This window comes from Mangrovimonas futianensis (genome assembly GCF_021245805.1).
GTDB classification, from domain to species: Bacteria; Bacteroidota; Bacteroidia; order Flavobacteriales; family Flavobacteriaceae; genus Mangrovimonas; species Mangrovimonas futianensis.
The window spans coordinates 1-57,671 of record NZ_JAJJNF010000001.1; the positions used below are offsets into that span (position 1 = coordinate 1).

64 protein-coding genes (1 of these 64 running past the window's edge) are annotated in these 57,671 nt (G+C 35.6%); 13 read left to right on the top strand and 51 right to left on the bottom strand.

What is annotated here, in order from left to right:
• Positions 1-191: 191 nt before the first annotated feature.
• On the bottom strand, positions 192-2,156 hold the full coding sequence (locus LOK78_RS00005) for a putative porin (RefSeq protein WP_232633062.1): 1,965 nt from the start codon (positions 2,154-2,156) through the stop codon (positions 192-194).
• A gap of 69 nt (positions 2,157-2,225) precedes the next feature.
• On the opposite strand from LOK78_RS00005, the gene rnhB reads away from it, so the two are divergent.
• From rnhB to LOK78_RS00025, 4 genes are read left to right on the top strand one after another with little or no spacing between them, the layout of a single operon-like run.
• Entirely contained in the window at positions 2,226-2,825 is a 600-nt protein-coding gene (gene rnhB / locus LOK78_RS00010) for a ribonuclease HII (RefSeq protein WP_053971538.1), read from the top strand.
• A 27-nt stretch (positions 2,826-2,852) separates the two neighbouring features.
• Positions 2,853-5,282, top strand: a complete 2,430-nt coding sequence (locus LOK78_RS00015) for a ribonuclease HII (protein ID WP_232633063.1) — start codon at positions 2,853-2,855, stop codon at positions 5,280-5,282.
• A 12-nt stretch (positions 5,283-5,294) separates the two neighbouring features.
• Positions 5,295-6,344, top strand: a complete 1,050-nt coding sequence (locus LOK78_RS00020) for a nucleoid-associated protein (protein WP_232633064.1) — start codon at positions 5,295-5,297, stop codon at positions 6,342-6,344.
• Between the two features lie 45 nt (positions 6,345-6,389).
• Positions 6,390-6,560 carry a hypothetical protein gene (locus tag LOK78_RS00025; protein WP_157492110.1) on the top strand — a complete coding sequence of 57 codons (171 nt, stop codon included), beginning with the start codon at positions 6,390-6,392 and terminating at the stop codon, positions 6,558-6,560.
• A gap of 9 nt (positions 6,561-6,569) precedes the next feature.
• Here LOK78_RS00025 and lipB read toward each other — a convergent pair whose 3' ends face one another.
• Genes lipB through LOK78_RS00040 form a run of 3 tightly spaced genes read right to left on the bottom strand, consistent with a single transcriptional unit; the run spans position 6,570 to position 8,243 of the window.
• Complete coding sequence (lipB, locus tag LOK78_RS00030) at positions 6,570-7,292, bottom strand: lipoyl(octanoyl) transferase LipB (RefSeq protein ID WP_232633065.1); 723 nt, start codon at positions 7,290-7,292, stop codon at positions 6,570-6,572.
• Positions 7,293-8,051: a hypothetical protein gene (locus LOK78_RS00035; RefSeq protein WP_232633066.1), complete on the bottom strand. Its 759-nt coding sequence runs from the start codon at positions 8,049-8,051 to the stop codon at positions 7,293-7,295.
• A gap of 33 nt (positions 8,052-8,084) precedes the next feature.
• Positions 8,085-8,243, bottom strand: a complete 159-nt coding sequence (locus tag LOK78_RS00040; protein ID WP_082316562.1) for a YqaE/Pmp3 family membrane protein — start codon at positions 8,241-8,243, stop codon at positions 8,085-8,087.
• Between the two features lie 140 nt (positions 8,244-8,383).
• On the opposite strand from LOK78_RS00040, the gene lysS reads away from it, so the two are divergent.
• Positions 8,384-10,078: a lysine--tRNA ligase gene (gene lysS / locus LOK78_RS00045; RefSeq protein ID WP_232633067.1), complete on the top strand. Its 1,695-nt coding sequence runs from the start codon at positions 8,384-8,386 to the stop codon at positions 10,076-10,078.
• 89 nt (positions 10,079-10,167) lie between these two features.
• Positions 10,168-10,698 carry a YceI family protein gene (locus tag LOK78_RS00050; protein WP_232633068.1) on the top strand — a complete coding sequence of 177 codons (531 nt, stop codon included), beginning with the start codon at positions 10,168-10,170 and terminating at the stop codon, positions 10,696-10,698.
• Here the strand turns inward: LOK78_RS00050 and LOK78_RS00055 are convergent.
• From LOK78_RS00055 to rpsL, 42 genes are all read right to left on the bottom strand, one after another.
• Positions 10,695-11,609: a dimethylarginine dimethylaminohydrolase family protein gene (locus tag LOK78_RS00055; RefSeq protein ID WP_232633069.1), complete on the bottom strand. Its 915-nt coding sequence runs from the start codon at positions 11,607-11,609 to the stop codon at positions 10,695-10,697. The genes LOK78_RS00050 and LOK78_RS00055 overlap by 4 nt on opposite strands.
• Before the next feature lie 66 nt (positions 11,610-11,675).
• On the bottom strand, positions 11,676-12,962 hold the full coding sequence (locus LOK78_RS00060; protein ID WP_232633070.1) for a citrate synthase: 1,287 nt from the start codon (positions 12,960-12,962) through the stop codon (positions 11,676-11,678).
• A gap of 197 nt (positions 12,963-13,159) precedes the next feature.
• On the bottom strand, positions 13,160-15,997 hold the full coding sequence (locus tag LOK78_RS00065) for a T9SS type A sorting domain-containing protein (protein ID WP_232633071.1): 2,838 nt from the start codon (positions 15,995-15,997) through the stop codon (positions 13,160-13,162).
• 44 nt (positions 15,998-16,041) lie between these two features.
• Complete coding sequence (locus LOK78_RS16800) at positions 16,042-16,200, bottom strand: T9SS type A sorting domain-containing protein (protein ID WP_369127601.1); 159 nt, start codon at positions 16,198-16,200, stop codon at positions 16,042-16,044.
• A gap of 9 nt (positions 16,201-16,209) precedes the next feature.
• The gene (locus LOK78_RS00070; RefSeq protein ID WP_232633072.1) at positions 16,210-18,600 is read right to left on the bottom strand and encodes a DUF7619 domain-containing protein; all 2,391 of its coding nucleotides are present in this window, start codon (positions 18,598-18,600) and stop codon (positions 16,210-16,212) included.
• A gap of 47 nt (positions 18,601-18,647) precedes the next feature.
• The gene (locus tag LOK78_RS00075; RefSeq protein ID WP_232633073.1) at positions 18,648-21,089 is read right to left on the bottom strand and encodes a T9SS type A sorting domain-containing protein; all 2,442 of its coding nucleotides are present in this window, start codon (positions 21,087-21,089) and stop codon (positions 18,648-18,650) included.
• A 114-nt stretch (positions 21,090-21,203) separates the two neighbouring features.
• The gene (gene eno, locus LOK78_RS00080; protein ID WP_166957326.1) at positions 21,204-22,493 is read right to left on the bottom strand and encodes a phosphopyruvate hydratase; all 1,290 of its coding nucleotides are present in this window, start codon (positions 22,491-22,493) and stop codon (positions 21,204-21,206) included.
• Between the two features lie 153 nt (positions 22,494-22,646).
• Positions 22,647-23,753, bottom strand: coding sequence for a glutamine-hydrolyzing carbamoyl-phosphate synthase small subunit (gene carA, locus LOK78_RS00085; RefSeq protein WP_232633074.1), 1,107 nt, complete (start codon positions 23,751-23,753; stop codon positions 22,647-22,649).
• Between the two features lie 85 nt (positions 23,754-23,838).
• Complete coding sequence (locus tag LOK78_RS00090) at positions 23,839-24,630, bottom strand: hypothetical protein (RefSeq protein WP_232633075.1); 792 nt, start codon at positions 24,628-24,630, stop codon at positions 23,839-23,841.
• A gap of 166 nt (positions 24,631-24,796) precedes the next feature.
• Positions 24,797-25,471, bottom strand: coding sequence for a hypothetical protein (locus LOK78_RS00095; RefSeq protein ID WP_166957330.1), 675 nt, complete (start codon positions 25,469-25,471; stop codon positions 24,797-24,799).
• A gap of 88 nt (positions 25,472-25,559) precedes the next feature.
• On the bottom strand, positions 25,560-26,042 hold the full coding sequence (gene rplQ, locus LOK78_RS00100) for a 50S ribosomal protein L17 (RefSeq protein ID WP_053971524.1): 483 nt from the start codon (positions 26,040-26,042) through the stop codon (positions 25,560-25,562).
• 60 nt (positions 26,043-26,102) lie between these two features.
• Positions 26,103-27,095, bottom strand: a complete 993-nt coding sequence (locus LOK78_RS00105; RefSeq protein ID WP_053971523.1) for a DNA-directed RNA polymerase subunit alpha — start codon at positions 27,093-27,095, stop codon at positions 26,103-26,105.
• 96 nt (positions 27,096-27,191) lie between these two features.
• Positions 27,192-27,797 carry a 30S ribosomal protein S4 gene (rpsD, locus tag LOK78_RS00110; protein WP_053971522.1) on the bottom strand — a complete coding sequence of 202 codons (606 nt, stop codon included), beginning with the start codon at positions 27,795-27,797 and terminating at the stop codon, positions 27,192-27,194.
• Between the two features lie 174 nt (positions 27,798-27,971).
• Complete coding sequence (gene rpsK, locus LOK78_RS00115; protein ID WP_053971521.1) at positions 27,972-28,355, bottom strand: 30S ribosomal protein S11; 384 nt, start codon at positions 28,353-28,355, stop codon at positions 27,972-27,974.
• Positions 28,356-28,460: 105 nt separating this feature from the next.
• Entirely contained in the window at positions 28,461-28,835 is a 375-nt protein-coding gene (gene rpsM / locus LOK78_RS00120; RefSeq protein ID WP_053971520.1) for a 30S ribosomal protein S13, read from the bottom strand.
• A 2-nt stretch (positions 28,836-28,837) separates the two neighbouring features.
• Positions 28,838-28,954 (bottom strand): type B 50S ribosomal protein L36, encoded by a 117-nt coding sequence (gene ykgO / locus LOK78_RS00125; protein WP_015361145.1) that lies wholly within the window; start codon positions 28,952-28,954, stop codon positions 28,838-28,840.
• 4 nt (positions 28,955-28,958) lie between these two features.
• Positions 28,959-29,174: a translation initiation factor IF-1 gene (infA, locus tag LOK78_RS00130; RefSeq protein WP_007094967.1), complete on the bottom strand. Its 216-nt coding sequence runs from the start codon at positions 29,172-29,174 to the stop codon at positions 28,959-28,961.
• 10 nt (positions 29,175-29,184) lie between these two features.
• Entirely contained in the window at positions 29,185-30,531 is a 1,347-nt protein-coding gene (gene secY / locus LOK78_RS00135) for a preprotein translocase subunit SecY (protein WP_232633076.1), read from the bottom strand.
• Positions 30,532-30,545: 14 nt separating this feature from the next.
• The gene (rplO, locus tag LOK78_RS00140; RefSeq protein WP_166957332.1) at positions 30,546-30,998 is read right to left on the bottom strand and encodes a 50S ribosomal protein L15; all 453 of its coding nucleotides are present in this window, start codon (positions 30,996-30,998) and stop codon (positions 30,546-30,548) included.
• Between the two features lie 12 nt (positions 30,999-31,010).
• Positions 31,011-31,193 (bottom strand): 50S ribosomal protein L30, encoded by a 183-nt coding sequence (gene rpmD, locus LOK78_RS00145; protein ID WP_053971517.1) that lies wholly within the window; start codon positions 31,191-31,193, stop codon positions 31,011-31,013.
• Positions 31,194-31,207: 14 nt separating this feature from the next.
• Positions 31,208-31,732 (bottom strand): 30S ribosomal protein S5, encoded by a 525-nt coding sequence (gene rpsE, locus LOK78_RS00150; RefSeq protein ID WP_053971516.1) that lies wholly within the window; start codon positions 31,730-31,732, stop codon positions 31,208-31,210.
• A 6-nt stretch (positions 31,733-31,738) separates the two neighbouring features.
• Positions 31,739-32,095, bottom strand: a complete 357-nt coding sequence (rplR, locus tag LOK78_RS00155; RefSeq protein ID WP_053971515.1) for a 50S ribosomal protein L18 — start codon at positions 32,093-32,095, stop codon at positions 31,739-31,741.
• A gap of 11 nt (positions 32,096-32,106) precedes the next feature.
• Positions 32,107-32,649: a 50S ribosomal protein L6 gene (gene rplF, locus LOK78_RS00160; protein ID WP_166957334.1), complete on the bottom strand. Its 543-nt coding sequence runs from the start codon at positions 32,647-32,649 to the stop codon at positions 32,107-32,109.
• An 18-nt stretch (positions 32,650-32,667) separates the two neighbouring features.
• Complete coding sequence (rpsH, locus tag LOK78_RS00165; RefSeq protein ID WP_053971513.1) at positions 32,668-33,066, bottom strand: 30S ribosomal protein S8; 399 nt, start codon at positions 33,064-33,066, stop codon at positions 32,668-32,670.
• Between the two features lie 72 nt (positions 33,067-33,138).
• Positions 33,139-33,408 (bottom strand): 30S ribosomal protein S14, encoded by a 270-nt coding sequence (gene rpsN / locus LOK78_RS00170; protein ID WP_053971512.1) that lies wholly within the window; start codon positions 33,406-33,408, stop codon positions 33,139-33,141.
• Positions 33,409-33,411: 3 nt separating this feature from the next.
• Entirely contained in the window at positions 33,412-33,963 is a 552-nt protein-coding gene (rplE, locus tag LOK78_RS00175) for a 50S ribosomal protein L5 (RefSeq protein ID WP_053971511.1), read from the bottom strand.
• Between the two features lie 2 nt (positions 33,964-33,965).
• Positions 33,966-34,277: a 50S ribosomal protein L24 gene (rplX, locus tag LOK78_RS00180; RefSeq protein ID WP_053972117.1), complete on the bottom strand. Its 312-nt coding sequence runs from the start codon at positions 34,275-34,277 to the stop codon at positions 33,966-33,968.
• An 11-nt stretch (positions 34,278-34,288) separates the two neighbouring features.
• Complete coding sequence (gene rplN, locus LOK78_RS00185; RefSeq protein ID WP_053971510.1) at positions 34,289-34,657, bottom strand: 50S ribosomal protein L14; 369 nt, start codon at positions 34,655-34,657, stop codon at positions 34,289-34,291.
• 2 nt (positions 34,658-34,659) lie between these two features.
• Positions 34,660-34,917, bottom strand: coding sequence for a 30S ribosomal protein S17 (rpsQ, locus tag LOK78_RS00190; RefSeq protein WP_053971509.1), 258 nt, complete (start codon positions 34,915-34,917; stop codon positions 34,660-34,662).
• 11 nt (positions 34,918-34,928) lie between these two features.
• Complete coding sequence (gene rpmC / locus LOK78_RS00195) at positions 34,929-35,120, bottom strand: 50S ribosomal protein L29 (protein WP_053971508.1); 192 nt, start codon at positions 35,118-35,120, stop codon at positions 34,929-34,931.
• 13 nt (positions 35,121-35,133) lie between these two features.
• Positions 35,134-35,553 (bottom strand): 50S ribosomal protein L16, encoded by a 420-nt coding sequence (gene rplP, locus LOK78_RS00200; RefSeq protein WP_053971507.1) that lies wholly within the window; start codon positions 35,551-35,553, stop codon positions 35,134-35,136.
• Positions 35,554-35,573: 20 nt separating this feature from the next.
• A complete protein-coding gene (gene rpsC, locus LOK78_RS00205) occupies positions 35,574-36,296 on the bottom strand; it encodes a 30S ribosomal protein S3 (protein ID WP_053971506.1) in 723 nt (240 codons plus the stop codon).
• A 9-nt stretch (positions 36,297-36,305) separates the two neighbouring features.
• Positions 36,306-36,713 carry a 50S ribosomal protein L22 gene (gene rplV / locus LOK78_RS00210; RefSeq protein WP_053971505.1) on the bottom strand — a complete coding sequence of 136 codons (408 nt, stop codon included), beginning with the start codon at positions 36,711-36,713 and terminating at the stop codon, positions 36,306-36,308.
• Positions 36,714-36,719: 6 nt separating this feature from the next.
• Positions 36,720-36,998, bottom strand: a complete 279-nt coding sequence (rpsS, locus tag LOK78_RS00215; protein ID WP_053971504.1) for a 30S ribosomal protein S19 — start codon at positions 36,996-36,998, stop codon at positions 36,720-36,722.
• Positions 36,999-37,004: 6 nt separating this feature from the next.
• Complete coding sequence (rplB, locus tag LOK78_RS00220) at positions 37,005-37,829, bottom strand: 50S ribosomal protein L2 (RefSeq protein WP_232393863.1); 825 nt, start codon at positions 37,827-37,829, stop codon at positions 37,005-37,007.
• A 12-nt stretch (positions 37,830-37,841) separates the two neighbouring features.
• Positions 37,842-38,132, bottom strand: a complete 291-nt coding sequence (rplW, locus tag LOK78_RS00225) for a 50S ribosomal protein L23 (protein ID WP_166957338.1) — start codon at positions 38,130-38,132, stop codon at positions 37,842-37,844.
• Between the two features lie 8 nt (positions 38,133-38,140).
• A complete protein-coding gene (rplD, locus tag LOK78_RS00230) occupies positions 38,141-38,770 on the bottom strand; it encodes a 50S ribosomal protein L4 (protein WP_232633077.1) in 630 nt (209 codons plus the stop codon).
• Positions 38,770-39,387, bottom strand: a complete 618-nt coding sequence (rplC, locus tag LOK78_RS00235; RefSeq protein ID WP_166957342.1) for a 50S ribosomal protein L3 — start codon at positions 39,385-39,387, stop codon at positions 38,770-38,772. The genes rplD and rplC overlap by 1 nt, the downstream gene beginning before the upstream one ends.
• A 152-nt stretch (positions 39,388-39,539) precedes the next feature.
• Positions 39,540-39,845 carry a 30S ribosomal protein S10 gene (gene rpsJ / locus LOK78_RS00240; RefSeq protein ID WP_007650482.1) on the bottom strand — a complete coding sequence of 102 codons (306 nt, stop codon included), beginning with the start codon at positions 39,843-39,845 and terminating at the stop codon, positions 39,540-39,542.
• An 11-nt stretch (positions 39,846-39,856) separates the two neighbouring features.
• A complete protein-coding gene (gene fusA / locus LOK78_RS00245) occupies positions 39,857-41,983 on the bottom strand; it encodes an elongation factor G (protein WP_232633078.1) in 2,127 nt (708 codons plus the stop codon).
• Between the two features lie 5 nt (positions 41,984-41,988).
• The gene (gene rpsG, locus LOK78_RS00250) at positions 41,989-42,465 is read right to left on the bottom strand and encodes a 30S ribosomal protein S7 (RefSeq protein ID WP_053971498.1); all 477 of its coding nucleotides are present in this window, start codon (positions 42,463-42,465) and stop codon (positions 41,989-41,991) included.
• Between the two features lie 19 nt (positions 42,466-42,484).
• A complete protein-coding gene (gene rpsL, locus LOK78_RS00255; RefSeq protein WP_036121756.1) occupies positions 42,485-42,859 on the bottom strand; it encodes a 30S ribosomal protein S12 in 375 nt (124 codons plus the stop codon).
• Positions 42,860-43,036: 177 nt separating this feature from the next.
• On the opposite strand from rpsL, the gene LOK78_RS00260 reads away from it, so the two are divergent.
• From LOK78_RS00260 to rlmB, 6 genes are all read left to right on the top strand, one after another.
• Entirely contained in the window at positions 43,037-44,719 is a 1,683-nt protein-coding gene (locus tag LOK78_RS00260) for a POTRA domain-containing protein (RefSeq protein WP_232633079.1), read from the top strand.
• Positions 44,720-44,840: 121 nt separating this feature from the next.
• Entirely contained in the window at positions 44,841-47,924 is a 3,084-nt protein-coding gene (locus LOK78_RS00265; protein ID WP_232633080.1) for a SusC/RagA family TonB-linked outer membrane protein, read from the top strand.
• 15 nt (positions 47,925-47,939) lie between these two features.
• Positions 47,940-49,424: a SusD/RagB family nutrient-binding outer membrane lipoprotein gene (locus LOK78_RS00270; protein WP_232393867.1), complete on the top strand. Its 1,485-nt coding sequence runs from the start codon at positions 47,940-47,942 to the stop codon at positions 49,422-49,424.
• An 18-nt stretch (positions 49,425-49,442) separates the two neighbouring features.
• The gene (locus LOK78_RS00275; RefSeq protein WP_232633081.1) at positions 49,443-50,300 is read left to right on the top strand and encodes a hypothetical protein; all 858 of its coding nucleotides are present in this window, start codon (positions 49,443-49,445) and stop codon (positions 50,298-50,300) included.
• Between the two features lie 23 nt (positions 50,301-50,323).
• A complete protein-coding gene (locus tag LOK78_RS00280) occupies positions 50,324-51,313 on the top strand; it encodes a hypothetical protein (RefSeq protein ID WP_232633082.1) in 990 nt (329 codons plus the stop codon).
• 69 nt (positions 51,314-51,382) lie between these two features.
• Positions 51,383-52,117 (top strand): 23S rRNA (guanosine(2251)-2'-O)-methyltransferase RlmB, encoded by a 735-nt coding sequence (rlmB, locus tag LOK78_RS00285; RefSeq protein WP_232393870.1) that lies wholly within the window; start codon positions 51,383-51,385, stop codon positions 52,115-52,117.
• Here the strand turns inward: rlmB and LOK78_RS00290 are convergent.
• Positions 52,114-52,857 carry a rhomboid family intramembrane serine protease gene (locus LOK78_RS00290; protein WP_232633493.1) on the bottom strand — a complete coding sequence of 248 codons (744 nt, stop codon included), beginning with the start codon at positions 52,855-52,857 and terminating at the stop codon, positions 52,114-52,116. The two genes, rlmB and LOK78_RS00290, sit on opposite strands and share 4 nt — an antisense overlap.
• 106 nt (positions 52,858-52,963) lie before the next feature.
• Here LOK78_RS00290 and LOK78_RS00295 point away from each other — a divergent pair, with 106 nt between their 5' ends.
• Positions 52,964-54,241 carry a replication-associated recombination protein A gene (locus LOK78_RS00295; RefSeq protein ID WP_232393871.1) on the top strand — a complete coding sequence of 426 codons (1,278 nt, stop codon included), beginning with the start codon at positions 52,964-52,966 and terminating at the stop codon, positions 54,239-54,241.
• Here LOK78_RS00295 and LOK78_RS00300 read toward each other — a convergent pair.
• The 4 genes in view from LOK78_RS00300 to radC are tightly spaced (at most 34 nt apart) and all read right to left on the bottom strand, a layout consistent with a single transcriptional unit that may run on beyond the window.
• Positions 54,238-55,035, bottom strand: a complete 798-nt coding sequence (locus LOK78_RS00300; protein ID WP_232393872.1) for a hypothetical protein — start codon at positions 55,033-55,035, stop codon at positions 54,238-54,240. The genes LOK78_RS00295 and LOK78_RS00300 overlap by 4 nt on opposite strands.
• Positions 55,036-55,069: 34 nt before the next feature.
• Positions 55,070-55,759, bottom strand: a complete 690-nt coding sequence (locus LOK78_RS00305; protein WP_232633083.1) for a YjjG family noncanonical pyrimidine nucleotidase — start codon at positions 55,757-55,759, stop codon at positions 55,070-55,072.
• Positions 55,749-57,050 (bottom strand): DUF7033 domain-containing protein, encoded by a 1,302-nt coding sequence (locus tag LOK78_RS00310; protein ID WP_232633084.1) that lies wholly within the window; start codon positions 57,048-57,050, stop codon positions 55,749-55,751. Before LOK78_RS00310 ends, LOK78_RS00305 begins: the two co-directional genes overlap by 11 nt.
• A gap of 3 nt (positions 57,051-57,053) precedes the next feature.
• A protein-coding gene (gene radC / locus LOK78_RS00315) for a RadC family protein (protein WP_232633085.1) crosses the window boundary here: on the bottom strand, positions 57,054-57,671 show its 3' portion. It continues 81 nt past the right edge of the window; 618 of the gene's 699 nt are visible here — the last part of the coding sequence; the start codon falls outside the window, past its right edge; its stop codon occupies positions 57,054-57,056.

Here is a 57,671-nt window from a genome sequence, read left to right on the forward strand (position 1 = left end):
AACCCCAGTATCTCAAACTTTCTATGAACTTACGCTCCCGGTTTCCCCGTTTGCGGGTGCAAATATACCACCCTTTTTTCCTATCCAACAAACTTTTCCAAACCTTTTTTTGAAGTTTTTTTGAAATTGAAAATCAAAGATTGATTTTCAGAGCTTTACAAGATAAGAAAAAATCTTTGTTTTGAAAAACCTTATAAAAAGAAATTCCAAACAATACCAAAACGCAGTATAAAATCTCTGTATGGGTAGTTTGGCGCGGAATAATAATCGTATCCAGTCCACGCTGAATTGAAGTGTTCTGCCTTAAAATAAATGCGCGCCGTTCTAACCTTCGCATCGATAAAGAAATCAAACATAGGGAAACCTCCAAACTTACGATCTGTTTGAACATAGAACTCTGCCAAAAGTGGATCATAAGCATTCATATAATATTCGGTAAAATAATTAAAGGTGACTCCCGTTTGCAGGAACAACGCATTTCTGAAGAAATGGTTCTGATAATAAACTGTGTTGCGTGTTACAAATTCTGGAGCATTGAATACCTGGCTGTCATCTTCAATAGTTTGGTATACTATAGAGTTATCTATTCCAAACTTACCTAACTTCACATCCTTATTTAATTGAACCTTCAAATATCCAATTGTGCTATTATTCTGAAAGGGTTTAACTAAATCTGAAGTCTCCTCCTTTTTATAATAGGCATAATCTGTAATAGTGGAAATATCAACCAGTACTTCAGCCCATTTTTGAGACAAGATTCCAAATTGTAAGTTTTGAGTCTTTACATTATTAAAGTTATTTCGCCAGTTATAGTTCTTGTAACTACTTTGATAAAGCAGAAAGTTATAGTTGGGAGCTTTGGAACTATGATTGATCTTTGCAGACAATAATATATCATCTATGATATTAAGAGTAGCCTGTCCCGTTATAAAGTTACCATCAAAGTCTCCCGCCACGTTTAAACCAAAATCTCCTTTTATATTAAATCTTCCAATTTTATTGGTATAACCTCCTCCTATATTATATACCTTTCCATTAAGCCTATTGGTGATGACCTCTTCATTTAAGATAACTAGCTTGTCATATCCATAGTTGAAGTCATCCATTCCAGCCTGGAATCTTAAATCACCGAGAAGTTCGTTTCTATATTCTGCATAAGCTCCTAAATGAAAATCTTCTAAAGTAGCCCGATCTCTTAAATTACTTGCTTGAAATGCATCACCGAAATACTCATTGGCTGCACTTTGGTTGAATTCATAATACTTGTCTTCAAATGAAATGACATTTCCTACTTTTAAGGAACTATCAGAAATCGAATCCTTTTCTTGGATTAATTTATATGTGTGATCTAAATGAAAGCGCTTTCCTTTTAATATGTTTTCCGCATTTTCAAAGTTTACATCAAATACACCTCGATCCTTAAAATCGGGATTACCGGATTCAAAATATATGATATTATCATCCCGTATCCCTCCATTTTCTTGATTCAACAAATCCTGAATAACGATATGTCCGTTGGCCGAGTACCTTTTATCCTTAGAATCATAACTGGAGGTAAACCTAAAGTTTCCCGTACTGGTCAATATATGTTGGTATTTACCTAAAGACCGTAGTCCTTTATATGCCACAGAAAAATTAAACTGCTTGGACGTATTAACCGTAAAGAAGGCATCAACCTGTTGCCCTTGCTCAAATGCCGACTTATAATAAAGTTCTGTAAATGGTGTAGGCACATGATAATAATTGATATCCTCAATCTCCATATAATTAAAATGTCTTGCCCTTGCACCAAAAAGTGGCATTAGTTTTTCATTATCTAAGTTATATATTAAGGTATTATATGTTTGCCCAACATTATTAAACTTCAGCAACCCAAAAGCATCTCTCCTAAGGTAGTTCCACTTATATTCTTTTTTTATTGTTAAAGAAGTATCCACATGAGTCGTATCTCGTTCTGGAGATATTATAAGATACTGCTCAATTTTAGCATCATAATTAATAATGTTCTTATTGGAGGTACTTTTTGTAGACCCTCTTCTTTGTTGGTTTTCATCGTAATCTCCAGTTGGAGTTAGGCCATCTGTTGATTGAATTATTTGCGAATATGTAGAAAGGCCAAAACCAAACAAAAAAAGTGCTAAAAATATCTTCTTCATAATAATTTTTCAGACCTTGCAAAGGTATGTACAATTTATCATAACGCGATTATACTAAGAATTATTTAAATGCTCAAGCTGAAATATTCTGAATTTAAATTTGAATGTGGAACAGATGAAGCAGGGAGAGGTTGCTTATCTGGTCCGGTGACGGCGGCGGCCGTTATTTTACCAAATGACTTTTCAAACAACCTTTTGAATGACTCCAAACAATTATCTGAAAGGAAACGGAAATTCCTTAGGCCTATTATTGAACAAGAAGCACTTGCATTTGGTGTGGCTCATGTTTTCCCTGAAGAAATCGATGCCATCAATATTTTGAATGCCTCCATTTTGGCAATGCATCGGGCCATTGAGCAATTAAAGATAACACCGGAATATATCATTGTTGATGGCAACCGATTCAAACCCTTTAATGAAGTTCCTTTTGACACTATTATTAAAGGAGACAGTAAATATTTATCGATTGCAGCTGCATCTGTTTTGGCAAAAACCTACCGTGACGATTATATGGAACAGGCTCATGAAGAATTCCCTCAATATGATTGGAAAAAAAATAAAGGATACCCAACCAAAAGACACAGGGAAGCCATAAAAAAATTGGGGCCGACAAACTACCACAGAAAATCATTCAAACTACTTCCAGAACAATTAAAGTTAGACCTATAACAATTATATTTGCACAAACCCTCTTTAATGAAAAACCTAAAATATGCCATTCTTTTTGTGGTGCTTGTTTTTAGTTGCTCCAAAGAATCTTCAAAAAGGCAACCTTTAGACTATTTACCCCAAAAACCAGAATTTGTTTTTAGAATTAACCAATTAGAAGGATTAAAAAGCTCCTTAAAGAATAATGACCTTCTAAAATCCCTTTTTTCCTCGGAGGTTTCCCAAAACTTAACCGACAAGTTGGATTTGATTCAGCACTTTTCTACAGAGGAAGAAATTTTATTAAGCTTCATTCATGATCAAAATGATAGCCTACAATATAGCCTAGCTACTCACCTCAATAAATATTTATTCCAAATCGATTCTTTACCGAATCATAAATTAGAGACCATCACAGATCAAGGTTTTACCTTTTCCAAAACCACTATTGACCAACACATATTATATAGTGTAATCAAAGACAGTATTTTTATTGGAGCGTCCACATTAGATTTACTTCAAAACTGCCTTAAATCTAACATCAAAGGAAGTGAATGGTTAGAATTACTAAACTCTTCAAACAGTGGTTCTGATTTATCCGTTTTCATAAATAATAAGAATCATTCCATTCCTCAAAACATTTTCTATCTAGACTCTATTTCTTCAGCGTCCTTTAGTTCATACTATAATTTAGATATAGACTTGAATCAAGATGCTGTTATATATAATGGTGTAACGAAAGCAACTGATTCTACAAAAAGTTTCATCAATCAGTTTAAAGGCATTCAACCCCAAGAAAATGAATTGGCCAAAATCACCCCAGCTAATAGCGATGGCTTTCTAAGTTTCACTTTCGCAAACTACAGCCAACTGAAACCTCAATTGAGATTACCTGAAATCGCAGATTCCCTAAAAGTAGAAACTTCCCTCTTTGATAATATTATAGAGGTAGGTCTTATTTTTGAAGGAAATGACCAAGCTGTCGTTTTAAATTCCCTAGACGACCTATCTACTTTAGAATCTCTAGAATCATCCTTGATAGAAACCTATAGACAAGCGGAAATCCATGAGTTTAAATATCCAGAATTATTTCATCAATCTTTTGGAAGCTTAGCACCCTATTCAACGGCCACCAAATATTGCCAGTTAAATCAGTTTTTTGTTTTTTCAGATAGTTACGAACTTTTACAAAACATTATAGTCAACTTTCAAAATAATACCACCTTATCTCATCGAGACTATTATGAGGATATCAAAATGCAGTTAAGTGACGAGTCTTCACTTTTAATGGTAGGGAACCAGGAAACCCTAAGTAACTTCTTCGAAAAAAATCTTAATGAAGAACAAGCATTTAAATTAAACCAATATAAGGTTTCTGCCATTCAATTTATCTACGATCAAGATTTCGCACATATTAATGGTATTTTCAAAAAGGCCAAAACAAAGGCTGTTGACAATTCCATTTCAGAAGAATTTTCAATAGAACTTGATGCTGCCCTTATTAATGAGCCCAAGTTTGTATCAAATCACATCACAAAAGAGAAGGAAATAGTAGTTCAAGATATTAAGAACAACCTTTATCTTATTTCCAATTCTGGGAAGGTTCTTTGGAAAAAGCAACTACATGGACCTATACTTGGTCAAATTAGTCAAATAGACATGTATAAAAATGGAAGGCTTCAATTAGCTTTTGCCACCCCACATCGGGTTTATGTTTTGGATCGCAATGGCAAGGAAGTAGATCCTTTCCCTTTAAAATTCAATGACGATATTACCCAGCCATTAGCTGTATTTGACTATGACAATAACAAAAAATATCGTTTAATCATTACCCAGGGTAACAGAATCTATATGGTTGATGGTAGAGGGAAATCGGTAAAAGGATTCAATTTCAAAGGAACAGAAAAGAACCTAGTACATGCTCCGCAACATATAAGAATAGGAAATAAAGACTACCTCCTATTTCAAACAGAAGACAAAATTTACATTCAAGACCGCGTTGGAAAAACAAGGGTAACCCCGAAAAATCAATACCAGTATTCAGATACCGGCATCTATGAATTCGAAAACAAATTCATAACTACAACAAAAGACGGTATTTTGGTTACTATTGATCAAAGTGGAAATACGGCATCAAGAGATTTAAAACTGACCGATCATCACAAATTGGTAACAACTTCCAAAACATTAGTTGCAATGTCTGAGAATAGATTGACTATTAAGGATAAAACCATAGAACTTGATTTTGGAAATTATACCGATCCCGATATCTTCTACTTAAATGACAAAATCTATGTGACTGTAACTGATTTGCAAACCCAAAAAGTCTATTTATTTGACAGTAATGCCAAACCTATTAATAATTTCCCAGTTTATGGAACTTCAAAAATGGCATTAGACAACATCGACAAAGACAGAAATTTGGAATTTGTTACCCAAGGAGAAAATAACTCCATCTTAATTTACCAAATCAATTAATCTTTTCAAGCTATGATAAAGCGTTCCCAAGCCTCAATCTCTAAGTTAATCATTCATAAAGTTGGTAATAAGTTTAACCATACCAAAAATGCTTTTTCTGAAGATATTGTAAGATTTGATGATGCCAGTTACGATTTAATGCTCCCATTTTTATTACGCCCTTTTGGAAGTGTGGTTCAGAGTTATAGGTTCAACCACCATGCTAGTATTGCATTAAATGAGATCAACACCTATAGTTCTCAAATTTTTGAAGATGACGATCATTTTGTTGAAACTTCCAAACATATTGTTGAGCATCTTTTTGAGCAATCTAATTCTGCACAAATAAAAACGGGAGATGTATTGGTAGTTTTATTTGAGGGTATTGAATACAATGAAATCACAACCAATGCTGTTGGCATCTTTAAAATAGAGAATAAAGTGGACTTCTTTCAAACCTATTTAGAAAATAGCAGTTATGATGTGGTTGTTCAAAAAGGAATAAATTCAAAAAAAGTTGATAAGGGGTGCTTGATTTTAAATCAAAGCGATGCTGAAGGGCGTATTATTTTGAGCGCCGACAACAATAATTATGATGCGCAATATTGGACCAAGCAATTTTTGAATATCAAATTTGCCGATGATGCTAATCAGCACACCCAAACTTATATTGAATTATGTAGAGATTTTTCTGAGGAAGTTTTGAAGACTTCTTATGGCAATCAAGAGCAAAGTACCTTTTTGGCCAAAACTATTGACTACTTCAAGGAACATGAAAGTGTGGATGTGGAAGACTTCAAAGACGAGGTGTTTTTTGAAGACAAACACAAAGAGCTCTTTGACAATTACAAAAAGAGCTTTGAAAGTGAGCTCGATATTGTGGTTAGAAATCACTTTGACGTGGCCGAAGCTGTAGTAAAAAAGGAAAAGCGAAAGTTAAAAACCGAAATAAAACTTGATACCAATATTCAAATAAAACTGGATATTGATGCTCCCGATGCTTCGGAGGAGTATTTAGAACGAGGCTATGACGAAGAAAAAAAGATGCATTACTATAAAGTTTATTTCAACACAGAGGGATAATTCATTAAATTTATAATGACCCTTTTTTAATAAAAGAGCACTAACATGAAAAAAGTTCGTTACCTCTTTCCTATTCTCATTTTATCTGCGCTTGCTTTACAAAGTTGTAAAGATGATGATTGCTACATACAAGTAAGTAATCCCGTTTATAATCCAGACACAGGTACCTACTCAGATCAAATGAGCAGGGTTCCTTGTGAGGAAGGTAATCGATAATCTCTGGGGTTAAATTAAAATCTCCTTATTTGTTGAAATAAATTCTGCTTCAAAAAGCTCAGTAAAATGCTTTAACAATTTGGATTTCACCTCTTCCATATCAATCTCCTTTTTACCCAGCTCCATATTTAGAGACGTTACGGCTTTACCTTTAATTCCACAAGGAATCATATTGTCAAAATAGCCCAAATCTGCATTTACGTTTAAAGCAAATCCATGCATGGTTACCCAGCGACTCGCTCTTACGCCCATGGCACAAATTTTTCTAGCGAAAGGTGTTCCTACATCCAGCCAAACTCCCGTTTCTCCTTCACTTCTTTCCGCCTTTAATCCGTATTCCGCTAGTGTGAGAATAATCATTTCCTCTAAAAGTCGCAGATATTTGTGAATATCAGTAAAGAAATTATCTAAATCCAAAATCGGATATCCTACAATCTGTCCTGGACCATGGTAGGTGATATCTCCTCCTCTGTTTACTTTGTAAAAGGCTGCCTCTTTTTCTGCTAATTGCTGTTCAGAAATTAATAAGTTGGAGATGTCGCCACTTTTACCCAAGGTATAAACATGCGGATGTTCTACAAAAAGAAAATAGTTGGGAGTTTCAAGAGTTGTTTCCTCCCGTCTATTTTTGATTTTCACATCAACTATTTCCTGAAATAAGGATTCCTGGTAGTCCCATGTATCCTTATAATCCCTTCTTCCTAACTCCTGTAATTGAACTTTTTTATTCATCTATTCATCTTCTAGTTCCACTTCCACGTTTAACAATTCCGGATTTTTCAAATAATCCATAAAATTTAACTCTAGGGTCATGGTCTTTTTATCCTCACTAAACAACGCATCTTCATGAGACGCTGACTTTATTTTTCTAGGGAAATGATAATTCAACTTATAGGTTGAACTTGCCAAAATAGGAGTCAAATCTCCCATACTGTCAACCAAAGTCTTGTATACTTCTTGATCTTTCATCACCGTCTCCCTTTTAAACAAATTTCCTTTAAGGCTATAAGTAAGTTCTGATCCATTTGCATTTGCCATGGCAGAAAAAGGATTACTTGTATCTTTAGTATCCACGCCTCCTTCCCCTTGGAAATTACTCACATTATTCATGGCTTTAAAAAGGTCATCCAATTCTGAAATCGAATTAAAATCTGAGAACAAATCAAACTTCATGGTTTGTTCTTTGGAATCCATAACCATGTGCATTCCAAAAGCCTCAAGGTTTTTTAATTTCTCTTGCTCTTCTTGGCTTAATTTTGAAATACTGTCTTTTTTAGCCTCCAGAAAATCCTTAAAATACAAAATAGAATCTATCGATTTCTCACCGTCCTTGGACATCTCGTCCCCAGCCATCTTCATTAGTTCAGACGCATCCATGCTAAAGGTCATTTTTCCAGATCCATCTTCTTGAATATAAATGTTTTCTGAAAATTGACAACTGGTTAATAAAAGTATAGCGACAAAAGTTAGGGTAAAAAATAGCTGTTTCATTTGTAAATTTTAAGGTTGGTACAAAGATACAAATTAAGACTTAGGATTATTCAAAATAACCAATGCAGCAATAACTCCAGGAACCCAGCCACAAAGCCATAATAAAAAGACTATTAAAATAGAACCGCAACCCTTATCCAATACGGCTAAAGGTGGGCAAATGATAGAAAGTAATACTCTCCAAAAACTCATAATAATTTAGTTTATTGATTGATGTACTCATTTGTCGAAAAACAAGATGACTTGTTACAGGATTTTCCAATATAATAAATTGAAATAGTAATGAATACTAGTTATCTTTGTGCCTTCAAAAATTACACAAATAATAGTATATGTCACAGTTATCTGAACAAGAAATCGTAAGAAGAGACAAACTTGCCAAATTACGCGAGTTAGGTATCAACCCATACCCTGCAGATTTATTTCCTGTAAAACAGACGTCCAAGGGAATAAAGTCTGATTTCGAGGAAGGAAAGAAGGTTGTGGTTGCTGGTAGATTGATGTCCAGACGTATACAAGGAAGTGCCAGTTTTGCAGAATTACAAGATAGTGAAGGACGAATTCAAGTGTATTTTAACCGAGACGAAATTTGTACTGGTGATGATAAAAGCAAATACAATGATGTCTATAAAAAATTGCTGGATATCGGGGATTTTATCGGTATTGAAGGTGAATTATTTAAGACAAAGGTGGGTGAAAAAACCATCATGGTTAAGGATTTCACGCTTTTAAGTAAAGCTTTAAAACCTTTACCATTACCTAAAGTTGATGCTGAAGGGAATGTACACGACAAATTTGACGACCCCGAATTAAGATACAGGCAGCGTTATGCCGATTTGGTTGTAAACCCAAATGTGAAGGAAGTCTTTGTAAAACGTACTAAGCTATTTAATGCGATGCGTGATTTCTTTAACAATGCTGGTTATTTTGAAGTTGAAACTCCAGTTTTACAACCCATTCCTGGTGGAGCGGCAGCTAGACCATTTGTAACGCATCACAACTCTTTGGATATTCCTTTATATATGAGAATAGCCAATGAGCTTTATTTGAAACGATTAATTGTAGGTGGATTCGATGGTGTCTATGAGTTTTCTAAGAACTTCAGAAATGAAGGAATGGACAGAACACACAACCCAGAGTTTACAGCTATGGAAATCTATGTCGCTTATAAAGATTATAATTGGATGATGGATTTCTGTGAGCAATTGTTGGAACATTGTGCAACAGCTGTAAATGGAACAACCAAGGCGACTTTTGGAGATCATGAAATAGATTTCAAAGCACCTTACAAGCGTGTGACCATGGCCGATTCCATTAAGGAGTTTACTGGTTTTGATATTACTGGCAAAACAGAAAATGAGATTAGGCAAGCGGCTCAAGGCATGGGCATTGAAGTTGATGACACCATGGGTAAAGGAAAATTGATTGATGAGATCTTTGGTGAAAAATGTGAAGGCAATTACATCCAACCGACGTTCATCACAGATTACCCAAAAGAAATGAGTCCGTTGTGTAAAGAACATCGTGACAATCCAGAACTAACTGAACGTTTTGAATTGATGGTTTGTGGAAAGGAAATAGCTAATGCGTATTCCGAATTAAACGACCCAATTGATCAAAGAGAACGTTTTGAACACCAATTAAAATTGGCTGACCGAGGTGATGATGAAGCAACCCAATTTATTGATTATGACTTTTTGCGTGCTTTGGAATATGGTATGCCTCCTACTTCTGGAATGGGAATTGGAATGGATCGTTTGATCATGTTTTTGACTGACAACCAATCGATACAAGAAGTACTATTCTTCCCGCAAATGAAACCAGAGAAAAAGGCTCCAGAAATGACCGAGGATGAAAAAGGGGTATACAACATTTTGAAAGGACAAAGCCCTATTGATTTGAACCAGTTAAAAACACAGTCTGGATTGAGCAATAAAAAGTGGGATAAAACCATCAAAGGTCTTACTAAAAATGGTATTGCCAAAGTGAACAAAACTGATGAAGGTTTGTTTGTGGAAATGGCTTAAGCACAAAACTTTAACTAAATTATAAGAAAGGAACTACGTAAATGTGGTTCCTTTTTTTTTAATTTTAAGTAAACCGTAACATCAACAATATGAAAAAGATCCGATTAGTTCTGTGTGTTTTAACCATGGTATTTTCAATTAATATCCAAGCTCAACAGTCTATTAATAACCAAAAGTCTAAAGTGGAATTTAAGATTAAGGGTGGAGGCCTTTTCACAGTTAAGGGAACTTTTTCAGGAATGAAAGGTGATTTTAAATTTGATTCTACTCAATTAAATACTTCCAAATTTGATATTTGCATCGAAGCAGCAAGTATTGACACAGATAATAATAAACGTGATACTCATTTAAAAAGTCCAGACTTTTTTGAAGTAGAAACCTACCCATCTATTTGCTTCAATTCAAAATCGGTATCCAAAACAAAAGATGGCTTTGAAACCACAGGAGATTTAACCATTCATGGTGTTACCAAAACTGTAACAATCCCCTTTGGTTTCAAAAATAACACCTTTGAAGGCAGCTTTGCTGTTAACCGCTTTGACTATAAGATTGGTGAAGACATCGGCACTTTTAAAGTTGGTGAAGAAGCCGAAGTCACCATTATATGTCATGTGAATTAGTCCCTAATTAGTGGCATTGTACTACAGCGTAATAAACCTTCCTGCTTAGCAATTTCAGCATAGGGCACCTCTTCGACTGTAAATCCATTTGATTTTAACCATGCGTTTAACCTCGTGAAATTTTGTTCGGAAATCACAACATCATCAGCTATTGAAAAAATATTACTGTTCATGTGGTACATTTCCTCCCTTGTAATATGAAATAGGTTTTCCTTTCCAAACAAATCAACCAAATACATATAATCGCTTTCTTCTCTAAAACCGCTTTTATAGATGATTCCCTTATTTTTTCCTACAGGTTGAAAGCAACAATCTAAATGAAGCGCATTATCTCTCGGCTCAATTTTAGATTTTACTAAATCAAATTCTTTCACTTTTTTGTTAGGAAACATATCTTTAATGAACTGAACCCCTTGCATATTGGTTCTGGCCGTTATGTAATTCGGGTAGTCGCTACCTTTGTAAGTACCAACAAAAATATGGTCATTCCACAACATAACATCCCCTCCTTCAATATGCACTTCTTCTGGTGGTCTGATTACTTTTCGGGGGTCTATTTGATCAACGACATATTGAATCGCATCCAATTCCTTTTCCCTATCAGGTAAAATATTGGCTTTTATAAAATAATCATCGATAACAAAAGCAATATCTCGTGCAAAAATTTGATTACAATCTTCTATTAAGTGAGGTCTAAAAACTTGTACATCATATTTTTCAAATACCCTGGCTACGGCTTCCATTTCCCTGACCATATCCTTCTCTAATGGATAAGTTCCTGCCAAAATATGTTCTAAGGACTTAGGGTCATAAGCCTCATCCACTGTTGGTGTAGGACCATTGCTTACAGCGGTACCTAAGACAACAGCTCTTAATCTAGATGTTTCGTTCTTTACGTTTAATTGTAGCATAAATAAGAATACAAAAAAAGCTTCATAGTTGCTTATGAAGCTTTCATTATTAACATTTTAAAAAGTTTATCTATCTTCTAGGTTTACAAACGGTCTATGAGTTTCACCAATGTAAACTTGTCTAGGACGTCCAATTGGCTCTTTGCGAAGTCTCATTTCTCTCCATTGAGCAATCCAACCTGGTAAACGACCTAAAGCAAACATCACAGTAAACATTTCTACCGGGATTCCCATGGCTCTATAGATAATACCCGAGTAGAAATCTACGTTTGGATACAATTTACGTTGTACGAAATAGTCATCACTTAATGCTTCTTCTGCCAATCCTTTAGCAATATCTAAAACTGGATCTGTCACACCAAGGTCTCCTAATACTTCATCAGCTGCTTTCTTAATAATTTTGGCTCTTGGATCAAAGTTTTTGTAAACACGGTGTCCGAATCCCATCAAACGGAATGGATCGTCTTTATCCTTAGCCTTGGCCATGTATTTTTTAGTATCACCTCCATCTTGTTTGATACCCTCCAACATTTCAAGAACAGCTTGATTGGCTCCACCATGTAATGGTCCCCAAAGCGCAGAAATCCCAGCTGATAAAGAAGCAAACAATCCTGCATGAGAAGATCCTACGATTCTTACGGTTGATGTTGAACAGTTTTGCTCATGATCTGCGTGTAAGATTAATAACTTATCTAAAGCATTAACTAAGATAGGGTTCTGTTCGTAGGTATGGTTAGGTTTTTCAAACATCATTTTTAAGATGTTTTCTACGTAACCTATTGAATCACTTCCGTAATTTAAAGGTAAACCTTGTTTTTTACGCATCGTCCAAGCCACCAACACAGGGAATTTACCCAATATTTTAACGATAGCTCTGTACATGTCTTCTTCTGAATTCACATTCACAGAAGATGGGTTAAAAGCAGTTAACGCACTTGTTAAAGATGCAATAACTCCCATAGGGTGTGCCGACTTAGGGAAAGCGTCTATAATTTTCTTTACATCTTCATCGACAACAGCTTCCGCTTTGATGTCTGCATGAAATTTTTCATTCTGTTCTTTGGTAGGAAGTTCTCCAAAAATCAAAAGATAAGCAACTTCTAAAAAGTCAGCTTTTTCAGCTAGTTCCTCAATGGCATATCCCCTATATCTTAGAATTCCTTTTTCTCCATCCAAAAAAGTGATAGCACTTTCGCATGAACCTGTATTTTTAAATCCTGGATCAATTGTAATGGCTCCACCAGTAATAGATCGGAGTGCTTTGATATCTATGGCAACTTCATTTTCAGTACCAACTATAAGAGGAAAATCATATTTTTCACCATCAATTTCTATTGTAGCTTTATCTGACATTTTTATATTATTATTTTAAAGTGTAAATTAATTTTTTCAGCAGGCTCAAATTTACGAAATATCTGACTATTTAAGAAGAAAGTTAGTAAAGGTTTTGTTAATTAAGATATCATTAAAATTGATACAAAAAAATAGGCAGTTATTAAGAAAATAATAACCCGCATTCAGTCAAAAGATTAAGCGTCCATTATTTAAATTTAATTCTTAATAACCTTAGCAAAATGAAATCCTTTAACTGTTTGAATCTTTATTAAATACATGCCATTTTTATAAGATCCCAAATCTAATTGAACATGCATTTCATTGAACTCTGCTAAACTAAGACGTCGACCCTTTATATCCAAAACCTCCAACGATTTTACAGGCAATGATGAAGAAGCAATTTCAACAACCCCATTTGTTGGATTCGGAAAAATTTTGATGCTTCCTTCTTGGGCTGTATTCTCGATTAATGAAAGACTCTCAAAACTGGTGATGGCCTCATTGGTTTCTATGTGTAGGTTGTAATCAAAATAAATTTCTGCCGAATTACTCACTGTGTCACCTACCTCCAAACTTTCCAAGGTCTTTATTTTATAGGACACATGCCCCTGCTCTTCGGGACCTAAATCGATATTATCAAAATAAAACTCCAGTAGATTTCCTTCCATCCTTGTTTCCATGGAGTGGGAAGTAGACAGAATCTGTAAAGAATTTAAATTGTAGTCACTTTCATTGAGGACATCCTTAATAACCACAAAGGTAGCGGCGGCATTTCCTGTATTTTCAAAGTTGATGGTGTAATGCAAATAGTCGCCTATTTTTTCTATTGGGGCTATATCCCCCTCCAAACAAACCTTATCGTTGGGATCAAAGGCTCCGACTACCGTTTGGTTCAATTCAAAGCTATTATCCTCAGGGTTTTCATCTTCTAGGCCTCCAACAATTTCTACCGAAAATGTTAGAACATCATCAATATTGAGAGAAGGTGTCTCTGTAGGGGCATTTAAGTTAAAAGTAACAAAAGTACTTCTCGACTCAAAAGGCAATAATTCCTCAAAATTCCATATCAACTCCCCATCATTTAAGTCGTTTTGTTCCTGAGATACCGATACCAACTCCATCAGGGAGGCATCAAAATTTAAACTGACTTGTCCAGAGGTCACTTGATTGCCATTGTTTTTAAAGATCAATTCATAATAGGCATCAAAACCCGGTTGGGCATTACCTATTGGGGTCAATACCACTTCCAGATCATGGTGAGTCCCTAGAGGTGAAATACAGAAATCTTGAGGGGTAGTATTATTAAGATTGTCTTCAAATACTACAATGGCATTTTCTGGAGAAATGTTGAACCATTCTGGATGTTCTATAGAGGGTGTAAGGATAAAAGAGCCATTTTGGGAATAAAACGAATAATTCCCTCCAGAGTTCACATAACTGACTTCTTCAGAATCTTCTGACTCCACCTGTATCAAAACATTGGAAAAAGATTCGGTTCCCGTTTGGCATCCGTCATTATTTAAATCAAATAGAACTTGACCTGTGATTGTGTTATAATTTCCACCGGGGGTAAAACTGCAGTAAGAAGAAACAGTTAAAGGAACATTTAACCAACCATCTGAATTAGCCTCTGCATAAACTAAATCTAATTGTTCTTCATCAGCACATATAAAGATTAAGTCTTCATTTGAATAGAAATTTAGAAATTCTTCTGAAGTTCCATTCTTAATATTCAATGATTGGATATTGCTAAATAAAATTTGTACAGACTGTAAATTAACACATTGACTTAAATCAAGGTTATCAAGAGGGGCATCAGACATATAGGTTTCAAAACTACTTAAGTTAGGATTCTCACCGACAATTAAGGATTCAATTAAAGGTGCATTACCCATCGTAATACTCTCTAAATTCGGTAGCTGACTTAAATCCAAAGTAGTTAAATTAGCACCTCCAAAGGTCAAATCCACGAGATTAACACAAGGACTCAAATCAATAGTACTCCAACTACCTCCTATACTTAAGCTTTCCAAATTTCCAATAACCGGAGTAAAATCTAAACTAGTTATAGGCCCTCCTATACTCAATGTTTCTAAATTAGGACAATATGACAAATCTAAAGCAGCTATCCCACCAAGGCTAAGATTAAGCAAGCTTGGAACTTCTGTAAGCTCCAAATTAGTGATCCCTTCCAAACTTAAAAATTCTAAATTTTGACATGAGGTGAGATCCAAACTAGATAAAAAATCTGAGGCATAAAATCTCATGTGGGTCAAATTTGAATGATCTTCTCCTAAAAAAATTGAATTTACCCGATATTCCATCAAATCAAGAGATTCTATATTAGGACTATTAGAAAGGTCTATATCAACCAAATTTAAATTACCAGACCCAGGTTCACCTGCAGAAATTTCTGTAATTGCCTCGTTGCATATTAAAGAGAATGATTCACTATTACCTGCTATATTCAGATCGTTAATGGCTGTTTGAGAAATATCAAGTTCACTAAACGAATTATTTGAAGCACCCAAAGAGACCAAATTATTTTGCTGACCTAATTCAATAGTTTCCATTTGATTATTGTAAATGATTAAGGTTTCTAAACTTGATGTTCCGCTCAAGTCAATAGTTTGAATATTATTGTTAGATACATTTAAATATTCCAATGAGCTACAACCAGAAACATTAATTTCGTTTAATGAAACGACATCTAACACACTTGAAAAAGGTTCGGAAAAATCCACATGAATCAATGCCGTGTTTTGGCTTAAATCAACACTACTAATTTCATGAGGAGAGCAAATCAAATGCGTTAGATTTACAAAATATTCGATACCTGTTATATCGGTTAGGGTACTACCATATACATCATAATAACCTGAAACAGAAAGTGAAGTTACCTCTTGGGCTTCAGATACTTGTATTTCACCATCATTATTTGTATCTATATTAGCTGCAAGCAATTGATCCTTAAAGGTCTGGTCTGGAAAATTGATTATTTGTGATTGAACGCTTAGGGAGAAGAGAACGAATAACAAATATGTATGTTTCATGATTGGTTAGTTTTTATATTAATAATTGGATTACTCCATTTTTATTAATTCTTTATCACCTTGGAACCATAGACTCCGTCTTGAGTTTTAATCTTAACAAAATATACTCCCTTTTGATAAGCAGATAAATCACATATCGTTCGCCTTTTATTTAATTCTAAAGAATTCAGTATTCTGCCATTCATATCAAGAACCTCTAACAATTGTATTGGCTATGACGGGGATACAATCATTACCTCTCCGAAAGTTGGATTCGGAAATATTTTGATACTTCTTTCTTGGACTGTATTCTCAATTAATGAAAGACTCTCAAAACTGGTGATGGCCTCATTGGTTTCTAGGGGTAGGTTGTAATCAAAATAAATTTCTGCCGAATTGCTCACTGTGTCACCTACCTCCAAACTTTCCAAGGTCTTTATTTTATAGGTCACATGCCCCTGCTCTTCGGGTCCTAAATCGATATTGTCAAAATAAAACTCCAGTAAATTTCCTTCCATCCTTGTTTCCATCGAGTGGGAAGCAGACAGAATCTGTAAGGAATTTAAATTGTAGTCACTTTCATTGAGGACATCCTTAATAACCACAAAAGTAGCGGCGGCATTTCCTGTATTTTCAAAATTGATGGTGTAATGCAAATAGTCGCCTATTTTTTCTATTGGGGCTATGTCTCCCTCCAAACAAACCTTATCGTTGGGATCAAAGGCTCCAACCACTGTTTGGTTCAATTCAAAGCTATTGTCATCAGGGTTTTCATCTTCTTGGGATCCAACAATTTCCACCGAAAATATTAGAACATCATCAATATTGAGAGGAGGTGTCTCTGTAGGAGCATTTAAGTTAAAAGTAACAAAAGTACTTCTCGACTCAAAAGGCAATAAATCCTCAAAATCCCATATCAACTCCCCATCATTTAAGTCGTTTTGTTCCTGCGATACCGATACCAACTCCATCAAGGAGGCATCAAAAGACAAACTGACTTGTCCAGAGGTCACTTGATTGCCATTGTTTTTAAAGATCAATTCATAATAGGCATCAAAACCCGGTTGGGCATTACCTATTGGAGTCAATACCACTTCCAGATCATGGTGAGTACCTAGAGGAGAAATACAGAAATCTTGAGTGGTGGTATTATTAAGGCTGCCCCAAAATTCAAACGTCGCACTTTCTGGAGATACACTGAACCAGTCTGGATGTTCTATAGAGGGTGTAAGGATAAAAGAGCCATTTTGGGAATAAAACGAATAATTCCCTCCTGAATTCACATAACTTACCTCTTCCATTCCATCTGACTCTACATGTATCAGGACATTAGAAACCGTTCCAGTTCCAGTTTGGCATCCGTCATTGTTTAAATCAAATAGAACTTGACCTGTGATTGTGTTATAATTTCCACCGGGTGTAAAACTGCAATAGGTAGTGACTATTGGGGTTGGAACAGGCAGACCATCATCAGTTGCATCTAAATACACATCATCATACTGTTCTTCATCTACACAAATAAATTCCAAAGATGGATTAAAATATAAATAAGTTTCTTCTGAACTTCCATTCTTCATATTTATTGAATTTAAATTAGAATCTATCACATTAATTGTATCTAAATGAATATTCTGGCTCAAATCTAAATCTCCAGAAATCCCTCCGACTTGAATAAATTGCAGATTTAAATTTTGACTTAAATCCAATACGGGATTACTACCTCCTCCTATACTTAAATGTTCCAAATACTCACATTCACTTGTATTTACCATTGTGTTTCCTCCCAAACCTAAAGACAATGTTTCTAAATTTGGGAAAGGACTTAGATCCAAGTCAGTTAATGTTAGAGAACCTGTTGCTCTAAAAAAAGTTAAATTGGGGTGGTTAGCCAGGAGTAAGGATTCTAGGGAGAAACCTCCAACATCAACAGACTCTATATTGGCGCTATTAGTTAAATCTAAAATTATTGACCCATAGATGGGAGGAGAAATTGGGTCGCCATTTAGACCTACAGTAGATAATTGAGTTAATTCTTCATTACCGATTAACAAAAAGGGATTTTCATTATTGATATTAGTTGAATTATTATTCGATATAGTTAATTCAGTAATTCCTGTTTGGGAAATGTTTAAACCGGAAAAAGCATTGTTTTCAGTATAGAAAGACAACAAATTATCGTTCTGGCCAAACTGTATATTTACCATATTATTTCCAATAATATTTAAGGTTTCTAGGTTTGTCAATCCGGATATATTTAAACTGCCTAAGTAATTAGGTGTCGGATTTAAATATTCGTCATAATCAGGATGAACAAAATTTATGTGCTCCAAGAGAGTGTTTTGACTTAAATCAACTTCATCAATATTGTGTTGATAACAACTAAAGTTGACCAAATTAGTAAAAGCCTCAATCCCGGTTAAATCAGTAATATAATCAGAATCTGAGGGCCCAGAAACCCATAAAGTGGACACCTCTTGGGCTTCAGATACCTGAATTTCACCATCATTATTTGTATCTATGTTAGATGCCAGCAATTGATCTTTAAAGGTCTGGTCTGGGAAATTGATTATTTGTGATTGAACGCTTAGGGAGAAGAGAACGAATAACAAATATGTGTGTTTCATGATTGGTTAGTTTTTTTATATTAATAATTAGATTACTCCAATTTTTATTAATTCTTTATCACCTTGGAACCATAGACTCCGTCTTGAGTTTTAATCTTAACAAAATATACTCCCTTTTGATAAGCAGATAAATCACATATCGTTCGCCTTTTATTTAATTCTAAAGAATTCAGTATTCTGCCATTCATATCAAGAACCTCTAACAATTGTATTGGCGATGACGGGGATACAATCATTACCTCTCCGAAAGTTGGATTAGGAAATATTTTGATGCTTCCTTCTTGGGCTGTATTCTCGATTAATGAAAGACTCTCAAAACTGGTGATGGCCTCATTGGTTTCTATGGGTAGGTTGTAATCAAAATAAATTTCTGCCGAATTGCTCACTGTGTCACCTACCTCCAAACTTTCCAAGGTCTTTATTTTATAGGACACATGACCCTGCTCTTCTGGACCTAAATCGATATTGTCAAAATAAAACTCCAGTAGATTTCCTTCCATCCTTGTTTCCATAGAGTGGGAAGCAGACAGAATCTGTAAAGAATTTAAATTGTAGTCACTTTCATTGAGGACATCCTTAATAACCACAAAGGTAGCTGCTGCATTTCCTATATTTTCAAAATTGATGGTGTAATGCAAATAGTCGCCTATTTTTTCTATTGGGGCTATATCCCCTTCCAAACAAACCTTATCGTTGGGATCAAAGGCTCCGACTACCGTTTGGTTCAATTCAAAGCTATTGTCATCAGGGTTTTCATCTTCTTGAGCTCCAACAATTTCAACCGAAAATGTTAGAACATCATCAATATTGAGAGAAGGTGTCTCTGTAGGGGCATTTAAGTTAAAAGTAACAAAAGTACTTCTCGACTCAAAAGGCAATAAGTCCTCAAAATTCCATATCAACTCCCCATCATTTAAGTCGTTTTGTTCCTGCGATACCGATACCAACTCCATCAGGGAGGAACCAAAAGACAAACTGACTTGTCCAGAGGTCATTTGATTGCCGTTGTTCTTATAGATCAATTCATAATCGGCATCAAAACCCGGTTGGGCATTACCTATTGGAGTCAATACCACCTCTAAATCTTGGTGAGTCCCTAGAGCTGAAATACAGAAATCTTGAGAGGTAGTATTATTAAGATTGTCTTCAAATACTACAATGGCATTTTCTGGAGAAATATTGAACCAGTCTGGATGTTCTATGGAGGGTGTAAGGATAAAAGAGCCATTTTGGGAATAAAACGAATAATTCCCTCCAGAATTCACATAACTGACTTCTTCTGAATCTTCTGACTCCACCTGTATCAAAACATTGGAAAAAGATTCGGTTCCCGTTTGGCATCCGTCATTGTTTAAATCAAATAGAACTTGACCAGTGGTTGTGTTGTAATTTCCTCCGGGTGTGAAACTGCAATAAGGGTGAACTACCACTTCATCACCAAAAATATCCGATAGCTCCAGTACTTGAAATTCATCTGCACAAATAAAATTTAAACTAGAAGATGAATAATTATAAATATCAATAGTCTCCTCCGAGATACCATTTTTTAGATTAACAGACTCCAAACTAGAGGAAGATATTGAAATATCTTGAAGTTGGAAATTGTCACTAAAATCAAGGTGGGTAAGAACAAAAAAATCATCCTCCTCCCAATATTCTTCTAAATTAAAATTTTCAAGATTAGGAAATGCCGACAAATCAATTTCAGAGAAATTTGACGAAACACTTAAATATATCCAAGTTAGTAGAGGGTGATATCCTAAATTTATGGAATGGATTCCAACATCCTCTAAAAAAATAGACAATAAATCTGAACAAAGAGAAACATCCAAATGACCTAACTTGCCAAAAGAATTAGCAAACACCTCCAACTCCTCATTACCGATGAAGGTATAGGGTAATGAATTACCCTGAATGAAGAATTCATTGATTTCTGTTTGAGAAATATCCAACTCCATAAATGCATTATAACTTGCCTTTAAAGTTGTTAAATTCACATTTTGACTTAAATCAATACTTTCCAATCCATTCCCCGAGATATCCAGATAAGCTAAATTAGAACAATTTGTTACATCCAATTCATTTAAAGTATACCAATTCAACGTACTTGAAAGCGGTTCAGAAAAATCTAAATAAGTTAAAGATGTATTTTGGCTTAAATCAACATAACTAATTTCATGCGGGGAGCATGTAAGATGGGTTAAATTAGTAAAATATTCAATTCCGGTGATATCATTAAGGATTGAATTATTAACTTCTGTTGTGTAGCCTGAAACTGAGATATATGACACTTCCAACGCTTCCGATTCCTGGATTTCACCATCACTATTGGCATCTATTTGAAACCAGCTTCCGGAAAGATTTTTAGCTATTTGATTAGATGGTGAAGATGCCAGCAACTGATCTTTAAAGGTCTGGTCTGGGAAATTGATTATTTGTGATTGAACGCTTAGGGAGAAGAGAACGAATAACAAATATGTATGTTTCATGATTGGTTATTTTACATAGAAAAGCATTTTTTATAAAAGAATTCCTTTAAGTTAATAAAAAAAGGCCTACAATTTGCATTGTAGACCTTTTTTCCGTGTTGTATGTAAATGAGTTTACTTCACCTTAAATGCTTTTTCCTGAGGAAAATAGGCTACATCACCCAACTCTTCTTCAATTCTCAACAATTGGTTGTACTTGGCCATACGATCACTACGAGACGCAGATCCTGTTTTAATTTGACCACAATTTAAAGCCACAGCTAAATCAGCAATTGTGTTGTCTTCTGTTTCACCAGAACGGTGTGACATAACAGAAGTATAACCAGCATTTTTAGCCATATTAACAGCTGCAATAGTTTCAGTTAAAGACCCAATTTGGTTTACTTTGATAAGGATTGAGTTTGCAATTCCGTTTTCGATTCCTCTTGATAAACGCTCTACGTTAGTTACGAATAAATCGTCTCCTACCAACTGTACTTTATCACCTACCAATTCAGTTAAGTAACTCCATCCTTCCCAATCGTTTTCATCCATACCATCTTCGATAGAGATAATTGGGTATTTAGATACCAATTCAGCTAAATATTCAGCTTGTTCTTTACTTGTTCTGGTGACACCAGTTTCTCCTTCAAATTTAGCGTAGTTGTAAACACCATCTTCATAGAATTCAGCAGAAGCACAGTCTAAAGCAATTTTAATTTCTTCGCCAAATTTATATCCTGCATTTTCAACTGCTTTAGCAATCGTTTCGATAGCATCTTCTGTTCCGTCCAAGGTAGGAGCAAATCCTCCTTCATCCCCAACAGCTGTACTTAAATTTCTATCGTGTAATACTTTTTTCAAGTTATGGAAGATTTCAGTACCCATTTGCATCGCATGTGTAAAGTTTTTCGCTTTAACAGGCATAATCATGAATTCTTGGAATGCAATAGGCGCATCACTGTGAGAACCTCCGTTGATAATATTCATCATTGGAACGGGAAGTGTATTTGCAGACACTCCTCCAACATAACGATACAATGGCATTCCCAATTCGTTAGCAGCAGCTTTAGCCACTGCCAAAGAAACTCCTAAAATAGCATTTGCTCCTAATTTCGATTTATTAGGCGTTCCATCCAATTCTATCATCATTCTATCAATTAGGTTTTGTTCAAAAACTGAAACACCTAATAATTCTTGAGCAAGTACTGTGTTAACATTTTCAACTGCCTTAGATACTCCTTTTCCCATGTAGGTATTCCCACCATCTCTTAGCTCTACCGCTTCGTGTTCACCTGTTGATGCTCCCGAAGGCACTGCAGCTCTACCTAAAATACCATTTTCAGTTATCACATCTACTTCAACAGTAGGGTTTCCACGGGAATCTAAAATCTGTCTCGCGTGAATATTGGTTATCATGCTCATAATGTTCTTTTTATAAAATTAATTTCCTTAACAAATTTACGAAATTACCAGCCTTTTTGCACCTTCACAAGGCATATTTATGTAATAATCTAACTACATTGTTTTCGAATAAAAAAAACCTCAAAGAATGGCTAAAATCTTTGAGGTTTTTCTTTATTTATTTTTGATATTCTCTATAAATTGATCAAAAAGATAGGATGCATCGTGAGGTCCAGGACTTGCTTCTGGGTGGTATTGTACCGAGAAGCAATTCTTATTCTTCATTTTAATACCAGCAACTGTATTATCGTTCAAATGAATATGTGTTATTTCAATATCGGGATGCTTTTCTGCTTCTTCCCTATTGACAGCAAAACCATGATTTTGAGAAGTAATTTCTCCTTTACCAGTAATTAGGTTCTTTACAGGGTGATTGATCCCTCTATGACCATGGTGCATTTTATAAGTGGAAATTCCGTTTGCCAATGCAATAACTTGGTGTCCCAAACAGATACCAAACAAAGGTAAATCTCTTTTGATAATTTCCTTTGCAACCTCTTGCGCCTCTTTCAAAGGTTCAGGATCACCTGGACCATTGGATAAAAAGTACCCATCCGGATTCCAAGCTTCCATTTCTTCAAAACTGGCATTATATGGATATACTTTAATGTAAGCATCTCTACTTGCCAAGTTTCTTAAAATATTCTTCTTTATTCCAATATCTAAAGCTGCAATTTTGATACTTGCATTTTCATCTCCATAGAAATAAGGCTCTTTAGTAGATACCTTTGATGACAATTCCAAACCATTCATATCTGGAATTTCAGCCAACTGCTTTTTCAATCCTTCAATGTTATCTACTTCAGTTGAAATTACAGCATTCATAGCACCGTTGTCTCTAATATAACTTACTAAAGCTCTTGTATCTACATCAGATATAGCCAAAAGGCTATATTTATTTAAAAACTCGAGCAAGGATGAATCAGCGTCCTCCCTAGAATAATCATAACTGAAATTTCTACATACTAAACCAGAAATCTTTATTGAATCTGACTCAACCTCTTCATCATTAGCCCCGTAGTTACCAATGTGTGCATTGGTAGTAACCATAATTTGACCAAAATAAGAAGGATCTGTAAAAATTTCTTGATACCCAGTCATTCCAGTATTGAAACAAACCTCACCAAAAGAAGTTCCCTTTTTACCGCCTACTGATTTTCCATAGAAAATGGTTCCATCAGCCAATAGAATAATTGCTTTTTCTCGCTTGTTGTATTTCATTTGTTTAGAAAAGTTTTGCAAAATTGCATAAAAAAAAGGATAAACTAAAATGTTTACCCTTTAATTATGTGAGAAAGATGTCCAACTACAATGTATCATAGTAGCTAGCAACTCTTTTTACTTGTTCAGAATCTTTTAATGATATTTTGTTATCCTTTATAAACTTAAGTAGTTCAGCGGAATGTTCTGGGAATAACTCGGCAAATTTCTTCTTATTATTAGGGACTTCAATAAATTCATCTCCAATTTTAACCAAAACAATCTCTTCCTTATCATAATATGCCGGTTTGGTAACAACCTTGGTCATTGGGTTTACTGAAGCCTCTTTTAAAACAACTTTGAACTTTTGAAATAGAATGGCTTTTTCACCTATATAAAGAACCTGATGTAGTTCATTGGTTTTTGGAAGAAACACAAATTTATCTCCGTTCTTCTCAAAAAATCGAATATCATAATTATTGAAGGTAAATACTTTTCCTTGACCAATTGGAACGAAAAGCTGATCACTAACTAAATTATAGTTTGCTCCCTGAATCATATAGCCTTTTCCACTTTTTGTAACGATTTTAACTTTCCCCTTTTGACTGTCAAACAAGAAAGCATCCTTGACGTCAATACCCGTTTTAGCATTGACAAACCTTCCAAATTTACTATTATCATCCAAGAGGGCTTCTAAATTTTGAATATCGGTAGGTCCTTCAAAATTAGCTAACAAATCCGATGCCATTCCCCCTCTCATGTCAATGGGCACCTCAATACCATTTTCAATTTTTGTTGGTCCCGTTGGTCCTAAAGCCTCATAAGGACTGGTAGAAGGCATTTGGGAGTAACTGAACAAACTAAAAATCCCAATCGAAATACTTAAAATTGTTTTCATTTTCATAAGTGCTTTTTTAAAATGTTAATTAATAAACCAGACAAAAGTCAAAAAACACCATGGAAATTGGAAGACACTTCAATAGTAATTGACTTTATATCAATTAAATATACACAAAAAAAAAGGGCTGAAAATAATTTCAGCCCTTTTTTTCCTACAATACTTACTATATTGTATTATAATATTCTATTACCTTTATGATGTCATTGTTATTTTTCAATGATATATTATTGCTTTTGATATATTTTGCAATCTTACCACTATCATCTCCAAACGCTTCTAAGAATTTCTTCTTTTTTGAGGGTAATTCAAAAACTTGATTATCTCTTCTAAGCACCATTACCTCTTCTTTAGTATAATATGCTGGCTTGGTAATTTCGTTAGTCAGTGGATTTGTCATTGCTTGTTTAAGCTCTAAATCAAACTTCTTAAATAAGGATCCCTTGTCACCTTTAAAAACAATTTCATGTAATGGCTTAGATTGACCTGGTATAAAAACAAACTTTCTATTTCCTTTTTGAAAATACTTGATATCAGCATTATTGAATGTGAAAGACTTCCCATCTTCTAGTGGTACACTTAACTCTTGCTTGCTTAAATTGAAATTAACATCTTTAAATGAATAAGCTTTTCCAGACCTGGTGAATATTTCCACTTTTCCACTAGTATCATCAAATAAGTAAGCATCCTTTACAGAACCACTTTCTCCTCTAGCATTGACAAACCTTCCAAATTTTGTGTTTTCATCCAAAACGCCTTCTAAAATAGCTGCATTGGTTAATTGTGCAAATCCTACTTGACAAGTTAATAGTAAGACTGTTAAATAAATTAAATTTTTCATATCGATTTTATTAAGAAAGCGACAAATATAAAAAAAGGATAGACTTTGATAGCCTATCCTTTTACAATTAACATAAGTTAACAGATTTTTATTCCTCTTCTTCTTTAGAAGCTTGAGTATCTTGAACTGGAGCAGCTGGCTTTTCAGCTTTAGAACCACCTCTTCTACTTCTTCTTGTAGTTTTCTTTTCTGGCTTAGAAGCATTATAGATTTCATTGAAATCTACTAATTCAATCATTGCCATATCAGCGTTATCTCCCAAACGATTACCCAATTTAATAATTCTGGTGTAACCTCCTGGACGATCTCCAACTTTAGGAGCAACTTCTCTAAACAATTCTACAACAGCATCCTTTTGCTTTAATCTAGAGAAAACAATTCTTCTATTATGAGTTGTGTCTTCCTTAGATTTAGTTACCAATGGCTCAACAAACAATTTTAAAGCTTTTGCTTTAGCAACTGTAGTGTTGATTCTTTTGTGTTCAATTAAAGAACAAGCCATATTGGCTAACATTGCTTTTCTGTGAGCAGTTTTTCTACCTAAGTGGTTTACTTTTTTTCCGTGTCTCATGACATTAAAATTTAATCTTCATCTTGCTACAACTCCTTCGAGGAGCAAAATATGAAGAAGTTAGTCTTTATCTAATTTGTATTTTGAAAGATCCATTCCAAAGTTCAAACCTTTAACGTTTACAAGCTCTTCAAGCTCAGTTAAAGACTTTTTACCGAAGTTACGGAACTTCATTAAGTCGTTTTTGTTATAAGAAACCAAATCACCAAGGGTATCAACCTCTGCTGCCTTTAAACAATTTAAAGCACGTACAGAAAGATCCATATCCACTAATTTTGTTTTCAATAACTGTCTCATGTGAAGTGATTCTTCATCATAAGTTTCGGTTTGAGCAATTTCGTCTGCTTCAAGAGTAATTCTTTCATCAGAGAACAACATAAAGTGGTGAATTAACACTTTAGCTGCTTCTGTTAAAGCATCTTGAGGATTTATAGAACCATCAGTAATGATTTCAAATACCAATTTTTCATAATCCGTTTTTTGCTCAACACGATAATTTTCAATACTATACTTCACATTTTTAATTGGAGTATAGATTGAATCAGTAAAAATAGTTCCTATTGGTGCAGAAGCTTTTTTGTTTTCTTCAGCAGGAACATATCCTCTACCTTTTTCAATGGTAATTTCCATATTAACACTTACTTTAGGATCTAAGTTACAGATAACCATTTCTGTATTTAATACTTGGAATCCTGAAATAAATTTCTGAAAATCACCTGCTGTAATTTGTTCTTGTCCAGAAATTGAAATTGATACAGACTCATTATCTACATCATCAATCTGTCTTTTGAAACGCACTTGTTTCAAGTTCAAGATAATTTCTGTTACATCTTCAACAACACCAGCAATAGTAGAGAACTCATGATCTACACCTTCTATTCTCACAGAAGTGATAGCAAAACCTTCTAATGAAGATAAAAGAACTCTTCTTAAAGCGTTTCCTACGGTTAAACCGTATCCAGGCTCTAACGGTCTGAATTCAAACTTACCTTCATAATCGGTTGAATCGATCATGATTACTTTGTCCGGCTTTTGAAAATTAAATACTGCCATTTTTTTCTTCGTTTTAATTGTTATTTAGTTGCGCGGTCTATAAGTTTGAAGAAGTACGAATAGACCCTTTGGCTAAATACCAATGTGGTTAATTTATTATTTAGAATATAATTCGACGATGAATTGCTCGTTGATATTTTCTGGAATTTGGATTCTAGCTGGAACAGATACATAAGTACCTTCTTTCTTCTCAGTGTTCCAAGTAATCCATTCGTATACTTGACTAGAATTTGCTAATGATTTATCAATAGCCTCCAAAGATTTAGATTTTTCTCTTACCCCTACTACATCACCAGCTTTCAATTGGTAAGAAGGAATATTTACAACTTCACCATTTACAGTAATGTGTCTGTGAGAAACTAATTGTCTAGCACCTCTTCTTGAAGGAGAAACACCCATTCTGTAAACTACATTGTCCAATCTAGACTCACATAATTGTAAAAGTACCTCACCAGTAATTCCTTGTGCTGCTGTAGCTCTTTTAAACATGTTTCTAAATTGACGCTCTAAAATACCATAGGTATATTTAGCTTTTTGCTTCTCCATTAATTGGATAGCGTATTCAGATTTTTTACCACGACGCTTGTTAGCACCATGTTGACCTGGAGGATAATTTCTTTTTTCAAAAGATTTATCATCTCCGAAAATAGCTTCACCAAACTTACGAGCTATTTTAGTTTTAGGACCAGTATATCTTGCCATTTCTAATTGTTTTTGAGAGTGATTATGGATTAAGGTCTTAATCTTATCCTCCGATAATCGTTAACCTCTCGTTAATACTTGTTATTTTTTTCGGTGTGCAAATATACAAAAAAATTAATATCAGCCATGTACTCAGCTGATATTAATTTCTTTATGAATATTTACGAGTAATAATTATACTCTTCTACGTTTTGGAGGTCTACATCCATTGTGTGGTAATGGAGTAACGTCAATGATTTCGGTTACTTCAATTCCAGCATTGTGTAAAGATCTAATAGCAGATTCTCTACCATTACCAGGACCTTTAACATATACCTTCACTTTTTTCAAACCAGCTTCTTGAGCAGTACCAGCTGCATCTTCTGCTGCCATTTGAGCTGCATAAGGAGTGTTTTTCTTAGATCCTCTAAACCCCATTTTACCAGCAGAAGACCATGAAACCACGTCTCCTTTTTTGTTGGTCAATGAGATAATGATGTTATTGAAAGAAGCATTAATATGAGCTTCTCCAACTGCATCAACTATAACTTTACGTTTTTTTGTACTTGACTTTGCCATATTTCTTAGTTTCTAGCTGTTAGTTTTTAGTTGTTAGAATCCTAAACATTTCTATTTCGAACAGATTCATCTAACTCTAATAACTAATGACTAATGTCTTAATGATTATTTACCTGCCATTTTTTTGTTGGCAACAGTTTTTCTTCTACCTTTTCTGGTTCTAGAGTTGTTCTTAGTTCTTTGACCTCTTAATGGAAGTCCAGCTCTATGACGAATTCCTCTATAACAACCGATATCCATTAAACGTTTGATGTTTAATTGGGTTTCAGAACGTAATTCACCTTCAATAGTATAAGCTGATACAGCCTCACGAATATTTCCAATTTCGTCATCTGTCCAATCTTGTACTTTAGTGTTCTCGTCCACCTTAGCGGTAGCTAAAATTTCTTGTGCTCTACTTTTACCTACTCCGTAGATATAAGTCAAAGAGATTACTCCTCTTTTGTTTTTTGGTATATCAACCCCTGCAATTCTTGCCATAACTATCCTTGTCTTTGTTTGAATTTAGGATTCTTTTTGTTAATTACGTAAAGTCTACCTTTTCTACGTACGATTTTACAATCGGCGCTTCTCTTTTTTATTGATGCTCTTACTTTCATAGTATTAGTATCTATAGGTTATGCGAGCCTTTGTTAAATCATAAGGGCTCATTTCTAATTTTACTTTATCTCCTGGTAACAATTTAATATAGTGCATACGCATTTTGCCAGAAATGTGAGCTGTTACAATATGCCCGTTCTCTAACTCCACACGAAACATCGCATTTGATAATGCTTCTATAATCGTACCGTCTTGTTCTATTGCTGCTTGTTTTGCCATAGGTCTAATGTTAAGCTACTGCTTTTCTATTTTTACCAGTTTTCATCAAGCCATCATAGTGTCTATTCAACAAGTAAGAGTTTACCTGTTGCATTGTATCTATTGCAACTCCAACCATAATCAATAGCGAGGTTCCTCCAAAGAACAAGGCCCAACTTGATTGCACACCTAATAACTTCACAATAATAGCCGGGAACACGGCAATCAATGCTAAGAAAATAGATCCTGGCAACGTTATTTGAGACATAATCTTGTCCAAGTATTCAGAAGTTTCTGTACCTGGTCTAATTCCAGGGATAAAACCACCACTACGTTTTAAATCATCTGCCATTTTATTGGTTGGTACTGTAATTGCCGTATAGAAATAAGTAAACACGATAATTAACAATGCAAATAGCACATTATACCATAAACCAAAAATATCAGAAAATTGAGTTTGTAACCACTGTCCAACTGATGAGTCCCTCATTATAGAAGTACCTCCAATCAAACCAGGAACAAACATGATTGCCTGAGCAAAAATGATTGGCATTACACCAGAGGCATTCAATTTTAAAGGAATGTATTGTCTTGATCCAAACACATTCTTTTCATAACCCCCAGTTGCAGTTCTTCTTGCATATTGCACAGCAATTTTCCTAACCGCCATTACTAACATGACCGAAGCCAAAATAATTACCAACCAAATTACCAATTCAAAAACAATCAACATCACTTGGTTGTTCTCCATTCTTGAAGAGGCATTTTGTAAAAATGAAACAGGTAATTTAGCTATGATACCTACCATAATCAATAAAGAGATACCATTACCAATTCCTTTATCAGTGATTTTTTCACCTAACCACATAGCAAATATGGTTCCTGTTACCAAAATAACTATGGATGAAAAATAAAACACACCTCCTGTTCCTAACAAAAAGGCACTTTGTGGAATACCAAACGCTGTAGGTAAACTAGCTAAATATCCCGGTGCTTGTACCAAACAAATGGCAATTGTCAACCAACGGGTGATTTGGGTAATTTTCTTTTGCCCACTAGCCCCTTCCTTTTGTAGTTTCTGTAAATAAGGAATAGCAATTCCCATTAATTGAACTACAATTGATGCGGAGATGTAAGGCATAATACCCAACGCAAAAACCGAGGCATTCGCAAATGCTCCCCCGGTAAATGCATTTAATAGTCCTAACAACCCTGTTTCTGTATTAGATTGCAAACTCTCTAATTGAGCCGCATCAATACCAGGTAAAACCACTTGCGCGCCAAAACGATAAACTAACAACAGTCCTAAAGTAAGGATGATTCTGTCCTTTAGTTCATCTATTTTCCAAACATTTTTTATTGCTTCTATAAATTTCATGCGCTAAAAAGTGATTATAAAGTTACGGCTTCTCCTCCAGCAGCTTCGATAGCAGCCTTTGCTGAAGCAGTAAATTTATGAGCAGATACATTAATTTTTGACTTCAATTCTCCTCTACCTAAGATTTTAACTAGATCATTCTTTCCAGCCAAACCTAAAGATACCATAGTATCAAAATCTAAAGTATCACTAATCTTTTTATCGTCGATCAATTGTTGTAAAGTATCCAAATTGATTCCTTGGTACTCAACACGGTTAATGTTGGTGAAACCAAATTTAGGAACCCTTCTTTGAAGTGGCATTTGTCCACCTTCAAATCCGATCTTCTTAGAATACCCAGAACGAGACTTAGCTCCTTTGTGTCCTCTTGTAGAAGTACCGCCTTTTCCAGAACCTTGTCCACGTCCAATACGCTTCCCTTGACCTTTAACTGAACCTTCTGCAGGTTTTAAATTACTTAAATCCATTTCAGTGTTTTATTATTTTGTTTCTTCAACAGAAACTAAATGTTTAACTTTTTCAACCATACCAAGGATATTTGGTGTAGCATCGTGCTCAACTACTTGACCCATTTTTCTTAGACCAAGCGCTTCTAGAGTTCTCTTCTGTCTCAAAGTGCGGTTAATTGCACTTTTAACTTTAGTTACTTTAATCTTTGCCATCTCTATCCTTTATATTAACCGTTAAAAACTTTTTCTAAAGATACACCTCTATCACGCGCTACTGTTTGAGCACTTCTCAATTGTAATAAAGCATCAAAAGTTGCTTTTACCACGTTATGAGGGTTTGATGATCCTTGAGATTTAGATAATACGTCATGTACACCAACTGCTTCCAATACTGTTCTTACAGCACCACCAGCAATTACCCCGGTACCAGGAGCAGCAGGAATAATGTTTACTCTAGCTCCACCATATTTACCTTTTTGTTCATGAGGTAATGTTCCTTTCACTATAGGAATACGTACTAAGTTTTTCTTTGCATCTTCCACTGCCTTAGCGATAGCACTAGCCACATCTTTAGATTTTCCTAAACCGTGACCTACTACACCAGCTTCATCACCTACTACTACGATAGCAGAAAAACCGAAGGCTCTACCCCCTTTGGTTACCTTAGTAACTCTTTGTACTCCTACCAAACGATCTTTAAGATCTAATCCGCTTGGTTTTACTAGTTCTGCACTTTTATATTTTTGATACATAATTTCTTAAAATTTAAGTCCTGCTTCTCTAGCTCCTTCAGCTAATGATTTTACTCTTCCGTGATATAAATACCCACCTCTATCAAAAGAGATAGTTTCTACACCGGCCTTCATAGCTTTTTCAGCAACTGATTTACCTACTAGTGCAGCGATTTCCATTTTAGTTCCTGTTGCAGAACTAATGTCCTTATCTCTTGAAGATGCCGAACTGATTGTTTTACCAGTTACATCATCAATGATTTGAGCATATATTTCTTTATTGCTTCTAAAAACAGACAATCTTGGTCTTGCTTCTGTACCAGAAACTACCTTACGTACTCTGCTTTTAATTCTTAATCTTCTTTCGTTCTTTGTTAATGCCATAGCTTAAATGATTATGCAGACTTACCTGCTTTTCTTCTAATTTGTTCACCAACAAACTTAACTCCTTTTCCTTTATAAGGCTCTGGCTTACGGAAACCACGGATCTTAGCAGCAACCTGACCAACTAATTGTTTATCGTGAGACGTTAACTTAATGATTGGATTTTTACCTTTTTCAGAAACAGTTTCAACTTTCACTTCTGGAGCTAGGTCTAATACGATGTTGTGAGAAAATCCTAAAGCCAAATCTAATTTTTGACCTTGGTTACTTGCTCTATAACCAACACCTACTAATTCCAATTCTTTTGTCCATCCGTTAGATACTCCGTGAATCATATTGTTCACCAAAGCTCTATATAGACCGTGTTTAGCTCTTTCGTCTTTTAAATCTGAAGAGCGCTCAACGATTACTTGACCTTCTTCTACCTTTACGGTTACATCTTCGAAATCTTGTGTTAATTCACCTAATTTTCCTTTAACAGTAATTAGATTGTCCTTCACTTCAACTGTAACTCCTTCTGGTATTGCAACTGGGTTTTTTCCTATTCTTGACATGTCTTCTACTGTTTTAAATTAGTAAACGTAACACAATACTTCACCACCCACTTTTTCTCTTCTTGCTTGCTTATCAGTCATTACTCCGTGAGAAGTAGAGATGATAGCAATACCAAGACCGTTTAAGATTCTAGGTAGATCTTTTGAACTTGCATACTTACGTAAACCTGGCTTACTGATTCTTTCGATCTTTTTAATGACAGGCTCCTTAGTTTCCTTATTGTACTTAAGGGCAATTTTGATAGCTCCTTGTACAGTATCTTCTTCAAATTTGTAACTTAAAATATATCCTTGATCGAATAATATTTTAGTTATCTCTTTTTTCAAATTAGAAGCAGGGATCTCAACCACTCTGTGGCCAGCACGCACTGCGTTTCTAATTCTTGTTAAATAATCCGCAATAGGATCTGTATACATACTAATTGATTTTGTGATTCCGGTTTTCGAGTATTACGCTCTCGAACCTAAAACCTGATTATATAAATAATATTACCAACTTGCTTTTTTAACTCCTGGAATTAATCCTTTGTTAGCCATTTCACGGAACATGACACGGGAAATTCCAAATTGTCTCATATAACCTTTAGGTCTTCCTGTTAATTTGCAACGGTTGTGCATACGTACAGGAGAAGCGTTTGCAGGTAGCTTTTGTAATGCTTCATAATCACCAGCTTCTTTTAAAGCTTTACGTTTTTCAGCATATTTAGCTACTGTTTTAGCTCTTTTTACCTCACGGGCTTTCATTGATTCTTTAGCCATATCTTAATTCTTTTGAAATGGTAATCCTAATTCTGTTAATAATGATTTTGCTTCCTTATCAGTTTGAGCAGAAGTAACAAAGGTAATATCCATACCTGAGATTTTGTTTACCTTATCGATATCAACCTCTGGGAAGATAATTTGTTCAATAATCCCCAAATTGTAATTACCTCTTCCGTCAAAACCTGTAGCTTTGATTCCATTAAAATCTCTTACTCGCGGTAAAGCTGAAGTAATCAAACGGTCTAGAAATTCATACATTCTTTCTCCACGTAAAGTTACTTTGGCACCGATAGGCATCCCTTTACGTAATTTGAATGAAGCCACGTCTTTTTTAGACATGGTAGAAACCGCTTTTTGTCCAGTTATCATTGTTAATTCATCCACTGCGTGGTCGATTAACTTTTTGTCTGCAACAGCAGCACCTACTCCTCTAGATAATACAATCTTTTGAAGTTTAGGAACCTGCATTACATTGTCATAACCAAATTCATCTGTAAGAGCAGCAATTACTCTGCTTTTGTACTCTTCTTTAAGTCTCGGTGTATATCCCATAACTATATTACTTCATTAGATTTTTTGGAAAATCTCACTTTCTTATCACCTTCCATTTTCAATCCAACTCTTGTTGTCTCACCTTTTGAGGTCAGCAAAGATAAGTTAGAAATATGAATTGGCGCTTCTTTTTCTACGATTCCTCCTTGAGGGTTCTGTGCACTTGGCTTGTTGTGTTTCTTAATCAAGTTTACACCCTCAACGATCGCTTTGTTCTTATCTATTAATACTTGTAAAACCTTACCTTCAGCACCTTTGTGGTCTCCTGCGATAACTTTTACTGTATCTCCTGATTTTATTTTAAGCTTTGTCATCTTATTTTTCATTAAAGCACTTCTGGTGCCAATGATACAATTTTCATGAATTGTTTATCACGAAGTTCTCTAGCAACAGGACCAAATACACGTGTACCTCTCATCTCACCTTGAGCATTTAAAAGCACACAAGCATTGTCATCGAATCTTATATAAGATCCGTCTGGTCTTCTTACTTCTTTTACAGTACGCACTACTACAGCAGTAGAAACAGCACCTTTCTTAACGTTACCATTAGGAGTAGCTTCTTTAACTGAAACTACAATTTTGTCTCCTAAGGAAGCATATCTTTTTTTAGTACCACCAAGAACACGAATAGTTAGTACTTCTTTAGCTCCTGTATTGTCAGCTACTTTTAATCTTGATTCTGTCTGTACCATAATTACTTCGCTCTTTCAATTATTTCAACTAATCTCCAGCACTTAGATTTACTCATAGGTCTAGTTTCCATGATCCTTACAGTATCTCCAATGTTGCATTCGTTTGTTTCGTCGTGTGCGACATATTTCTTAGTCTTTAACACGAACTTACCATACATAGGGTGCTTTACTTTTTTCACCTCAGAAACTACAATAGATTTCTGCATTTTGTTACTCGTAACAACACCTATACGTTCTTTTCTTAAATTTCTTGTTTCCATTTTCTGCAGACTTATTGTAATTCTCTTTTAGTTAATTCAGTCGCAATTCTAGCTACTGTTCTTCTTGCAGAACGAAGTTGAATTGGATTCTCTAGAGGAGAAATAGCGTGAGCCATTTTCAATTCTGCATAGCTCTGTTTTGTCTCACTAAGTTTTTCCTGTAACTCAGCTACAGATAATTCTTTAATTTCTGATTGTTTCATAATATCAAATAAATTATGCTTCGTAATCTCTTGCAACAATGAACTTAGTTTTAACCGGTAACTTTTGAGCGGCTAAACGCAATGCTTCTTTAGCAGTTTCTAAAGGCACTCCACCTACTTCAAAAAGTATTCTACCTGGTTTAACAACAGCAGCCCAATATTCAACAGCACCTTTACCTTTACCCATACGTACCTCTAGAGGCTTCTTCGTGATTGGCTTATCTGGGAAAATCTTAATCCAGATAGATCCTTCTCTCTTCATATAACGGGTTGCAGCAATACGTGCAGCTTCAATTTGACGTGCTGTAACAAAACTTGAGTCTAATGATTTTATTCCAAAAGTACCACTTGAAAGACGGTGCCCTCTTCCGGCATTTCCTTTCATGCGTCCTTTTTGTTGCTTACGAAATTTTGTTCTTTTAGGCTGTAACATGATTTCTGTTCTTTAAAAAATTACTTTCTGCGACGAGATTTGTTATTGTTGTTACCTCGTCCACCTCCACCTTTTCCTTGCTTCTTAGATAGACCAACAAGCGGAGAAAGCTCTCTTTTACCATATACTTCGCCTTTCATAATCCACACTTTAACACCCAATCTACCATAAGTAGTATGAGCTTCTACAAGTGCATAATCAATATCGGCTCTAAATGTTGATAATGGAATACGTCCTTCTTTGTAGTGTTCGCTACGTGCCATTTCAGCACCGTTTAAACGACCACTAATTTGAATTTTAATTCCTTCAGCATTCATTCTCATGGTAGCGGCAATTGCCATTTTGATAGCACGTCTGTAAGAAATACGATTCTCAATTTGACGAGCTATACTAGAAGCTACCAAGTACGCATCAAGTTCCGGTCTTTTAATTTCAAAGATGTTAATTTGAACCTCTTTGCCAGTAATTTTCTTAAGCTCTTCTTTTAACTTATCTACCTCTTGACCACCTTTCCCGATAATGATACCAGGTCTTGCAGTAGTGATAGTAACGGTTACAAGTTTAAGCGTACGCTCAATAATTACTCTTGATACACTAGCTTTAGATAGACGAGCATGAATATACTTTCTGATCTTATCGTCTTCGGCAAGTTTATCACCATAATCGTCTCCTCCATACCAGTTAGACTCCCATCCTCTGATAATTCCTAAGCGATTCCCGATTGGATTTGTCTTTTGTCCCATACTCTTATCTTAGCTTTGTGTGTTATTGTTAGCTCCAACCACTAAAGTAACATGGTTAGAACGTTTTCTAATTCTGTGTGCACGACCTTGTGGTGCTGGACGCAATCTTTTCAACATTGCTCCGCCATCCACTTTAATCTCTTTAACAAACAATTCAGCTGTTTCAATATCAGCATCTTCGTTTTTAGCTTGCCAGTTTGCAATTGCAGACAATAACAATTTCTCTAAACGGTTAGATGCTTCTTTCTTACTGAATTTCAAAATATTAAGAGCTTTCTCTACGCTTTCACCTCTTACTAAATCAGCTACTAAACGCATTTTTCTTGGAGATGTAGGACAGTTATTAAGCTTAGCAAAAGCAACTTGCTTCTTCTGTTCTTTAATAGCGTCCGCCATTTGTTTTTTACGACTTCCCATAGCTTATTACTTTTTACCTTTGTTTTTTGCACCTGCGTGACCTCTAAAAGATCTAGTTGGTGAAAATTCTCCTAATTTATGTCCTACCATATTTTCAGTTACATAAACTGGCACAAATTGACGCCCGTTATGTACTGCAATAGTTTGTCCAACGAAATCTGGAGTAATCATACTTGCTCTAGACCAAGTTTTAATGACTGTTTTTTTACCAGATTCTACGTTATCTTGAACTTTTTTGTCTAATTTATAATGAACGTAAGGTCCTTTTTTTAATGATCTTGCCATGACTTATTATTTCTTTCTACGTTCTACAATATACTTATTACTCGCTTTTGTCTTAGAACGGGTTCTATAACCTTTAGCAGGTATACCTTTTCTAGAACGTGGATGACCTCCTGAAGCACGACCTTCACCACCACCCATTGGGTGATCTACTGGGTTCATTACTACTGGTCTAGTTCTTGGTCTTCTACCTAACCATCTAGATCTACCAGCTTTACCAGATACCATTAATTGGTGATCTGAATTGGAAACAACACCGATGGTTGCCATACAAGCAGACAATATCATTCTTGTTTCACCAGATGGCAATTTGATAGTAGCATACTTACCTTCCTTAGCCATTAATTGTGCAAAAGTACCAGCACTTCTTGCCATTACAGCACCTTGACCTGGTCTTAACTCAACACAACTAATAATAGTTCCTAATGGGATGTTTGCTAATGGCATTGCGTTACCAATTTCTGTTGGCACCACTTCACCAGAAACAACAGTTTGTCCAACTTGTAATCCGTTTGGAGCTACCATATATCTCTTCTCTCCATCTTCATAATTCAATAGAGCGATGAATGCAGTTCTGTTTGGATCGTATTCAATTGACATTACTTCAGCTGGAACATTTGCTTTGTTACGCTTGAAGTCAATGATACGATATCTCTTTTTGTGACCACCACCTAAATAGCGCATGGTCATCTTTCCTTGACTGTTTCTACCACCAGATTTTTTCTTCGGAGCTAATAAACTTTTCTCCGGCTTATCAGTAGTAATGGCGTCAAACCCATTTACTACTCTAAAACGCTGACCTGGCGTGATTGGTTTTAATTTTCTTACTGACATCTTTTTGTCTTATTACATATTGCTATATAAATCAATCACCTCTCCGTCACTCACAGTTACAATTGCTTTTTTGATAGCATTTGTTTTACCGTGCTGAATCCCAGTTTTTGTATAACGGGTTCTTCTTTCTGGACGGACATTTATCGTACGAACTTGTTCAACAGAAACACCATAAGCAGCTTCAACCGCTTTTTTAATTTCTACCTTGTTCGCCTTTTGGCTCACTTCAAAAGCGTAAGCATTCAAAGTTTCACTTTGAGTAGTCGCTTTTTCAGTAATAATAGGTTTTATTAAAATACTCATTGCCTTCCTTATTTACTTAAATTCGATTCAATTCCTTCTAATGAGCTCTCTAAAAGCACCACTTGATTCGCATTCAAAATCTTGTAAGTGTTTAATTCTGAGTTATTTACAACTTCAGACCCTTTTAAATTGCGCGACGACAAATATACATTATTATTTGATGCACCCAACACAAACAAAGATTTTTTATCCTCTAGTCCTAAGGCTTTTAGCACAGCTGTAAAGCTCTTAGTCTTTGGAGTATCAAATGAAAAATCTTCTAATACTACGATAGAGTTTTCATTTGCCTTAATTGATAAAGCTGATTTTCTAGCTAAACGCTTAAGGTTCTTGTTCAATTTGAAACCGTAGTTTCTAGGAGTAGGACCAAACATACGTCCACCACCTTTAAAAACTCCAGACTTGATACTACCAGCTCTTGCTGTACCAGTACCTTTCTGTTTTTTAATTTTTCTAGTACTACCTGCAATCTCTGCTCTTTCTTTAGACTTGTGAGTTCCTTGTCTTTGGTTAGCCAAGTATTGTTTCACGTCTAAATAAACAGCATGGTTGTTAGGCTCAATAGCAAACACATCTTTAGAAAGCTCAACCTTTCTACCTGTGTCTTTTCCGTTTATATCTAAAACTGCTACTTTCATTACTTCTCGATAATTACATAAGAGTTTTTGTGTCCAGGAACACATCCTTTAACAACAAGTAAGTTCTTTTCAGGAACTACTTTTAATACTCTTAAATTTTCAACTTTTACTTTTTCACCACCCATACGGCCAGCCATACGTATTCCCTTGAATACACGTGCTGGATAAGAAGCAGCTCCAATAGATCCTGGTGCTCTTAAACGGTTATGTTGACCGTGAGTAGCTTGACCTACACCACCAAAACCATGACGTTTAACAACCCCTTGGAATCCTTTTCCTTTTGAAACTCCAGAGATATCAACAAACTCTCCTTCAACAAAATGCTCAACAGTGATTGCATCACCTAATTTGTACTCCGCATCAAAACCTTGAAATTCTACGACTTTGCGCTTAACAGAAGTACCAGCTTTTTTGGCGTGACCAATTTCAGCTTTAGTAGCACTTTTTTCTGTCGCGTCATCGAAACCAAGTTGTAAAGCTGTATAGCCATCAACTTCTTCGGTTCTGACTTGGGTAACGATACATGGACCTGCTTCGATAACAGTACAAGGAATGTTCTTTCCTTTGTCATCAAAAATGCTGGTCATTCCGATCTTTTTTCCAATTAACCCAGACATAATTATTAATTTAATTTATTATTACTTACTTATTTAAAAAACTTCAGGGTCAAAATACCTTTCAACCCTGAATTGTATTTTTTCCGTTTTTCCTTTGCACGCAGCTCCGGACATGTACTTGTCAACTTATCCAGCTAACAAACGAAGTGTACTTACACTTTGATCTCTACTTCAACTCCACTTGGCAATTCAAGCTTCATTAAAGCGTCGATAGTCTTTGAGGAAGAACTATAGATATCCAATAATCTCTTATAAGAGCTTAATTGGAATTGCTCTCTACTCTTCTTGTTTACGTGCGGAGAACGTAGTACAGTGAAAATTTTCTTGTGTGTTGGTAATGGAATTGGTCCAGTTACAACAGCTCCAGTACTTTTTACTGTCTTCACAATCTTATCAGCAGACTTATCTACTAAATTGTGATCGTATGATTTTAATTTTATTCTAATTTTTTGACTCATTTCCTTAAAATTTAAGCTTCAACTCCTTTAGCCGCTTTAATCACTTCTTCTGCAATGTTAGAAGGTGTTTCAGCATAATGTGAAAATTCCATGGTTGATGTTGCTCTACCAGAAGAAAGGGTACGTAACGCTGTTACATATCCAAACATTTCAGATAATGGCACATCAGCCTTGATAACTTTAGAACCTGCTCTGTCGCTCATGTTATTAACTTGACCACGACGACGGTTAAGGTCTCCTACAATATCTCCCATGTTTTCTTCAGGAGTCAACACTTCTAATTTCATAATTGGCTCCATGATTACAGCTTTTGCAGCTCTAGCAGCAGCTTTAAATCCTAGTTTAGCAGCCAATTCGAATGACAATTGATCAGAATCCACATCGTGATAAGACCCATCTGTTACAGTTACTTTCATAGAATCTACTTCATAACCTGCCAATGGACCATTAACCATAGCCAATTTAAATCCTTTCTCTATAGAAGGAATGAATTCTTTTGGTATGTTACCACCTTTAATTTCTGAAACGAATTCAAGACCTGCTTTTCCTTCTTCAGCTGGTTCAAGAGTAAATACAATATCAGCAAATTTACCACGACCACCAGATTGCTTTTTGTAAACTTCTCTGTGCTCAGCTTTTCTTGTAATTGCTTCTTTGTACTCAACTTGAGGCTGACCTTGGTTTACTTCAACCTTAAATTCTCTTCTAAGACGGTCAACAATGATATCTAAGTGAAGCTCACCCATTCCAGAAATAATAGTCTGTCCTGAAGCCTCATCTGTTCTTGCTGTAAACGTTGGATCTTCTTCAGCCAATTTAGCCAAAGCCATTCCTAATTTATCAACATCCGCCTTAGTTTTAGGCTCAACAGCGATACCGATTACTGGATCTGGGAAGTCCATAGATTCTAAAACGATTGGTGCCTTTTCATCAGATAAGGTATCTCCTGTTTTAATATCCTTGAAACCTACAGCAGCTCCAATATCTCCTGCCTCGATATATTCAATAGCATTTTGCTTGTTTGAGTGCATTTGGTAAATACGAGAAATACGCTCTTTTTTACCAGATCTATTATTCAAAACATAAGATCCTGCATCTAAACGACCAGAATAAGCACGGAAGAATGCCAAACGACCTACGAATGGATCTGTAGCAATCTTAAATGCCAATGCAGCAAAAGGTGCAGAAACATCTGGCTTACGCTTAACTTCTTCTCCTGTATCAGGATTTGTACCTACAATCGCATCTTTATCTACGGGCGAAGGCAAGTAACGACATACGGCATCCAATAAGAATTGAACCCCTTTATTTTTAAATGAAGAACCACATACCATAGGAATGATAGACATATCCATAACAGCAGCTCTTAAAGCAGCGTGGATTTCATCCTCTGTAATAGAGTTTTCATCCTCCATGAATTTCTCTAACAAACTTTCATCATATCCAGCAACTTCTTCAATTAAGTTAGCTCTGTACTGGCTAACTTCTGCTTTCATATCTTCAGGAATGTCTACAACGTCAAAAGTTGATCCGAAGTTATCCTCATGCCATATAATAGCACGGTTTTTAACCAAATCAACTACACCTCTAAAGTCTGCTTCATCACCAATTGGCAATACAATTGGAACGGCGTTAGACCCTAACATATCCTTAACCTGTTGGCATACTGCTAAGAAGTTAGATCCTTGACGGTCCATCTTGTTAACAAATCCCATACGAGGCACTTTATAGTTATCAGCTAATCTCCAGTTAGTTTCAGATTGTGGTTCAACACCATCAACAGCACTAAACAAGAATACCAACCCATCTAATACACGTAATGAACGGTTTACCTCTACAGTAAAGTCAACGTGACCAGGAGTGTCGATAATATTAAAGTGATAATCTTTTGCTTCAGGAGTTGGAACACCATTTTCTCTTGGAAACTGCCAAGTACAAGTCGTAGCAGCAGAAGTAATGGTAATACCTCTTTCTTGCTCTTGCTCCATCCAGTCCATAGTAGCGGCTCCATCATGAACTTCACCGATTTTATGGCTTACCCCTGTATAGAATAAGATACGCTCTGTAGTTGTCGTTTTTCCAGCATCAATGTGTGCTGCAATACCTATATTTCTTGTGTATTTTAAATCTCTACCCATTTATATTAGAATCTAAAGTGTGAGAATGCTTTGTTTGCTTCTGCCATCTTGTGAGTATCTACTCTCTTCTTAACGGCCGCTCCTTCTTCTTTAGCAGCAGCTAAAATCTCTGATGCCAATTTTTGAGCCATTGACTTTTCGTTTCTTTTACGCGCATATCCAATCAACCATTTCATAGCTGTTGAAATCTTACGGTCTGGACGAATTTGCATTGGAATTTGGAAGGTAGCACCACCAACACGACGGCTACGTACTTCTACGTGAGGCATCACATTAGATAAGGCATCTTTCCACAATTCTAAAGCAGTCTTCTCGTCGTCAGTTTTCTTTTGGTCTACAATGTCAATCGCATCATAAAACACTTTAAAAGCTACAGACTTCTTACCATCCCACATCATCATGTTAACGAAACGCGTCACTAACTGATCGTTGAAACGTGGATCTGGCAACAAAGGTCTTTTTTTCGCTTGTCTTTTTCTCATGTCTTCGTCTTAAAAAATTTTACTTTTTAGGGCGTTTTGCTCCATACTTAGATCTACGTTGCGTTCTTCCTTGAACACCTGCGGTATCCAAAGCTCCACGAACAATGTGGTATCTAACTCCTGGTAAATCCTTTACCCTTCCACCTCTTACCAATACTATCGAGTGCTCTTGGAGATTATGTCCTTCACCTGGGATGTACGCGTTTACTTCTTTACCGTTAGTTAACCTTACCCTTGCTACTTTACGCATAGCTGAGTTCGGTTTCTTAGGTGTAGTCGTATATACACGAGTACAAACGCCACGTCTTTGCGGACACGAATCCAAAGCAGCCGATTTACTCTTCTTGGTAATCTTGGCTCTTCCTTTTCGTACTAATTGTGAAATTGTTGGCATAAATTTTTACTAATTTTATACAATACCTCTTCTTTGAGGGCTGCAAAGGTAGAAATTAAATTTAATTTTTCAAATCATAACAAATTAATTTTCAATCTCATTTAAAAAATAAAAGCCTCTTTATATTAAAACATCTCTTTTTGAGTTAGTTTTACATACCAATAAGAATTTTTACCGTTGCAGAAATCTTATCTCACACTCCTTATTATATATATCTTTTTTACTACAGATACTGTTTGTCAAGAACTTCATCTCAGAATTCTATCTAAATCCATTTCAGATTCAGCAAAAATAGATTCTTTAGGTTATGCAAAAATACATCTAGATGTCCTATCCATTGAAAAAGAATACGCCCTTTTTAAAGAAAGGACATATCAATCTGGTTTTTTAGATGCTGAATTTGACAAACTAAGGAAAACAAATGATTCTACTTTTTTAGGCTTGATCGACCTGAAAAAAAAATATGACTCTATACATATATATTTTGACAACATTCCGAAAGAAGCAATAAAAAAAATAAGCGACACTTATACTGACACGTTTTTCACCCTTCCATTTTTTGATTTAGAGGAAAGTTTGAATAAATTAAGTTTGACGTTATCAGATTTAGGGAATCCATTTATCGCTTTTCAACTTGACGACATTCAAGCTGAAAACAACTATTTAACTGCTAAATTAAAAATCAAAGACAACCAAGATCAACGTCATATCGACGATATTAAAATTAAAGGTTACGAAAAATTCCCTAAGTCATTTGTTAGGCATTACCTCAAAATAAGGAACGGTCAAAATTTGAACATTTCCGAAATCAAGGAAAAGGTTACCAGATTAGACCAATTGTCATTCGCAAATTCTATTAAAGACCCAGAAATCCAATTTACTAAAGATTCAACCATTCTATACCTCTATATAGAAAAACAAAAAATAAACAATTTTGACGGCTTTATAGGATTTGGAACCAATGAAGAAACTAATAAAATAGAATTTAACGGTTACTTAAATTTAAACTTGACAAACAACCTTAATTTTGGGGAGCGATTTAGCTTGACCTACAAAAGCGACCAAAACGATCAAAGAAGGTTTCAAACAAATATAGAAATCCCCTATCTCTTCCAGACACCACTGGGAACTGAATTTGAATTAAGACTGTTTCGGAAGGATTCAACTTTCACAACTAGCGAGCAACGCGCCAATCTCTTCTATCAATTTAATCCGAAACATTCAATATATCTAGGCATTCAAGGTGTGCAATCTGAAAATCTTTTAAGTCAAGAAGCCACAATTCCCCTTAACGATTATAAATCTACCTTCTATAATGTAAGGTATGTATTCAATTTACGACAAAGCAACAGACTATTCCCCACAAATTCGTTGTTACGATTCCAAATCGGAACCGGAAAAAGAACATTATCCGGAGAAGATTTGGCACAAAATCAAATATTGGTAGACGCATTTAAAATCTTTAATTTAAATCTCAAAAACAGTATTTACGTTAGGTTAAATACCTTCCTATTGGATAGTTCCAATATCCTTGAAAATGAACTGTCATGGTTTGGAGGAATCAATTCTATACGTGGGTTTGAAGAAAATAGTTTAGCTGCTAATTTATATGCCTTCATCAATACAGAATACAGGCATTCACTTTCAGAAAGTATTTATATTCATACCATTATAGATTTTGGATACCTTGAAAACGAGCTTTCAGCTCAGCAAGAAAACCTCTACAGTTTTGGTCTTGGGTTTGGACTTTTAACCAAAGCAGGATTATTGAAATTTAATTATGCCAACGGGAAAACAGAGTCTCAAAATTTCAAGTTTTCCAACTCCCAGGTGCATTTAAGCCTCACTTCTTTTTTTTAGAGTTTTCTTAACGTTAATCCAACAAACTTTTTAAAAAAAATGAAAATTTTAACCTGCTAATGTTGTTTAATTAACTTTTTATTATGATTTTTGGCGTAGACTAATTCAAATAAAATATAAAATGAAAACAAAGTTTAGTGGAATTCTAACGCTATTCTTAGCGTTTGTTGTGCATCTTTCCTTTGCACAAGAAAAAACAATTTCAGGGACAATTTCGGATGAAAACGGATTGCCGCTCCCTGGAGTTAATATCATCGTTAAAGGTACGACCAATGGTACTCAAACAGATTTTGATGGAAATTATTCCATTTCTGCGAGCCAAGGAAGTGTCATTGTCTATACTTTTGTGGGTTACACTCCAAAAGAAATGACAGTAGGATCTTCTTCTACCATTAGTTTTGCCATGGAGCCCGATGTTCAAGCCATAGACGAGGTAGTTATCTCGGTTCTTGGTACTAAGAGAAAACTTGATGAGATTACCACAGCCAACCAAGTGGTAAAAGCAGAAGAGTTGACTCAGGCTCAAAACCCTAACTTAGTACAAGGTTTATCTGGTAAGGTATCTGGTCTACAAATTAACACTACTAACAGTGGAGTTAATCAAAGTACTCGTATCGTATTACGTGGTAACAGATCCTTGACTGGTAACAACCAAGCTTTAATTGTAATTGATGGGGTAATTTCATCATCTGAAATTTTAGCTAATATTGACCCTAACTTAATTGAATCTGTAAACGTAATTAAAGGTGCTAACGGTGCTGCTCTTTACGGTTCTCAAGGTTCTAACGGGGTTTTTATTGTAACAACTAGAAAAGGTGGTACTACTGACAAATTCAATGTTTCAGTTAGTTCATCTGCTTCTTTTGAATCAATCGCTTACATTCCTCAAAGACAAAATAGATATGGTCAAGGATGGAATGGAGAGTTTGTTTCTTATGAAAATGGTGGATGGGGACCTGAAATGGATGGTCAACTTAGACCAGTTGGTTTACCATTAGCTGATGGATCTTACAGATATTTCCCATACAGCGCAATTGATGATAACATCAAGGAATTCTTCCAAACAGGTACAACTTTCCAAAATACTATTAGTTTATCAAACGGTAATTTGGAAGATGGTTATGTGTTCTTATCTGCCAACAAAGTAGATACAGAATTCGTTATTTCTGATGACAAGGCTAACAGAAACACCTTTAACTTTAAAGGAGGTAAAAAAGTTGGTAAGTGGACATTAGAAGGTAACGTATCTTATTTAACTAGTAAGACGCAACAATCTACAGGAACATTGTATACTGAATTATTACAAACAGCAACAAACATTCCAGTAGAAGAGTTTTCTGAGCCTAACAATGCTACTCACTGGACTTCTTACTACAGATCTCCATACTGGATTAGAGACAATGAAAGACAAGAAGATCGTTTTGATATCTGGACTGGTGTTGTAAACTTAGGATACCAACTTAATGATAACATCGATATCCTTTATAACGCGAGTATCAGAACTAGACAACGTAGTGGAAGAAACTGGGTTAATGGTTATGTAGATACTGAAAACGTAGGTGGTGGAGATCATACAACTATTTCTTCGTTTGGAACTTACAATGACAATTACAGAAACTTTTATGGAGATTTATTAGTTAACTTTAATTACAATTTAACTGATGATATCACATTAAAAGCGAATATCGGTCACAACTTACAGGATAATTTATTTATCCAAACTTCTAACAGTGGTAGTAATGTTACAATTCCTGGTTTCTATAACATTAGTAACGTAACAGGAACACCAAACGTTGGTAACTCCACTGTTAGAAGTAGAAGAATTGGTCTATTTGGAAACGTGGATTTAGGATTTAAAGATTTCTTATTCTTAAACGTAACCGCTAGAAATGACTGGGTTTCTACATTAGACCCTTCAAACAACTCATTCTTCTACCCAGGGGTAGGTTTATCTTTTGTTCCTACAGAAGCGTTTGATATTACTGATGGTCCAATAAACTACATGAAAATTGCTGCTTCTCACGTAAAAGTAGGTAATGATGGTGGTATCGGGGCATATGAAGTAGTTCCAATTTATGGGCAAGCTGCAAACTTCCCTTATGGTTCATTAAACTCATTCTTAGGAGACACAAGTATTACTGACCAATTCTTGGAGCCAGAATTCGTAACTTCAACAGAATTTAACTTAAACGTTGGATTGTTCAACGATAGAGTAACTGTTGATGGTTCTTACTATTTCTCAAAAAACACGAACCAAATTGCTAATACTTCTGCATCTTATGCATCTGGTGTTGCTACATCTAGAGTTAACATCGGTGAAACTGAAACAAAAGGTTTTGAAATTGATTTAGGAGTTAAGCCAATCTGGTCTGCAGATCCAAGAGGATTACGTTGGGAAGCAAGATTCTCTTATGCAACTAACAAAACTGACGTTATCAAAATTAGTGATGATACAGATGAGTTAGCATTACAATCATTCCCTAACAACGCTAACCCAATTGGTGTGTTTGCAGTTGTAGGTGAAGAATTCCCTACTATCAAAGGTTCTGCTTATGAAAGAGATCCTCAAGGACGTGTTATCATTGATCCTACTACAGGAACGCCAAGAGTATCTAACGAATTACAAATTTTAGGTACTGCGAATCCTGATTATATCTTAGGATTAAATACTTCTATCAGCTACAAAGGTTTCAGATTATCTGGTGTATTTGATTACAGAACTGGTCACCAATTCTGGTCTGGATCTAAATCTTGGTTATCTTGGTCAGGTCACTTAATTGAATCTGCTCAAAATGGTAGAACTGGATTTATCTATCCAAACTCAGCTATTCCTGATGGAAATGGTGGATATGTAGCAAATACAAGTGTTATCACTGGTGGTACTACTTACTCTAATTACTTAAACTACTTCTCTAACGATTACTATACTGTTGCTGAAAACTTTGTGTTAGATGCTACTGCATTCAAGTGTCGTGAGTTGTCTTTAAGTTATTCATTATCTCCAAAGATGTTAGATAACACTGCTTTAAGTTCTTTAACTTTAGGTGTAAACGCAAGAAACTTGTTTACTATTCTTCCTAAGGAGAATAGAGGTTATAACGATCCTGAAACTTCCAATACAACTGGAAATGGTCAAGGTTTAGCAGCAGTTAACCAATACCCTGTGACAAGATCAATTGGTATGAGCCTAAATGTAACATTTTAATAATTGCTTGAAATCATGAAAAAATTAAATAAATTATTTACACTATTAATTGCATTGACGTTACTAAACTCATGTAGCAATTACTTAGACATAAACGATCCGATAGACAACCCTACGGCAGATTTAATCTCTCCTGACCTAATTTTGGCAGGAGCACAAACGAGAATTTATTCCACTCAGGCTGGTACAATGAATCGTTTAGGGAATGTCTTCATGAACAACTGGTCTGCTAACGTTAACGCCTTTACTGGTGGATTTAACGAAGAGTACCAAATGATTATGACTAGTACCTTTTACAGTAGTATTTGGGATGGTCTTTACATTCAGTTAGGTAACTTTCAAGCTATGATTGATTCTAACTTCGAAGGTTACAATCAGCACGTGGCTATAGCTAAGATTATGAAGTCTTTCTATTTCCAATATTTAGTTGACCTTTATGGTGATTGTCCTTACAGTGAGGCATTCCAAGGGAATGACAATTTAACACCTGCTTATGACGACGAAATGGCTATTTACAGAGCTTTAATCGTTGAACTTGACGAAGCTATCGCTTTAATCCAAGATGGATCAGGTTATGCAGTAGGAGTTGAAGATGTTATCTATGGTGGAAACATGGCAAGTTGGGAGCGTTTTGCTAACACTGTTAAGCTTAAGATTCTTATGAGAGAAGCTACTAAAGCTGAAACAGATGGTGAAACTGCTACTTACTTAAATGAGCAATTTGCTTCATTATCTCAGAATTTCATTTCAACTGACGTAACCATTAACCCTGGATATGCTCAAGATGCAGGACGTCAAAATCCTTTCTACGGTACTTATGGTTATAACGTTGACGATTCTGAAACTACCTCACACCGTTTTGTTAGAGCATCTAAATATGCTGCTGACTTTGTAAATGGTACTCCTGGTATTCCAGATCCAAGAGGAAATGAAATCTATGAGGCTATTGGAGGAGTAGTTATCGGTGTTGAGCAAGGTATCGATAGTAACGATCCTAACATCCCAGAAGATATCTCTCCTATCGGTCCTGGTCTTTTAAAAGGCCATGATCAAGATGGTATTCTTATGTTAGCCGCTGAAAGCTACTTCTTACAATCAGAAGCTGCTTTTAGAAACTATATTTCTGGAGATGCTAAGGCTTTATTCCAAGCTGGTATTACCGCGTCATTTGACTATTATGATCTTTCTGCTACTAGTTACATCGCTAATGGTGATGCAATCAACGAAATTGGTTGGGATGGATCAGCAAACAAAATTGAGGCTATTATGACTCAAAAATGGTTAGCTACAAACGGAATCAATGCAATTGAATCTTGGATTGAATATACAAGAACTGGATACCCTGAAATTCCATTGGCTTTGTCTGCTCAAAGACCAAACAAGCCTAATAGATTATTATATCCAGCTTCTGAGTTAATTGCAAATGCAGCAAATGTACCTAGCCAAAATGCAGAAACTGCATTCAGCACCTACATTTTCTGGGATGCTACTCAAAATTAATCTTAAAAAAAATTGAATATGAAAAATTTTAAATTATTAACCTTATTATTTGTAAGTGCACTTTTTAGTGTTTCTTGTATCGTAGACGACGAAGATGAGACGTTAGATGCTATGGCCAATACACCTTATGTAGTTGGTTTTAAAACAGCATCATTTACTGAAAGTTATTTTTCAGATGAAGGACCTATTGAATCTTACTATCCGTTAAATTTAATAGGTGGTATGGATGGAACACCATCAGCTTCTAATATCGTTGTTAATTACAGCGTGAATCCAGCATCTTCTGCAACTGAAGGTGTAGAGTTTGATTTCATGGATAACTCTGGAACAATGACTATTCCTGCTGGTCAAAGATTTGATGAATTCGGTATTTATATCAATACTGGTAATTTAAATCCAACTGAACCAACAAGACTGATTTTAGATCTTGAAGGTGTTGCTTCAAACAACGCTACTATTTCATCTTTCAACACTACACTTACCATTACCTTTGTAGGTTGTCAATCTCAATTAGGTGGACAAAACTATTTGGTTACTGGAACAAGAAGTGATGGAGCAAGCTTTAGTATGGGAGTTGAACCACTTGTAGAAGTGGGTGTAAACACATTCCATACGTTAACTACAGGTCACTGGGCTGCAGGTTCTTTACAACCTGATCACGGTTTCTCATTTGTAGATGTATGTGGTGAATTATCTATTTTACCTGATCAATACTTAATGAATGCCTATAGTAATACTTGGGGTGGTGTACAATACCCAGATGCAAGTTCAGGTGCTCATGGAGTTGTTGATGAGAATGGAAACTTTACTATTATTTATTCAATAGTATTATCTGGTACGAACTACATCTATACCATGACCTATACGCTTCAATAAAAATCTCTTAAACGACATTAAAAATGAAAAAATTAAATTATAAATTATTCTTGTTTGGTTTATCCCTTCTAGCATTTGGATGTATGGATGATGATCAAGATTATCCATCACATAACAAACCAACTGCAACAGTAACTACTACAGATTTGGATGTTACTGAAGGTGATGATCCAGTAATGGTAACAATCACAATTGACAGAGCAATTTCATTAGATTCTGACTTTAAAATCGATCTATTATCTGATCATTGGGATGATGTAGCTATTTACGGAGAAGGAGGAAGTGATATTCACCTTTCAGAATATGAAAATGGTCCTGAAGGTTGGTATGTAACCATTCCAGCTTATTCAACTTCAGTAAGTTTTTATGTTGAGCCTCTTTACGATATCTATCCAGAGGGAACTGAATCTGCAAGAATCAGAGTTTCTCAAGGATATGCTGGTAACTCAATCGTAGGTGCTGGATCTGAATTTGCTGTAAACATTAGCAACATCACATCAAATGATTTTCAAGTTACTCTAAGATGGGATGGTGAATTCACTGGAGCTGATGGGGATACTCACGACTGGTGTGGAGCTGACTTCGATTTAGAGTTTTATGATGCTAACTTCGGTCTTTTAGCTGCTTCATGGTATGATTGTCCAGAATCAATTACAGTTCCTGAAGGTGTTTTACCTAATGGAGACTACTGGATTATCCCTGGATTCTATTCTATGGTTTACTCTGGATCAGAGTTGCCAGAGGCTGCAACCAATGCTCCTGCTTCTATCATTTTTGCCAAGCCTGGTGTTTGGGTTGAAGAAGTAGATTTAAGCACTGTTTGGAATACTGCAACTGGAGGTTTAGAAGAAGGTAATGATGATGCTTATTTAGTTAAATTTGTTTTAACTATTGAAGGTAATACTTACACAGTAACAGATATTGAAACTGGTGAAACTATTGTTTCTGGTAAATCTGCAGCAGGAATTTCTTCTGCAAATCTTCCAGTGAAATTTAAAGGGTCTAGATCCTAATTTAAATTAAACAATAACTCATAATTAAAAGCCTGCTTTTTTAAGCAGGCTTTTTTATATTTTTACATCATGAAAAACGACACAGAAATATTTGGGATTAGAGCCATTATTGAAGCTATCAATTCTGGAAAAAATATTGATAAGGTATTCTTGCAAAAAGGTTTGAAAGGTGATTTGTTTAAAGAATTGGAAAGCCTAATTCGATCAGAAAACATTAATTACTCCTATGTTCCTATTGAAAAATTGAATAAGTTCAAGAATAGAAACCATCAAGGTGCCGTTGCCCAAATCGCTCCGATTGCATTTCATGATTTGGATGCTCTTATTCTTGAAACTTTAGAATCAGATGTTACTCCCCTATTTTTAGTCTTAGATCAATTAAGCGATGTTAGAAATTTTGGGGCCATCATACGAACCGCTGAATGTACTGGTGTTCATGGTATCATCATCCAGAAAAAAGGTGGTGCTCCAATTAATGCCGATACTGTAAAAACCAGCGCTGGAGCTATTTTCAAAATTCCTATTTGTAAAGTTGATCATATTAAGGATGCTATCTTTCATCTACAAGCTTCAGGTATCAAAGTTATTGCAGCTACCGAAAAAACAGACAACGATTTATATGATGTTTCGTTCGCTGAACCATGCGCCATTGTTATGGGATCTGAAGGAAAAGGGATTAATCCATCCGTTTTAAAAATTGTAGATGATCGCGCAAAATTACCTTTATTAGGTACCATAGAATCGTTAAACGTATCGGTCGCCTGTGGTGCTTTCCTATATGAAGTGATTAGACAACGTCGTTAATCGTCATCATCCTTTTTTTTATAGATATAGTTATAAACTATAGAATCCTGTGTGTCTTCTTCCAGATCGACCTCCTCAGGTAATTGTTCAATAAAATTCCCATCGGCGTCAAAATGCTTTAGAAAGGGATCGTCATCTTCATTGAAATCGTCCTTTTCCCATTCATATTTCTTGGGTTTTGCTATTTGCTTTCTAAAAGCCAGCGCAAAAAATAAGCCAACCAAAAACCCTGATAAATGGCCTTCCCATGAAATTTCATCCTTTATAGGAAAGGTATACCATATCATTCCTCCGTATAGGAATACAACCATCAAAGACAAAGCTATTAACCGATAGTGTTTGGCAAAAATTCCTTTGAAAAAGGTAAAACTAACTAAGACATAAATTAACCCACTAGCGCCAATATGATAGGAAGGCCTTCCTATCAACCAAGTCATCAAACCACTTAGTAAGATTCCAAAAATGATTACCTTCCATGCTATGGGCCTATAAAAGTAGAACAGTGCTGCAGACAGGATCAAAAGCGGCAAACTATTGTGAAGCAAATGGGTCAAACCAGAATGAATTAAGGGACTTAAGGCTATACCTGGAATGCCCTTAACAGCCAATGGGTAGATTCCTAATCTAGTGAAATTAAAACCGAACCGAACCTCAGCCCAAAACACTACCCAAATGGACAAAACAAATAGTAATGGGTAAACAACTACCCCATTAGAAAATTGAAATGAGTCTTCTTTCATATGTTTCATCTATCAAATTTCTACCCAAGAAGAAATGTAATGATAAATTGTCAGTATTTCCCCTTCCATCCATACTGAATCCATCATAATTCCATAATTTTACCACATGAACGAACCATTGGCAGAACGTTTAAGACCAAAAACCCTCGAGGACTATATAGGACAAGACCATTTGATTGGAAAGGAAGGTTCTCTATTCCACCAAATCAAACAAGGACTTATACCTTCCATGATTTTTTGGGGTCCTCCTGGTATAGGCAAAACGACATTGGCCAATATCATTTCAACCGAGACCAACAGACCTTTCTATACCCTAAGCGCCATAAATTCTGGAGTTAAGGATGTGCGAGATGTTATTGAAAAAGCCAAAAACAGTGGTGGTCTCTTTACTGCTAAAAACCCGATTCTATTTATTGATGAGATTCACCGATTCAGTAAATCACAACAGGATTCTTTACTCCAAGCGGTTGAAAAAGGTTGGGTAACCCTTGTAGGTGCCACTACCGAGAACCCAAGCTTTGAAGTTATTCCCGCTCTATTATCCCGTTGCCAGGTATACATCTTAAATTCCTTCAGTAAAAGTGATCTGGAAGCCCTTTTAAAGCGGGCTATGGAAAAAGATGAACATATATCTCAAAAAAACATAAAACTTCTGGAAACCGATGCATTATTGCGCCTTTCTGGAGGGGATGCTCGCAAATTGCTCAATATTTTTGAACTTGTTGTGAATTCTGAAGATTCCAAGACGGTTGAAATAACCAATGATTCTGTTCTCAAGAAAGTTCAAAACAATACGGTTCGTTATGATAAAACCGGGGAGCAACATTACGATATCATTTCAGCCTTCATTAAGTCTATCAGAGGAAGTGACCCTAATGGAGCAGTATATTGGTTGGCCAGAATGATAGAAGGTGGTGAAGATGTTAAATTCATTGCCCGCAGGTTGTTAATATTAGCTAGTGAGGATATTGGAAATGCAAATCCCACGGCTCTTGTTATTGCCAACAATGCCTTTCAAGCTGTTTCTGTTATAGGTTATCCCGAATCGCGCATTATACTGAGTCAATGTGCCACCTACCTAGCCTGCTCTCCAAAAAGTAATGCCGCATATGAAGCTATCAATTCGGCTCAACAATTGGTGAAGCAAACGGGAGATCTCTCTGTGCCTTTACACATCAGAAATGCACCTACCAAATTGATGAAAGAGTTGGGTTATGGTGACAATTATAAGTATGCGCATAGCTATGAAAATAACTTTGCTGAACAGGAATTTTTACCAGACGACATCAAAGGCACCAAGCTCTATGAGCCAGGTTCTAATTCCAGAGAAAATGCCCAAAGGGACTTTCTAAAATCACGTTGGAAAAATAAATACCGTTATTAGAATTTAATGACGAGTGTTGTGGTTTTGGATTCCCCACTGCTCTTGTCACTTAATATCCATTCATCATTTGATTTGTAAACAATAGCGTCCCTGCCTTTAACCAAAAACATATCTGCTTTCGGAGTTTCTAGGAGAACCATAACAACCTTAGGGGTACTATCAACCAATTGATAGCCTCCTGCAATTTTTTGGGCATATAACATTTCATATGCTACCTCATTTTGCTCAACTACAGTCTTAGGTTGCGGAGCTGTTACTGTTTCTACCGTAGCAACTTCAGCTACTTGTTTTACCGGTGCCTTAACCTCATTACTCTCAGCAACGGGAGCAACTGCCTTGGCTTGAGCCATAGAACTAGAGGGTTCATATGAATAGTTTAAAGCTTCCACGGAGATAAATGCTTCTCTTAAAGCTTGGTTATAAGCCACTTTATACTGTTTATCTTTGCTCGTTCCTTCGGCTCCTTCAAAAACCACTCTATTTTGACAGTTTTTTAAAACGACCTTTAGTTTGGTTGTAAACAAACCCGATTCATTAACAACATCTGATTTTAATCCCAAACACATGTTATTATACAATTCATCAGGATACGTATCATCTTGCATGACCACTTTGAAACCGTACTTCTCAAACAGAAATTTACTAAGGGAATTGAGTTGGTATTGGTCTGCTTCTTTTACAAAATCATATTTGTTAGGTACTATGACATATTTATAATTATTGATGCTCTCCTGTGAAAATCCTGATTGAACAAACAGTAGACCAACAAAAAGGGCGTATAAAACTTTCTTCATTTCTATTCTTTTGTAATATGGATTAAAGATACAATTATAAATAGTTCTTTAATTGTAATAAATTCCTAATTTGTTTCACCTCGGTCCCAACATTCTCATTTTTGATATTAAAGCAAATGGCATCCAATCCACAATTTAAAGCACCCAATACATCGGCCTCCAAACTGTCCCCAATCATAATACTGGAGTCTTTTGAAGCCTCAGCTAAATCCAATGCAAATTCGAAGATATTAGGATGTGGCTTTTTAACTCCTACCTTTTCAGAATCGGTAATGGTTTTGAAATAATGGTCAATTTTGGAATTCTTTATTTTGTTATACTGCACTTCGCTAAAACCGTTTGTAATGATGTGCAACCTGTAATTGGGATATAAATAATCCAAAATATCCAAAGTCTCTTCAAACAAATGGTTAAAAGTGCCTAAGTATGCAATATAATCGATAGAGAGTTTGTTGATCAAATCGTCCGAAACTTTGTAATCCAGTCTATCAAAGGAATCACTTAACCTTCGATACCTCAAGGTTGCCTTATCAACTTTATCTTCTCTGTAAAGTTTCCAATAATCTAAATTTATGGGTTCGTAATGGAAGAGAAATTCTTCCAAATCCAAGGACACCTTATTCAGGCTAAATATCTTCTCAAAAGTTAAAGCCGAATTCCTATCAAAATCCCATAGGGTATGGTCTAAATCAAAAAATATATCGGTGATGCCGTTAATCCTCATCTGTTGAGTCTAATATCAAATTAAACAATTCCTTGAATCCTTTCCAACGGTCCAAATCACTAAAAGTATAATTATGGAACACCGGGATAAATTCGCCATTGACCTTTTTTATCTTTGAAATCATAGACTGTAAGGCTTGTTTTTTATCCAGTTGCGAATGTATTTTCAGCATGGAAAAGTCCATCATATGGTATGAATAAATCTTAAGTGGTGTCTGAATCTCAAAATCCAAATCATAAAAGAAAAAAGGCGTACAAGTACCAGCGCGAAATCCAAAATGACGTGTATAACCCATGGTGTAGTCCTCTCCTATCTCCAGGTCTACCAAATTTCTGTAAGATTCTGGCAAGTTCACCTTTGAAAAGGAATTTCTAGAGGCCGTAAGGGTAGCATAAATAATGCCTTCCATTCTTTTTTTCTCCTTTTTTAACCGCTCCATGTCTGTAAGCGCTAGAAAGGAAACTTTGAGCCCTACCTGACAGTAATCTGACACCTGCTTGATGAGAGACACAAAGGATTTATTGTTTATGTTCACTCCCTTATCATAAGTAGACAAATCACCTACCATAAAGAAAAATATGAACTTGTGATGTGTGGTTTTCTGCCTGTTGATGATATACCTAAAAGTATCATCTGGGTCATGTTTTAATCCCATCAACACAGAATACCTCTGGTAAAGTCTTTTCAATTTAAGGGAAAATAAATCGCCTAGGGTACCCATCAAATTTCGTAAAACGCCCTTACTTTTAAATTGATACGGACAGGGAACATCAATAATGGGCTTGATTCGGTAGGCGCGTTCATCAAACACATAGTCTGGAAATTGGGCCGTAAGCACCTCCTTAAATTTGTAGGCCCAAATATCTACAACCGGTTGCTGAAGAAAATCATGCTTGAAACCTAAGCTCTCTTCTGGCGAAAACCTTCCGTATTCATCTTTTACATGAGGCAAATACTCTTCATATCGCGATAGCATGTAAAAAGTAGCCGCAAAGATATCAAAGGGGATACTGCTCTTCTCTCCTGCTGGGAAAAAGCACTTGGTATCATCCCATTTCATGACGTGTACCTCTATGTCTGATAATCCTTGTTCGAACAACAGTTCATGACTTTTCACAAATAACTCACTGCTTAAGGGCTGCTTGGTGTAAGACATTTTTAAGCTGTCATGAGCGATAAATTCCTCGATGGTAGTGGTAAAATCTACCGGAATATTTAAGATACGCGTAAAGATTTGCTTGAAAGCATACTTAAGTCTGGGCGTAATTTTATGAGTGTAAACAAGTAGCATGAATTACATGAGATTTTCATCGGCAAAACTAAAGTAAGCCTTTTCTGTGATGATTAAGTGATCCAGCACTTTTATATCCAAACTTTCTCCTGCCCGTTGTAGTTTTTGTGTAATTTGTTTATCGGCTTCACTGGGGACTAAGGTTCCTGACGGGTGGTTATGAGCCAAAATCATACTGGTAGCTCCTAATTCTAAAGCGGTTTTCATAACCAAGCGCACATCTACCAAGGTTCCTGTCATACCTCCTTTGCTGAGCTGTATTTTTTGTAGCACCTTATTGGAGTTATTGAGATAGATAATCCAGAACTCTTCATGTGCCAGCTCCCCTATTATGGGTTGCATCAGTTCGAAAACCGAACTACTGGAGGTGATTTTCTTGAGTTCTAGGGCTTCTTCTCCCCTGCGCCTTCTTCCTAACTCCATGGCCGCCGCGATAGATATGGCTTTGGCTTCCCCAATACCTTTAAACGCCATAAGCTGTTTGAGACTTAGCTTACCCAAAGCACTTAGGTTATTGTCTACACTTGCCAATATACGCTTGCACAATTCCACGGCACTTTCTTCCCTACTACCAGAGCCAATTAAAATGGCCACCAATTCAGCATCACTGAGGACACCTCT

Excerpts from the sequence above, each read along its gene's own strand:
- LOK78_RS00005 (WP_232633062.1), bottom strand. The coding sequence starts at position 2,156 with ATGAAGAAGATATTTTTAGCACTTTTTTTGTTTGGTTTTGGCCTTTCT.
- rnhB (WP_053971538.1), top strand. The coding sequence starts at position 2,226 with ATGCTCAAGCTGAAATATTCTGAATTTAAATTTGAATGTGGAACAGAT.
- LOK78_RS00015 (WP_232633063.1), top strand. The coding sequence starts at position 2,853 with ATGAAAAACCTAAAATATGCCATTCTTTTTGTGGTGCTTGTTTTTAGT.
- LOK78_RS00020 (WP_232633064.1), top strand. The coding sequence starts at position 5,295 with ATGATAAAGCGTTCCCAAGCCTCAATCTCTAAGTTAATCATTCATAAA.
- LOK78_RS00025 (WP_157492110.1), top strand. The coding sequence starts at position 6,390 with ATGAAAAAAGTTCGTTACCTCTTTCCTATTCTCATTTTATCTGCGCTT.
- lipB (WP_232633065.1), bottom strand. The coding sequence starts at position 7,292 with ATGAATAAAAAAGTTCAATTACAGGAGTTAGGAAGAAGGGATTATAAG.
- LOK78_RS00035 (WP_232633066.1), bottom strand. The coding sequence starts at position 8,051 with ATGAAACAGCTATTTTTTACCCTAACTTTTGTCGCTATACTTTTATTA.
- LOK78_RS00040 (WP_082316562.1), bottom strand. The coding sequence starts at position 8,243 with ATGAGTTTTTGGAGAGTATTACTTTCTATCATTTGCCCACCTTTAGCC.
- lysS (WP_232633067.1), top strand. The coding sequence starts at position 8,384 with ATGTCACAGTTATCTGAACAAGAAATCGTAAGAAGAGACAAACTTGCC.
- LOK78_RS00050 (WP_232633068.1), top strand. The coding sequence starts at position 10,168 with ATGAAAAAGATCCGATTAGTTCTGTGTGTTTTAACCATGGTATTTTCA.
- LOK78_RS00055 (WP_232633069.1), bottom strand. The coding sequence starts at position 11,609 with ATGCTACAATTAAACGTAAAGAACGAAACATCTAGATTAAGAGCTGTT.
- LOK78_RS00060 (WP_232633070.1), bottom strand. The coding sequence starts at position 12,962 with ATGTCAGATAAAGCTACAATAGAAATTGATGGTGAAAAATATGATTTT.
- LOK78_RS00065 (WP_232633071.1), bottom strand. The coding sequence starts at position 15,997 with ATGAAACATACATATTTGTTATTCGTTCTCTTCTCCCTAAGCGTTCAA.
- LOK78_RS00070 (WP_232633072.1), bottom strand. The coding sequence starts at position 18,600 with ATGAAACACACATATTTGTTATTCGTTCTCTTCTCCCTAAGCGTTCAA.
- LOK78_RS00075 (WP_232633073.1), bottom strand. The coding sequence starts at position 21,089 with ATGAAACATACATATTTGTTATTCGTTCTCTTCTCCCTAAGCGTTCAA.
- eno (WP_166957326.1), bottom strand. The coding sequence starts at position 22,493 with ATGAGCATGATAACCAATATTCACGCGAGACAGATTTTAGATTCCCGT.
- carA (WP_232633074.1), bottom strand. The coding sequence starts at position 23,753 with ATGAAATACAACAAGCGAGAAAAAGCAATTATTCTATTGGCTGATGGA.
- LOK78_RS00090 (WP_232633075.1), bottom strand. The coding sequence starts at position 24,630 with ATGAAAACAATTTTAAGTATTTCGATTGGGATTTTTAGTTTGTTCAGT.
- LOK78_RS00095 (WP_166957330.1), bottom strand. The coding sequence starts at position 25,471 with ATGAAAAATTTAATTTATTTAACAGTCTTACTATTAACTTGTCAAGTA.
- rplQ (WP_053971524.1), bottom strand. The coding sequence starts at position 26,042 with ATGAGACACGGAAAAAAAGTAAACCACTTAGGTAGAAAAACTGCTCAC.
- LOK78_RS00105 (WP_053971523.1), bottom strand. The coding sequence starts at position 27,095 with ATGGCAGTATTTAATTTTCAAAAGCCGGACAAAGTAATCATGATCGAT.
- rpsD (WP_053971522.1), bottom strand. The coding sequence starts at position 27,797 with ATGGCAAGATATACTGGTCCTAAAACTAAAATAGCTCGTAAGTTTGGT.
- rpsK (WP_053971521.1), bottom strand. The coding sequence starts at position 28,355 with ATGGCAAAGTCAAGTACAAAAAAACGTAAAGTTATAGTTGATGCAGTT.
- rpsM (WP_053971520.1), bottom strand. The coding sequence starts at position 28,835 with ATGGCAAGAATTGCAGGGGTTGATATACCAAAAAACAAAAGAGGAGTA.
- ykgO (WP_015361145.1), bottom strand. The coding sequence starts at position 28,954 with ATGAAAGTAAGAGCATCAATAAAAAAGAGAAGCGCCGATTGTAAAATC.
- infA (WP_007094967.1), bottom strand. The coding sequence starts at position 29,174 with ATGGCAAAACAAGCAGCAATAGAACAAGACGGTACGATTATAGAAGCA.
- secY (WP_232633076.1), bottom strand. The coding sequence starts at position 30,531 with ATGAAATTTATAGAAGCAATAAAAAATGTTTGGAAAATAGATGAACTA.
- rplO (WP_166957332.1), bottom strand. The coding sequence starts at position 30,998 with ATGGATTTAAGTAATTTAAAACCTGCAGAAGGTTCAGTTAAAGGTCAA.
- rpmD (WP_053971517.1), bottom strand. The coding sequence starts at position 31,193 with ATGGCAAAGATTAAAGTAACTAAAGTTAAAAGTGCAATTAACCGCACT.
- rpsE (WP_053971516.1), bottom strand. The coding sequence starts at position 31,732 with ATGTATCAAAAATATAAAAGTGCAGAACTAGTAAAACCAAGCGGATTA.
- rplR (WP_053971515.1), bottom strand. The coding sequence starts at position 32,095 with ATGGCATTAACAAAGAACGAAAGAAGATTAAGAATTAAAAGCAGAGTA.
- rplF (WP_166957334.1), bottom strand. The coding sequence starts at position 32,649 with ATGTCAAGAATAGGAAAAAACCCAGTTGCAATACCAGAAGGAGTTACA.
- rpsH (WP_053971513.1), bottom strand. The coding sequence starts at position 33,066 with ATGTATACAGATCCTATTGCGGATTATTTAACAAGAATTAGAAACGCA.
- rpsN (WP_053971512.1), bottom strand. The coding sequence starts at position 33,408 with ATGGCTAAAGAATCAATGAAAGCCCGTGAGGTAAAAAGAGCTAAAACA.
- rplE (WP_053971511.1), bottom strand. The coding sequence starts at position 33,963 with ATGGGATATACACCGAGACTTAAAGAAGAGTACAAAAGCAGAGTAATT.
- rplX (WP_053972117.1), bottom strand. The coding sequence starts at position 34,277 with ATGACAAAGCTTAAAATAAAATCAGGAGATACAGTAAAAGTTATCGCA.
- rplN (WP_053971510.1), bottom strand. The coding sequence starts at position 34,657 with ATGGTACAGACAGAATCAAGATTAAAAGTAGCTGACAATACAGGAGCT.
- rpsQ (WP_053971509.1), bottom strand. The coding sequence starts at position 34,917 with ATGGAAACAAGAAATTTAAGAAAAGAACGTATAGGTGTTGTTACGAGT.
- rpmC (WP_053971508.1), bottom strand. The coding sequence starts at position 35,120 with ATGAAACAATCAGAAATTAAAGAATTATCTGTAGCTGAGTTACAGGAA.
- rplP (WP_053971507.1), bottom strand. The coding sequence starts at position 35,553 with ATGTTACAGCCTAAAAGAACAAAATTTCGTAAGCAACAAAAAGGACGC.
- rpsC (WP_053971506.1), bottom strand. The coding sequence starts at position 36,296 with ATGGGACAAAAGACAAATCCAATCGGGAATCGCTTAGGAATTATCAGA.
- rplV (WP_053971505.1), bottom strand. The coding sequence starts at position 36,713 with ATGGGAAGTCGTAAAAAACAAATGGCGGACGCTATTAAAGAACAGAAG.
- rpsS (WP_053971504.1), bottom strand. The coding sequence starts at position 36,998 with ATGGCAAGATCATTAAAAAAAGGACCTTACGTTCATTATAAATTAGAC.
- rplB (WP_232393863.1), bottom strand. The coding sequence starts at position 37,829 with ATGTCAGTAAGAAAATTAAAACCAATCACGCCAGGTCAGCGTTTTAGA.
- rplW (WP_166957338.1), bottom strand. The coding sequence starts at position 38,132 with ATGAGTATTTTAATAAAACCTATTATTACTGAAAAAGCGACTACTCAA.
- rplD (WP_232633077.1), bottom strand. The coding sequence starts at position 38,770 with ATGAAAGTAGCAGTTTTAGATATAAACGGAAAAGACACAGGTAGAAAG.
- rplC (WP_166957342.1), bottom strand. The coding sequence starts at position 39,387 with ATGTCTGGGTTAATTGGAAAAAAGATCGGAATGACCAGCATTTTTGAT.
- rpsJ (WP_007650482.1), bottom strand. The coding sequence starts at position 39,845 with ATGAGTCAAAAAATTAGAATAAAATTAAAATCATACGATCACAATTTA.
- fusA (WP_232633078.1), bottom strand. The coding sequence starts at position 41,983 with ATGGGTAGAGATTTAAAATACACAAGAAATATAGGTATTGCAGCACAC.
- rpsG (WP_053971498.1), bottom strand. The coding sequence starts at position 42,465 with ATGAGAAAAAGACAAGCGAAAAAAAGACCTTTGTTGCCAGATCCACGT.
- rpsL (WP_036121756.1), bottom strand. The coding sequence starts at position 42,859 with ATGCCAACAATTTCACAATTAGTACGAAAAGGAAGAGCCAAGATTACC.
- LOK78_RS00265 (WP_232633080.1), top strand. The coding sequence starts at position 44,841 with ATGAAAACAAAGTTTAGTGGAATTCTAACGCTATTCTTAGCGTTTGTT.
- LOK78_RS00270 (WP_232393867.1), top strand. The coding sequence starts at position 47,940 with ATGAAAAAATTAAATAAATTATTTACACTATTAATTGCATTGACGTTA.
- LOK78_RS00275 (WP_232633081.1), top strand. The coding sequence starts at position 49,443 with ATGAAAAATTTTAAATTATTAACCTTATTATTTGTAAGTGCACTTTTT.
- LOK78_RS00280 (WP_232633082.1), top strand. The coding sequence starts at position 50,324 with ATGAAAAAATTAAATTATAAATTATTCTTGTTTGGTTTATCCCTTCTA.
- rlmB (WP_232393870.1), top strand. The coding sequence starts at position 51,383 with ATGAAAAACGACACAGAAATATTTGGGATTAGAGCCATTATTGAAGCT.
- LOK78_RS00290 (WP_232633493.1), bottom strand. The coding sequence starts at position 52,857 with ATGAAAGAAGACTCATTTCAATTTTCTAATGGGGTAGTTGTTTACCCA.
- LOK78_RS00295 (WP_232393871.1), top strand. The coding sequence starts at position 52,964 with ATGAACGAACCATTGGCAGAACGTTTAAGACCAAAAACCCTCGAGGAC.
- LOK78_RS00300 (WP_232393872.1), bottom strand. The coding sequence starts at position 55,035 with ATGAAGAAAGTTTTATACGCCCTTTTTGTTGGTCTACTGTTTGTTCAA.
- LOK78_RS00305 (WP_232633083.1), bottom strand. The coding sequence starts at position 55,759 with ATGAGGATTAACGGCATCACCGATATATTTTTTGATTTAGACCATACC.
- LOK78_RS00310 (WP_232633084.1), bottom strand. The coding sequence starts at position 57,050 with ATGCTACTTGTTTACACTCATAAAATTACGCCCAGACTTAAGTATGCT.